Source organism: Kitasatospora sp. NPDC091207 (genome assembly GCF_044768625.1).
GTDB lineage: Bacteria > Actinomycetota > Actinomycetes > Streptomycetales > Streptomycetaceae > Kitasatospora.
The window spans coordinates 1-56,279 of the sequence record NZ_JBIVVS010000018.1 but is presented as its reverse complement, the minus strand read 5'-3'; the positions used below and the strand labels follow the sequence as shown (position 1 = coordinate 56,279).

General features: G+C 74.9%; 47 protein-coding genes, 2 tRNA genes, 1 rRNA gene, 1 pseudogene and 1 riboswitch (1 of these 52 running past the window's edge). Of the genes and pseudogenes, 25 read left to right on the top strand and 26 right to left on the bottom strand.

The window, feature by feature from the left end; translation table 11 throughout:
- Window positions 1-1,076: the 3' portion of a low temperature requirement protein A gene (locus ACIQTO_RS26235; protein ID WP_402392602.1), read on the top strand. It extends 73 nt beyond the left edge of the window; 1,076 of the gene's 1,149 nt are visible here — the last part of the coding sequence; its start codon lies beyond the left edge, outside the window; its stop codon occupies window positions 1,074-1,076.
- A complete protein-coding gene (locus tag ACIQTO_RS26230) occupies window positions 1,073-1,519 on the top strand; it encodes an RICIN domain-containing protein (RefSeq protein WP_402392599.1) in 447 nt (148 codons plus the stop codon). The genes ACIQTO_RS26235 and ACIQTO_RS26230 overlap by 4 nt, the downstream gene beginning before the upstream one ends.
- A gap of 39 nt (window positions 1,520-1,558) precedes the next feature.
- Here the strand turns inward: ACIQTO_RS26230 and ACIQTO_RS26225 are convergent, their stop codons facing one another.
- Window positions 1,559-2,287 carry a tyrosine-protein phosphatase gene (locus ACIQTO_RS26225; RefSeq protein ID WP_402392596.1) on the bottom strand — a complete coding sequence of 243 codons (729 nt, stop codon included), beginning with the start codon at window positions 2,285-2,287 and terminating at the stop codon, window positions 1,559-1,561.
- A gap of 56 nt (window positions 2,288-2,343) precedes the next feature.
- The gene (locus ACIQTO_RS26220; RefSeq protein WP_402392593.1) at window positions 2,344-3,150 is read right to left on the bottom strand and encodes an SDR family oxidoreductase; all 807 of its coding nucleotides are present in this window, start codon (window positions 3,148-3,150) and stop codon (window positions 2,344-2,346) included.
- Window positions 3,151-3,331: 181 nt separating this feature from the next.
- Here ACIQTO_RS26220 and ACIQTO_RS26215 point away from each other — a divergent pair, with 181 nt between their 5' ends.
- From ACIQTO_RS26215 to ACIQTO_RS26170, 10 genes are all read left to right on the top strand, one after another.
- A complete protein-coding gene (locus tag ACIQTO_RS26215; protein WP_402392590.1) occupies window positions 3,332-4,066 on the top strand; it encodes a DNA polymerase beta superfamily protein in 735 nt (244 codons plus the stop codon).
- Between the two features lie 87 nt (window positions 4,067-4,153).
- Window positions 4,154-4,226: transfer RNA gene (locus ACIQTO_RS26210), tRNA-Lys, on the top strand.
- Window positions 4,227-4,669: 443 nt separating this feature from the next.
- Window positions 4,670-6,436 carry an LCP family protein gene (locus ACIQTO_RS26205; protein WP_402392587.1) on the top strand — a complete coding sequence of 589 codons (1,767 nt, stop codon included), beginning with the start codon at window positions 4,670-4,672 and terminating at the stop codon, window positions 6,434-6,436.
- 116 nt (window positions 6,437-6,552) lie between these two features.
- Window positions 6,553-6,999 (top strand): SRPBCC domain-containing protein, encoded by a 447-nt coding sequence (locus tag ACIQTO_RS26200; protein WP_402392584.1) that lies wholly within the window; start codon window positions 6,553-6,555, stop codon window positions 6,997-6,999.
- A gap of 245 nt (window positions 7,000-7,244) precedes the next feature.
- Entirely contained in the window at window positions 7,245-8,030 is a 786-nt protein-coding gene (locus ACIQTO_RS26195; RefSeq protein WP_402392581.1) for a VOC family protein, read from the top strand.
- A gap of 86 nt (window positions 8,031-8,116) precedes the next feature.
- Window positions 8,117-8,866: an HAD family hydrolase gene (locus ACIQTO_RS26190; protein ID WP_402392579.1), complete on the top strand. Its 750-nt coding sequence runs from the start codon at window positions 8,117-8,119 to the stop codon at window positions 8,864-8,866.
- Entirely contained in the window at window positions 8,863-11,271 is a 2,409-nt protein-coding gene (locus ACIQTO_RS26185) for a glycoside hydrolase family 65 protein (RefSeq protein ID WP_402392576.1), read from the top strand. The genes ACIQTO_RS26190 and ACIQTO_RS26185 overlap by 4 nt, the downstream gene beginning before the upstream one ends.
- Window positions 11,272-11,460: 189 nt before the next feature.
- Entirely contained in the window at window positions 11,461-13,173 is a 1,713-nt protein-coding gene (locus ACIQTO_RS26180) for a pyruvate dehydrogenase (protein WP_402392930.1), read from the top strand.
- 106 nt (window positions 13,174-13,279) lie between these two features.
- A complete protein-coding gene (locus ACIQTO_RS26175; protein WP_402392573.1) occupies window positions 13,280-13,915 on the top strand; it encodes a helix-turn-helix domain-containing protein in 636 nt (211 codons plus the stop codon).
- Window positions 13,916-13,947: 32 nt separating this feature from the next.
- Entirely contained in the window at window positions 13,948-14,145 is a 198-nt protein-coding gene (locus tag ACIQTO_RS26170; RefSeq protein ID WP_402392570.1) for a DUF6126 family protein, read from the top strand.
- Between the two features lie 70 nt (window positions 14,146-14,215).
- Here ACIQTO_RS26170 and ACIQTO_RS26165 read toward each other — a convergent pair whose 3' ends face one another.
- Window positions 14,216-15,664, bottom strand: coding sequence for a PLP-dependent aminotransferase family protein (locus ACIQTO_RS26165; RefSeq protein WP_402392567.1), 1,449 nt, complete (start codon window positions 15,662-15,664; stop codon window positions 14,216-14,218).
- Between the two features lie 420 nt (window positions 15,665-16,084).
- On the opposite strand from ACIQTO_RS26165, the gene ACIQTO_RS26160 reads away from it, so the two are divergent.
- Entirely contained in the window at window positions 16,085-16,609 is a 525-nt protein-coding gene (locus ACIQTO_RS26160; RefSeq protein ID WP_402392564.1) for a hypothetical protein, read from the top strand.
- A 46-nt stretch (window positions 16,610-16,655) separates the two neighbouring features.
- Here ACIQTO_RS26160 and ACIQTO_RS26155 read toward each other — a convergent pair whose 3' ends face one another.
- Window positions 16,656-17,495, bottom strand: a complete 840-nt coding sequence (locus ACIQTO_RS26155) for an NRDE family protein (protein ID WP_402392561.1) — start codon at window positions 17,493-17,495, stop codon at window positions 16,656-16,658.
- Between the two features lie 230 nt (window positions 17,496-17,725).
- On the opposite strand from ACIQTO_RS26155, the gene ACIQTO_RS26150 reads away from it, so the two are divergent.
- Entirely contained in the window at window positions 17,726-18,202 is a 477-nt protein-coding gene (locus ACIQTO_RS26150; protein ID WP_402392559.1) for a carboxymuconolactone decarboxylase family protein, read from the top strand.
- A 10-nt stretch (window positions 18,203-18,212) separates the two neighbouring features.
- Window positions 18,213-19,025: an isocitrate lyase/phosphoenolpyruvate mutase family protein gene (locus tag ACIQTO_RS26145; RefSeq protein WP_402392557.1), complete on the top strand. Its 813-nt coding sequence runs from the start codon at window positions 18,213-18,215 to the stop codon at window positions 19,023-19,025.
- Between the two features lie 61 nt (window positions 19,026-19,086).
- Here ACIQTO_RS26145 and ACIQTO_RS26140 read toward each other — a convergent pair whose 3' ends face one another.
- The 11 genes from ACIQTO_RS26140 to ACIQTO_RS26090 form a co-directional block, all read right to left on the bottom strand.
- On the bottom strand, window positions 19,087-19,344 hold the full coding sequence (locus tag ACIQTO_RS26140) for a hypothetical protein (protein ID WP_380577223.1): 258 nt from the start codon (window positions 19,342-19,344) through the stop codon (window positions 19,087-19,089).
- A 44-nt stretch (window positions 19,345-19,388) separates the two neighbouring features.
- The gene (locus ACIQTO_RS26135; protein ID WP_402392554.1) at window positions 19,389-20,495 is read right to left on the bottom strand and encodes a cytochrome P450; all 1,107 of its coding nucleotides are present in this window, start codon (window positions 20,493-20,495) and stop codon (window positions 19,389-19,391) included.
- A complete protein-coding gene (locus ACIQTO_RS26130) occupies window positions 20,459-21,955 on the bottom strand; it encodes a cytochrome P450 (RefSeq protein WP_402392552.1) in 1,497 nt (498 codons plus the stop codon). Before ACIQTO_RS26130 ends, ACIQTO_RS26135 begins: the two co-directional genes overlap by 37 nt.
- Window positions 21,952-22,596: a GTP-binding protein gene (locus ACIQTO_RS26125; protein WP_402392549.1), complete on the bottom strand. Its 645-nt coding sequence runs from the start codon at window positions 22,594-22,596 to the stop codon at window positions 21,952-21,954. The genes ACIQTO_RS26130 and ACIQTO_RS26125 overlap by 4 nt, the downstream gene beginning before the upstream one ends.
- Window positions 22,574-22,921, bottom strand: coding sequence for a DUF742 domain-containing protein (locus ACIQTO_RS26120; RefSeq protein WP_402392546.1), 348 nt, complete (start codon window positions 22,919-22,921; stop codon window positions 22,574-22,576). The genes ACIQTO_RS26125 and ACIQTO_RS26120 overlap by 23 nt, the downstream gene beginning before the upstream one ends.
- Window positions 22,918-23,331, bottom strand: coding sequence for a roadblock/LC7 domain-containing protein (locus ACIQTO_RS26115; protein ID WP_402392544.1), 414 nt, complete (start codon window positions 23,329-23,331; stop codon window positions 22,918-22,920). The genes ACIQTO_RS26120 and ACIQTO_RS26115 overlap by 4 nt, the downstream gene beginning before the upstream one ends.
- Window positions 23,315-24,592 carry a sensor histidine kinase gene (locus ACIQTO_RS26110; protein ID WP_402392928.1) on the bottom strand — a complete coding sequence of 426 codons (1,278 nt, stop codon included), beginning with the start codon at window positions 24,590-24,592 and terminating at the stop codon, window positions 23,315-23,317. The genes ACIQTO_RS26115 and ACIQTO_RS26110 overlap by 17 nt, the downstream gene beginning before the upstream one ends.
- A gap of 201 nt (window positions 24,593-24,793) precedes the next feature.
- Window positions 24,794-27,079, bottom strand: coding sequence for a SpoIIE family protein phosphatase (locus tag ACIQTO_RS26105; RefSeq protein WP_402392541.1), 2,286 nt, complete (start codon window positions 27,077-27,079; stop codon window positions 24,794-24,796).
- A gap of 267 nt (window positions 27,080-27,346) precedes the next feature.
- A complete protein-coding gene (locus ACIQTO_RS26100) occupies window positions 27,347-27,916 on the bottom strand; it encodes a TetR/AcrR family transcriptional regulator (protein ID WP_402392538.1) in 570 nt (189 codons plus the stop codon).
- Between the two features lie 34 nt (window positions 27,917-27,950).
- On the bottom strand, window positions 27,951-28,826 hold the full coding sequence (locus tag ACIQTO_RS26095) for an alpha/beta fold hydrolase (protein WP_402392535.1): 876 nt from the start codon (window positions 28,824-28,826) through the stop codon (window positions 27,951-27,953).
- Between the two features lie 83 nt (window positions 28,827-28,909).
- Window positions 28,910-29,200, bottom strand: coding sequence for a YiaA/YiaB family inner membrane protein (locus ACIQTO_RS26090; RefSeq protein WP_402392532.1), 291 nt, complete (start codon window positions 29,198-29,200; stop codon window positions 28,910-28,912).
- A 245-nt stretch (window positions 29,201-29,445) separates the two neighbouring features.
- Window positions 29,446-29,604: riboswitch (cyclic di-AMP (ydaO/yuaA leader) on the top strand.
- Window positions 29,605-29,616: 12 nt separating this feature from the next.
- On the opposite strand from ACIQTO_RS26090, the gene ACIQTO_RS26085 reads away from it, so the two are divergent.
- Window positions 29,617-30,474 (top strand): M23 family metallopeptidase, encoded by an 858-nt coding sequence (locus tag ACIQTO_RS26085; protein ID WP_402392529.1) that lies wholly within the window; start codon window positions 29,617-29,619, stop codon window positions 30,472-30,474.
- A 54-nt stretch (window positions 30,475-30,528) separates the two neighbouring features.
- On the opposite strand, the gene ACIQTO_RS26080 is transcribed toward ACIQTO_RS26085, so the two are convergent.
- The gene (locus ACIQTO_RS26080) at window positions 30,529-31,521 is read right to left on the bottom strand and encodes a hypothetical protein (protein ID WP_402392526.1); all 993 of its coding nucleotides are present in this window, start codon (window positions 31,519-31,521) and stop codon (window positions 30,529-30,531) included.
- A 42-nt stretch (window positions 31,522-31,563) separates the two neighbouring features.
- On the opposite strand from ACIQTO_RS26080, the gene ACIQTO_RS26075 reads away from it, so the two are divergent.
- From ACIQTO_RS26075 to ACIQTO_RS26065, 3 genes are all read left to right on the top strand, one after another.
- Window positions 31,564-32,154, top strand: coding sequence for a GNAT family N-acetyltransferase (locus ACIQTO_RS26075; RefSeq protein ID WP_402392523.1), 591 nt, complete (start codon window positions 31,564-31,566; stop codon window positions 32,152-32,154).
- A 108-nt stretch (window positions 32,155-32,262) separates the two neighbouring features.
- Window positions 32,263-32,976: a sensor domain-containing protein gene (locus tag ACIQTO_RS26070; protein WP_402392521.1), complete on the top strand. Its 714-nt coding sequence runs from the start codon at window positions 32,263-32,265 to the stop codon at window positions 32,974-32,976.
- A gap of 79 nt (window positions 32,977-33,055) precedes the next feature.
- The gene (locus ACIQTO_RS26065) at window positions 33,056-33,808 is read left to right on the top strand and encodes a class I SAM-dependent methyltransferase (RefSeq protein WP_402392518.1); all 753 of its coding nucleotides are present in this window, start codon (window positions 33,056-33,058) and stop codon (window positions 33,806-33,808) included.
- 52 nt (window positions 33,809-33,860) lie between these two features.
- Here ACIQTO_RS26065 and ACIQTO_RS26060 read toward each other — a convergent pair whose 3' ends face one another.
- The 8 genes from ACIQTO_RS26060 to ACIQTO_RS26025 all read right to left on the bottom strand — a co-directional run bounded on the left by ACIQTO_RS26060 (window position 33,861) and on the right by ACIQTO_RS26025 (window position 43,791).
- On the bottom strand, window positions 33,861-34,946 hold the full coding sequence (locus ACIQTO_RS26060) for a hypothetical protein (protein WP_402392515.1): 1,086 nt from the start codon (window positions 34,944-34,946) through the stop codon (window positions 33,861-33,863).
- Window positions 34,947-35,458: 512 nt separating this feature from the next.
- A complete protein-coding gene (locus ACIQTO_RS26055) occupies window positions 35,459-36,028 on the bottom strand; it encodes a hypothetical protein (RefSeq protein WP_402392512.1) in 570 nt (189 codons plus the stop codon).
- A 448-nt stretch (window positions 36,029-36,476) separates the two neighbouring features.
- Window positions 36,477-36,550 (bottom strand) — tRNA-Met (locus tag ACIQTO_RS26050).
- 50 nt (window positions 36,551-36,600) lie between these two features.
- Window positions 36,601-37,884 carry a PrsW family intramembrane metalloprotease gene (locus tag ACIQTO_RS26045; RefSeq protein ID WP_402392509.1) on the bottom strand — a complete coding sequence of 428 codons (1,284 nt, stop codon included), beginning with the start codon at window positions 37,882-37,884 and terminating at the stop codon, window positions 36,601-36,603.
- 126 nt (window positions 37,885-38,010) lie between these two features.
- A complete protein-coding gene (gene trmB, locus ACIQTO_RS26040) occupies window positions 38,011-38,841 on the bottom strand; it encodes a tRNA (guanosine(46)-N7)-methyltransferase TrmB (RefSeq protein WP_402392507.1) in 831 nt (276 codons plus the stop codon).
- A gap of 82 nt (window positions 38,842-38,923) precedes the next feature.
- The gene (lhgO, locus tag ACIQTO_RS26035; RefSeq protein WP_402392504.1) at window positions 38,924-40,159 is read right to left on the bottom strand and encodes an L-2-hydroxyglutarate oxidase; all 1,236 of its coding nucleotides are present in this window, start codon (window positions 40,157-40,159) and stop codon (window positions 38,924-38,926) included.
- A gap of 74 nt (window positions 40,160-40,233) precedes the next feature.
- On the bottom strand, window positions 40,234-41,823 hold the full coding sequence (locus tag ACIQTO_RS26030; protein WP_402392502.1) for a TROVE domain-containing protein: 1,590 nt from the start codon (window positions 41,821-41,823) through the stop codon (window positions 40,234-40,236).
- Window positions 41,824-42,363: 540 nt separating this feature from the next.
- Window positions 42,364-43,791, bottom strand: a complete 1,428-nt coding sequence (locus tag ACIQTO_RS26025) for an MFS transporter (protein ID WP_402392499.1) — start codon at window positions 43,789-43,791, stop codon at window positions 42,364-42,366.
- A gap of 897 nt (window positions 43,792-44,688) precedes the next feature.
- Here ACIQTO_RS26025 and ACIQTO_RS26020 point away from each other — a divergent pair.
- The 3 genes from ACIQTO_RS26020 to ACIQTO_RS26010 all read left to right on the top strand — a co-directional run bounded on the left by ACIQTO_RS26020 (window position 44,689) and on the right by ACIQTO_RS26010 (window position 48,530).
- Window positions 44,689-46,902, top strand: coding sequence for an asparagine synthase-related protein (locus ACIQTO_RS26020; protein ID WP_402392497.1), 2,214 nt, complete (start codon window positions 44,689-44,691; stop codon window positions 46,900-46,902).
- A gap of 132 nt (window positions 46,903-47,034) precedes the next feature.
- On the top strand, window positions 47,035-47,556 hold the full coding sequence (locus tag ACIQTO_RS26015; RefSeq protein ID WP_402392494.1) for a universal stress protein: 522 nt from the start codon (window positions 47,035-47,037) through the stop codon (window positions 47,554-47,556).
- Between the two features lie 269 nt (window positions 47,557-47,825).
- Window positions 47,826-48,530: a DsbA family oxidoreductase gene (locus ACIQTO_RS26010; protein WP_402392492.1), complete on the top strand. Its 705-nt coding sequence runs from the start codon at window positions 47,826-47,828 to the stop codon at window positions 48,528-48,530.
- Window positions 48,531-48,593: 63 nt separating this feature from the next.
- Here ACIQTO_RS26010 and ACIQTO_RS26005 read toward each other — a convergent pair whose 3' ends face one another.
- On the bottom strand, window positions 48,594-50,855 hold the full coding sequence (locus tag ACIQTO_RS26005; RefSeq protein ID WP_402392489.1) for a sigma-70 family RNA polymerase sigma factor: 2,262 nt from the start codon (window positions 50,853-50,855) through the stop codon (window positions 48,594-48,596).
- A gap of 334 nt (window positions 50,856-51,189) precedes the next feature.
- Window positions 51,190-52,110 carry a TetR/AcrR family transcriptional regulator gene (locus ACIQTO_RS26000; RefSeq protein WP_402392486.1) on the bottom strand — a complete coding sequence of 307 codons (921 nt, stop codon included), beginning with the start codon at window positions 52,108-52,110 and terminating at the stop codon, window positions 51,190-51,192.
- 619 nt (window positions 52,111-52,729) lie between these two features.
- Between ACIQTO_RS26000 and ACIQTO_RS25995 the strand changes: the two genes are divergently transcribed.
- The 3 genes and pseudogenes from ACIQTO_RS25995 to ACIQTO_RS25985 form a co-directional block, all read left to right on the top strand.
- The gene (locus ACIQTO_RS25995; protein ID WP_402392483.1) at window positions 52,730-54,061 is read left to right on the top strand and encodes an NAD(P)/FAD-dependent oxidoreductase; all 1,332 of its coding nucleotides are present in this window, start codon (window positions 52,730-52,732) and stop codon (window positions 54,059-54,061) included.
- Window positions 54,062-54,233: 172 nt separating this feature from the next.
- Window positions 54,234-55,607: pseudogene (locus ACIQTO_RS25990) on the top strand (PP2C family protein-serine/threonine phosphatase); the annotation flags it as partial.
- A 597-nt stretch (window positions 55,608-56,204) separates the two neighbouring features.
- Window positions 56,205-56,279, top strand: a 16S ribosomal RNA gene (locus ACIQTO_RS25985); the annotation flags it as partial.

Here is a 56,279-nt window from a genome sequence, read left to right as displayed (position 1 = left end):
AACTCTTCCTCGATCTCGTCTTCGTCTTCACGATCACCCAGCTCACCGGGAGTCTGGTCCACCACCTCACCGTGGGTGGTCTTGCCCAGGTGATGGTGATGCTGGCCGTGATCTGGTGGATGTACGACGCGTTCATCTGGCTGACCAACGCCATGCCGCCGAGCACCCGGGCGCGGCGCGGCCTGCTGATGCTCGCCATGGCGGGCTTCCTGGTGATCTCGCTCGCCGTCCCGCACGCCTTCGAGGGCAGTGGAGTCGCCTTCGGCTGGGCGTACCTGCTGGTGGTCGCCGTTCACACCGGGATGTTCGCGGCCTCCGGCGTGGTGCTCGCCTCCGTCCTGCGGATGGGTGGGCTCAACCTGGTCGGCACCGCTCTGGTGGTGGCCGGCGGCTACCTCACCGGGGTCCCCCAACTCGTCTGCTGGGCGGGCGCCTTCGCCCTGCAGTTCGCGGTGCCCCGACTGGTCGACCTGCCGCGGTTCCAGCTCCGTTCGGACCACTTCGTCGAACGCCACGGACTGATCGTGATCATCGCGTTCGGCGAGTCCGTGATCGCCATCGGTGTCGGCGCCGGGACCGCCGACCTCACCCTCCCGCTGGTGGCCGTCGCCCTGTTGAGCCTGACCGTCTGCGTGGGCCTCTGGTGGGCCTACTTCGGCCACGACGACGACTCCCGCGCCGAGCACCACATGGCCGCGCTCCCGGCGGAGCGCCGCAACCGGCTCGCCGTCAGCGTGTACAACCTCGGCCACTACGGGCTGCTGCTCGGGGTCCTGCTCTTCGCCACCGGGGTGAAGTCCGCCGTCGCCCACCCGGACGCCCCGATCGGCACCGCCCAGGCCTCGGCCCTGGCCGGCGGCGTCGCCCTCTTCCTCGTCGTCAACACCGCGGTGCGGCGGACCTTCGCGCTGACCCCGAACCTCCCCCGTCTGCTCGCGGCCGGCGCGCTGGTGGGCACCGTCGAACTCGGCACCGCCGTCTCCGCGCTGGCCCAGGTGGCCGCCGTCGTCGCGGTGCTCGGCGCGGCCTTCGGTCACGAGGCCTGTCGGCCCCGGGTGAGAGACTCCACCCCGTGACTGAGCATGTGATCACGGACGGCCTCTACCGGGTGCGCAACGTCGGCAGCGGGCTGCTGCTGGAGGTCGCCGACGGGAGCCGCCGCAGCGGCGCCAAGGTCGTCCTCGGGGTGGAGAGCGGCTCCGACGCCCAGCTCTGGCGGCTCGCCGCCGTCCATCCGGGCGGCGCCCTCTACCACCTGGAGAACGCCGCGAGCGGCAAGCGCCTCGACGTCACCGGGGCGTCCCCGGAGGACGGCGTGCTGATCCAGCAGTGGTCACCCAATGCCTTCGGGGCCCAGGAATGGCTCCTCGAACACCATCTCGACGCTCCCGGCACCTACACCCTGACCAGCTTCATCAGCGGCAAGCCGCTCACCGGCACCACCCCCGGCGACCCGGTCGAACAGCGCGAGGAGACCGACTCGCCCACGCAGTGGTGGCACCTGGAGCGCCAGGGGTAGGGCGGCGCACCGGCCGTCCGGCGGCCTGCGGTGCGGTCGTCAGGCCGAGAGGTTGGCGCGGAGGGCGGCCAGGTCGGCCTCGGTGGTGCCGTGGGCGTGGAGGTAGTCGGCGACGGAGCCGTGCCGGGCGCGGATCCAGCTGAGCGACGAGGCCAGGAGCGGGGCCGCGACGGGGCGGGAGACGCGCTCGGTGCCGGTCTCGTCGACGTAGGGGGTCGGGCCGTCGAGCAGGCCGAGGCCGGCGTTGGAGAGCAGGAAGTCGGCCATCAGGTCCGCGTCGGAGGCGCCCAGCAGGGACTGCACGACGGCGATGGTCAGGCCGGTGCGGTCCTTGCCGACGGCGCAGTGGACGACGGCGGGCACACCGGCGGGGGCGCCGAGCCGGCGGATGGCGGCGACCAGGGAGGGACCGGCGGTCTCGGCCATGAAGGGGTAGAGCTCGGCCTGGTCCTCGGGCCACGGACGGTCGACGTCCTCGCGGTTGGCCGGCAGGGTGGGCAGGCTGACCGCGTCGTGGGAGAGGCCGAACCGCAGGTCGGGCCAGGTCTCCGTCTCGAAGGGGCTGCGCAGGTCGATCACGGTCCGCAGACCGAGGTCCTTGAGCCGCTGGGCGCCTTCCGGGGTGAGGTTGTGGAAGGAGCCGGAGCGGTAGAGCACGCCCGTGCGGAGGGTCCCGACGCCCCCGGCGTCGCGGAAGTTGCGCACGCCGGGGATGTCGAGGAAGGCGGACGGCAGGTCGGGTTCACGGTCCGGCAGGTCGTCGGTCATGGGCTCCACCGTACGGGCGGGGGAGCCGGCCGGGGAAGGAAACGGACCACGAGGTCTCAGCGACCGCCGGAGACGTCCAGGAAGGTGCCCGTGCTGTACGAGGCGGCGGGGGAGAGCAGGTAGAGGATCGCCTCGGCGACCTCCTCCGGCTGCCCGCCGCGCCGCATCGGCAGCCCGGGCGCGACCCGGTCGACCCGGCCGGGCTCGCCGCCCAGCGCGTGGATGTCGGTGTGGATCAGGCCGGGGCGGACGGCGTTGACCCGGATGCCCTCGGCGGCGACCTCCAGGGACAGGCCGCGGGTCATCGAGTCGACCGCGCCCTTGGCGGCCGCGTAGTCCACGTACTCGTTCGGCGAGCCGAGCCGGGAGGCGGCCGAGGAGACGTTGACGATGGCGCCGCCGCGCCCGCCGTACCGGGTGGACATTCGGCGGACGGCCTGCGCGGCGCAGAGGAACGGACCGGTGATGTTGGAGGCCCAGATCCTGGTCAGCCGGTCCTCGTCGATCTCCTCCAGCCGGCACTGCTTCTCCAGCGAGCCGGCGTTGTTCACCAGGGCCGTGAGCGGCCCCAGTTCGGCGTCCACGGCGGTGAACAGCCGCTCGACCTCGGCGGTCCGGGTGACGTCGGCCCGGACGGCGACGGCGGTGCCGCCCTCGGCCCGGACGGCGTCCACCACGGCGGTCGCGGCGGCCTCGTCGGAGCGGTAGTTGACGCAGACCCGGTAGCCGCGCCGCCCGGCCAGCAGGGCGGTGGCGGCGCCGATGCCGCGACCGGCACCGGTGATCAGGAGGACCTCCGGCCGGTCGACCGGGCCGGACCGGTCGGTGGCGGCGGGCACTGCGGCGGAAGGAAGGGAGGACATGGTTCGAACGCTACCCGGTGGCCGGCCGGCCAAGCCGGCACGGCGGTAGCCGCTCGACGCGCCGGAATTCGCTCGCCCGGCGGGGGCCCGGCGGGGCAGACTCCTCGGACCGCCGGGGCCCGGCGTCCGGCGGTCCGCCGCCCGAGATCCGACCTCCGAGATCCGATATCCGAGGAGAACCATGCCCCCCGCCCCCGGCACCGTCCTGCTCTCGGGCATCGTCGGCTCGACCGCGTACGGCTTCGCGCACGCCGGCTCGGACATCGACCGGCTCGGCCTGTTCGCCGCCCCCACCGAGGACTTCCACGGCCTGGGCCGCCCGGCCGAGTCCCGGGTCACGACCGAGCCCGACACCACCCTGCACGAGGCGGCCAAGTGGTGCCGCCTGGCGCTCACCTGCAACCCGACCGCCTCCGAACTCGTCTGGCTGCCGGCCGACCTGTACGAGGTGCGCACCCCGCTGGGCGAGGAGCTGATCGCGATCCGCGGCTCCTTCCTGAGCGCCGCGGCCGTCCGGAACTCCTATCTCGGCTACGCCGACCAGCAGTTCCGCAAGCTGCTCGGCCGCGACACCGCGGACCGGGTCGGCCGGCTCCGGGCGGCCAAGCACGCCCGGCACCTGGTCCGGCTCATCGAACAGGGCGTCCGGCTCCACGAGACGGGCGAGAACCTCGTGCGGCTGCCCGACCCGGAGCGGATCCGCGCACTCGGCGACCGCATCGCCGAACACCCCGCCACCGCCGAGCCCCTGCTCAGCGCCGCCGCCGAACGCCTCGCCCGCCCCGGCGCCCTCCCGCCCGCCCCGGACCCGCGCCCCGCCGAAGCCTGGCTCCACCGCGTCCGCGCGGCCCACTACACCCCGCCCGTCCACTCCGCCCCGCCCGCCCGCACCCCGCCTGTCCCGGCCGCCCGCTGAGCCCGGCGCGTCCGCGCAATCCGCTGGCGGAGCCATGGGCGCCACCGGGTAGGATCGCCCTGGCCCGCTCCGCACGGGGCGGGCCACGGGCCGCTAGCTCAATTGGCAGAGCTGCGGACTTTTAATCCGTAGGTTCAGGGTTCGAGCCCCTGGCGGCCCACCGTGAAGGCCCAGCGTCGGACAACTCCGACCTGGGCCTTTCGGGTTCCCGGCGGCGGTCTGCCGGTGGCCCCGGAGGGGTGGGGCGGGCCCGGGGGTGCGGGCGGCGGCGGGCGCCGGGTGAGTGGTCGTCAGGACGTCCCGTCCGGGCCGGTGGGCGGTGGCTCGCCCGAAGTGCCGTCGGTCCCGGGGGACATGGGGTGGCGCCCGGGTCGTGTCTCGCCGGCTGTTCGGTGCGGCTGGATTCATATGAGCGGCTTGTATGCTCCGAACGGGGCTTGCTGTGGCTACAGGGGCCCCGGGGGTGAGGCGGGGACAGCCGCGGCGGCGTTCGTCGGTCATTACGACCTTCGTATGTGCAACCCGGGGGCGATCCAGGCCGTCTTCCTTGTGTGCAGAGCGCCCGGTCGTGCGGCGCAGCGTCCGCCGGTGAAAGGGACTCGGATGTCAGGTCAGTGGGGCGAGGGCCCGGCTCGTGGCGATGACGCGCCCGGTGCGCTCACGACCGAAGGCGGCGACGGCGCGGTGCCGCAGCCGCGGACCGGGGGACGGGCGCAGGCCCGGCGCGCGGCCCAGGGCAAGGGCGCACCGGCCAAGGGAACGCCGGGCACGGGGGACCAGGCCGGCGGGGGACGGGCGGCGGCCCGCAACAGCCGCAAGCCCAAGAAGAACGTGAAGAAGATCGTCGCCTGGTCGGCCGCGGGCGTGCTGGTGCTGGTCGCGGGCGCGGGCGGCGCGATCTACCTCAAGCTGAACGCCAACATCAAGACCTTCGACGCGGACGCGATAGCCGGCGACCGGCCGCCGGAGGCGCAGGCCGATGCCAACGGCAACAAGCCGGTCAACGTCCTGCTGATCGGCTCCGACAGCCGCGGCAAGGACAACTCCGACCTCGGCGGCGGGGAGGAGGACGGTGGTGCCCGCTCGGACACCACGATCCTGCTGCACGTCTACGCGGACCACAAGCACGCCGTCGGCATCTCCATCCCGCGCAACGCGATGGTGCCGATCCCGTCCTGCAAGCTGCCGAACGGCTCGTGGAGCAAGGCGGTCACCAGCGATCTCTTCAACGCGGCGTTCTCCAAGGGCGGCAGCGACGACGGCAACCCGGCCTGCACCCAGAACACGGTGGAGAAGCTCACGGGCATCCGGGTCGACCACACCATCGTGGTGGACTTCCAGGGCTTCTCCGCGATGACCAAGGCCGTCAACGGCGTGGACATCTGCCTGCCGCAGCCGATCTACGAGGGTGACATCAACCCCAAGCTCCCCAAGAAGGGCAAGGTCGTCCTCCCGCAGGGCAAGCAGAAGGTCGAGGGCCAGCAGGCGCTCGACTACGTCCGGCTGCGGCACGGCATCGGTGACGGTTCGGACATCGGCCGGATGAAGCGCCAGCAGGCCTTCCTCGGCTCGCTCGCCTCCAACATCAAGGGCCAGGGCCTCAACCCCACCACCCTGCTGCCGCTCGCGGACGCCGCCACCAAGTCGATGATCGTCGACCCGGGCCTCGGCTCCGCCGACAAGCTGCTCTCCTTCGGCCTGTCGCTGAAGAACATCGACCTGCACGAGCTCAAGTTCATCACCCTGCCCTGGCGCTTCCGCACCCAGGACAAGAACATCGACATCATCCAGTCGGACGCCAACAAGCTCTGGGAGACCCTCAAGGCCGACCGGACCATCGACGGCCAGAACGCCACCGGGGAACAGCCGGAGGCGGCCGCCACCCAGGGTGCGCCGACCACCCCGGCGGCCCCGGTCGCGTCGAGTTCGGCACCCGGGCCGGCCGCCGACGCGGGCAACGCGGCCGTCAAGGTGACCGTCTACAACGGGACCACCGTCTCCGGCATGGACGGCAAGGCCAGCGAGCTGCTGAAGGGGGCGAAGTTCGCCGCCACCAAGGCGGGCCCCGCCGCCGTCACCAAGTACACGACCACGATGGTCGAGTACGGCTCCGGGCAGAAGGCCAACGCCGACAAGGTCGCGGCACTGTTCCCCGGGGCGAGCGTCGAGGCCGCCAAGTCGCCCGGCATCACCGTCATCGTGGGCAAGGACTTCGTGGCCGCCAACGGCGACGCCGCGGCCGCCCCCGGCACCCCCGGCGCCTCGGCCGCCCCTTCGGCTCCGCCCTCGCTGCCCCCCAGCGTGACCAACGAGGCCCGCTCGGCGGACGACGACATCTGCGCCAACACCACCTACGGCGGCGGCGGGTAGCAGCGGGAAGCCACGGACGGCGACCACGCCGGGCCCGGGGCGCGCCGGCCCCGGGCCCGTGCCATGGTGGCCGGAGGGGGACCAGCAGGGGGGCGCCGGCCCGAAAGGCGGACCTCATGGCCGAGATCGCCCTGCAGATCGACATCGCGGCGCCGCGCCCCGTCGTGCTGGCCGCGCTCGACAGCCACGACGGGCTGACCGCCTGGTGGACCACCGAGGTGGACCGGGACGGCGATGTGCTGCTGCTCGACTTCCCGGACGTTCCCGAGCCGTTCCGGCTCCGCCGTGAGCGCGCCGACCGGGACCGGGTGGTCTGGACGAACGTGGGCACCTTCCCGCCGCACTGGGCGGGCACCTGGATCAGCTGGGACCTCGCCGACCAGCCGGACGCGGTCGACCGCACCCGGCTGCTGCTGCGCCACGGCGGCTGGCAGCCCGGCAGCGAGGACGGCGTGCCGCTGGTGGCGGGCACCTGGGCCGAGCTGCTGGTCCGGCTCAAGGACTACGCCCAGAGCGGCAAGGCGCAGCCGTACTTCGTGAAGCCGCCGCAGCACACCTCGTGACCGCCCGGCCCGGGCGGGCCACACCTGCCGGCCCACACCTGCCGGCCCCGGGTCCACCCACCGGCCGCGGTCCGGTGGCGCGATCGCGGCGGCGCGGCGAGGGTGGGCGGTGCACCGCCGTGCGGCCGCGCCGCCGCCGGGGACCCGGCCGGCACCGGCGACGACCGCCGACGACCGGCCGGCACCCCCGGCCACCAGCGGCGGAGGAACACGGCGGAGGAACCAGTGCTTCTGGAGGCCCAGCGATGTCCGTAGTGACCGATCCGTACAAGCCCGGCACCCCGTGCTGGATCGACCTGATGGCGAGCGACCAGCAGGCCGCGCTCGACTTCTACCGCGACCTGTTCGGCTGGCAGGGCGAGGTCGGCCCGCCGGAGTTCGGCGGCTACGCCGTGTGCGCGCTGAACGGCAAGCCGGTGGCCGGGATCATGGCGCAGATGGCCCCGGAGGGCCAGCCCCTCCCGCCCGTCGGCTGGACCACCTACCTGGCCTCGGACGACGCCGACGCCGCCGCGCGCTCCGTCACCGAGAGCGGCGGCACGATCCTCTACCCGGTGATGGACGTCGGCACCGTCGGCCGGATGCTGGTCGCTGCCGACCCGACCGGCGCGGTGTTCGGCGTCTGGCAGAAGGTCGACTTCATCGGCGCGGGCATCGTCAACGAGCCCGGTGCGCTGGTCTGGAACGAGCTCAACACCACGGACACCGACGCGGCCGGGGCGTTCTACGACCGGGCGCTGGGACTGCGCCCGGCGACCGTCCAGGGCCTGGAGGGCTACTACTCGCTCAATGTCGGCGACCGCACGGTGGGCGGCATGCAGCTGGTCCCCGACTACCTGGCGTCCGGGACGAACCCGCACTGGATGACCTACTTCGCGGTGGACGACACCGACTCCACCGTGGACGCCCTGGTCCGGGCCGGCGGATCGGTGATCCAGCCGCCGTTCGACATGCAGGCGGGCCGGCTGGCCGTCGTGCAGGACCCGCAGGGCGCCGTCTTCGCGGTGATCGCCTCGCCCGCCTCGCCGTAGCCGCGGCACCCCCGGAAGCCCCCCGTTCCCGCGACGCGCCGCCGGGAATGGGGGGCTTCCCCGCGTTCGCGGGTAAGACTGCACCCATGCTGGGGCTTCCGGACGACATCCGCGCTTTCCTCTTCGACCTCGACGGGGTGCTCACCCAGACCGCCAAGGTGCACGCCGCGGCCTGGAAGGACACCTTCGACGCCTTCCTGCGCGCCGAAGCGGCCCGCACCGGTGGGCAGTTCGTCCCCTTCGACGCCGTCACCGACTACGACACCCACGTCGACGGCCGCCCGAGACTCGACGGCACCCGGGCGTTCCTGCACAGCCGCGGCATCGACCTGCCCGAGGGCACCGACGCGGACCCGCCCGGTGCCCGGACCGTGCACGGTGTCAGCCTGGCCAAGAACGACACCGTGCTGCGCATGATCCGCGACCAGGGGGTCCAGCCGTACGACGGCTCGGTCGCCTATGTGCACCGGCTGCGCGCGCTCGGGCTGCCCGCCGCGGTGGTCTCGTCCAGCGCCAACTGCCGGGACGTGCTGCGCGCCGCCGGGATCGAGGAGCTGTTCGACGTCGTCGTGGACGGCGTCGTCGCCACACGGGAGGGCCTGCCGGGCAAGCCCGCGCCGGACACCTACCTGGCCGCCGCCCGGGCCCTGGGCGTCGAGCCCGCGCACGCCGCCGTCTTCGAGGACGCGCTCGCCGGGGTCTCCTCCGGCCGGGCCGGCGGCTTCGGCGCGGTGGTCGGCGTGGACCGTACCGGGCAGGCCGACGAACTGCGCCACCACGGCGCCACCGTGGTCGTCACCGACCTCGCCGAGCTGCTCGAAGGAGGCGCGGCATGACCGGGCTGGACAACTTCGCCGTCGATCCGTGGCAGATCGCCGAACAGGGCCTCGACCTGAACGCGATGGCCCGCGCCGAGTCCGTCTTCGCGCTCTCCAACGGCCATATCGGCCTGCGCGGCAACCTGGACGAGGGCGAGCCGCACGGTCTGCCCGGCACCTACCTGAACGGCGTCTTCGAGCTGCGCCCGCTGCCGTACGGCGAGGGCGGCTACGGCTACCCGGAGTCCAGCCAGAGCGTCATCAACGTGACCAACGGCAAGATCATCCGACTGCTGGTGGACGACGAGCCCTTCGATCTGCGCTACGGCGAACTGATCAGCCACCGGCGGTGGTTGGACTTCCGGGACGGGCTGCTGCGGCGCGAGGCGGAGTGGACCTCCCCGGCCGGGCGGACCATCAAGGTGCACTCGACCCGGCTGGTCTCCCTCACCCAGCGGGCGATCGCCGCCGTGGAGTACACCGTGGAGGCGGTGGACGCGCCGGTGCGGATCGTCCTGCAGTCGGAGCTGGTCGCCAACGAGCAGCTGCCCGGCGGCGCCGAGGGCGACCCGCGCGCGTCCGCCGTGCTGGAGGCGCCACTGCTCGCCGAGGTGCACCACGCGGGCGGCAGCAAGGCCGTCCTGGTGCACCGCACCCGGTACAGCGGCATCCGGGTCGCGGCCGGGATGGACCACATCATCGAGGGGCCGGACCGGCTGGACACCGTCGCCGAGGCCGAGGCGGACCACGGCCGGATCAGCGTCACCACCCTGCTCGAACCGGGCGAGAAGCTCCGGTTGGTGAAGTTCATGTCCTACGGCTGGTCCGCGACCCGCTCGCTGCCCGCCGTCCGCGACCAGGTCGAGGCCGCGCTGACCGCCGCCCGGTACACCGGCTGGGGCGGGCTGGTGGCCGAACAGGCCGCGTTCCTGGAGGAGTTCTGGGACACCAGTGACGTCGAGATCGAGGGCGACGTCGAACTCCAGCAGGCCGTCCGGTTCGCCGTCTTCCACGTCCTCCAGGCGGGCGCCCGCAGCGAGGAACGGGCCATCCCCGCCAAGGGGTTGACCGGTCCGGGGTACGACGGGCACAGCTTCTGGGACACCGAGACCTTCGTGCTGCCGGTGCTCACCTACTGCCTGCCGAGCGCCGTCAACCAGGCGCTGCGCTGGCGGCACACCACGCTGCCGATGGCCCGTGACCGGGCGGTCCAACTCGGCCTCGCCGGCGCGGTGTTCCCCTGGCGGACGATCCGCGGCGAGGAGTGCTCCGGCTACTGGCCGGCCGGGACGGCGGCGTTCCACATCGGCGCCGACATCGCGGCCGCCGTCGCCCGCTACGTCCGGGCCACCGGGGACGTCGAGTTCGAGCGCGAGTACGGGCTGGAGCTGCTGGTCGAGACGGCCCGGATGTGGCGCTCGCTCGGCCACCACGACGCGGCCGGCAAGTTCCGCATCGAGGGGGTCACCGGGCCGGACGAGTACAGCGCCGTCGCCGACAACAACGTCTTCACCAACCTGATGGCGCAGAGCAACCTGCGCGCCGCCGCCGAGTCCGCCGCCCGGCACCCGCGCGAGGCGGCCGCGCTCGGGGTGGACACCGAGGAGACCGCCGCCTGGCGGGACGCCGCCGCCGCGATGTTCGTGCCCTACGACGAGAACCTCGGCGTCCACCCGCAGGCCGACGGCTTCACCGACCACCAGGTCTGGGACTTCGAGCACACCCCGCCGGAGAACTACCCGCTGCTGCTGCACTACCCGTACTTCGACCTGTACCGGAAGCAGGTGGTCAAGCAGGCCGACCTGGTGCTCGCCATGCAGGTGCGCGGGGACGCCTTCACCGACGAGCAGAAGGCCCGCAACTTCGCCTACTACGAGCGGCTGACCGTCCGCGACTCCTCGCTCTCCGCCTGCACCCAGGCGGTGATCGCCGCCGAGGTCGGGCAACTGGACCTCGCGTACGACTACACGGCCGAAGCCGCCCTGATGGACCTCCACGACCTCGGCGGCAACACCAGCGACGGTCTGCACATGGCCTCGCTGGCCGGGGCCTGCATCGCGCTGGTGGCCGGGTTCGGCGGGCTGCGGGACCACGGCGAGTCGCCCTCCTTCCGGCCCCGGCTGCCGGCCGGGCTGATGCGTCTGAGCTTCTCGCTGATGATCCGCGGCCAGCTGCTCGGGGTGCGGATCACCCACGAGGGCACCACCTACACGCTGCGCCGCGGCGAGGTGATCCACCTGCGGCACGACGGCGAGGGCGTGCAGGTGAAGGCGGGCGAGCCGGTCACCCTGCCCACCACCGTGCCGCCCGCCCAGGAGCGGTGCGGCCAGCCGCCGGGCCGCGAGCCGGCCCGGCGCCAGCCGCAGGCGGGCGTGGTCAGCGGCACGCTGGGCCCCGGGCCGGAGCACCTGGCCGCCGAGTAGCCCGCCGGCCCGGTCGCCACGGGCGGCCCGCCCGCACCGCACCCCGGCCCGGTCGCCACGGGCGGCCCGCCCGTCACCCCTTCGGCCCCGGCCGGGGTGCGGCGCGGGCCGCCCCGCCGGAGGGTGCTGGTGTCCCGTGGCAACCGGCGGCCGGTGAAGGAGCGCCCCGTGGTGAGTGTGGCCGAGCAGATGGTGGAGGTGCTCCGGCAGGCCGGGGTGGAGCGGGTCTACGGAGTGGTGGGGGACAGCCTCAACCCGGTGGTGGACGCGATCCGGCGGGCCGAGGGCATCAGCTGGGTGCATGTCCGCAACGAGGAGGCCGGCGCCTTCGCGGCGGCCGCCGAGGCCGAGCTGAGCGGCCGGCTGGCGGTCTGCGCGGGCTCCTGCGGGCCCGGCAACACGCACCTGATCCAGGGCCTGTACGACGCCCAGCGCAGCGGCCTGCCGGTGCTGGCGCTCGCCTCGCACATCCCGTCCGCGCAGATCGGTACCGGCTTCTTCCAGGAGACCCACCCCGAGCGGGTGTTCACCGACTGCAGCAGCTGGTGCGAGACGGTGTCCACGCCCGCGCAGTCGCCCCGGCTGCTGAGGGTCGCGATCCAGCACGCGCTGGGCGCCCACGGCGTCTCCGTCCTGGCCTTCCCCGGTGACGTCGCCGCGCTGCCGGCCGCCGGGCCGACCGGCAGCGGCAGCTTCCTCACCGAGCAGGCGGTCGCCGCGCCGCCCTGGGGACAGGTCCAGGCGCTCGCCCGCGCCCTCAACGACGCCCGCAAGGTCACGCTGTTCTGCGGCGCGGGCGTCCGCGGGGCCCATGCCGAGGTGATGGCGGTCGCGCAGGCCCTGCACGCGCCGGTCGGGCACTCCCTGCGCGGCAAGGAGTGGATCCAGTTCGACAACCCGTACGACGTCGGCATGAGCGGTCTGCTCGGCTACGGCGCCTGTCACGAGGCGCTGCACTCCGCCGACCTGCTCGTGCTGCTCGGGACCGACTTCCCGTACGACTCCTTCCTCCCGCAGGCCCGCACCGTCCAGGTGGACCACGACGCCACCCGGCTCGGCCGCCGCACCCCGCTGGAGCTGGCCGTCCACGGCGACGTCTCGGCCACCCTGCGCGCCGTCCTGCCGCTGCTGGAGCCCAAGGACGACCGCACCTTCCTGGACGAGATGCTGCGCAAGCACTGCCGCTCGCTGGAGGACGTGGTCGGCGCCTACACCCGGGACATCGAGAAGCACCTGCCGATCCACCCCGAGTACGTGGCCTCGGTGCTGGACGACGTCGCCGCCGACGACGCGGTGTTCACCGTGGACACCGGCATGAACAACGTCTGGGCCGCCCGCTACCTGCGGCCGAACGGCCGCCGCCGGGTGATCGGCTCCTTCCTGCACGGCTCGATGGCCAACGCGCTGCCGCACGCGATCGGCGCCCAGCTGGCCTGCCCCGGCCGGCAGGTGGTGTCGATGTCCGGGGACGGCGGGCTCTCGATGCTGCTCGGCGAACTGCTCACGGTGGTGAAGCACCGGCTTCCGGTGAAGACGGTGGTCTTCAACAACGGGGCGCTCGGCATGATCAAGCTGGAGATGCTGGTCTCCGGCTACCCCGAGGCGGAGATCGACAACGGGGACGTCGACTACGCCGGGATCGCCCGGGCGATGGGCATTCCGGCCAAGCGCGTCACCGACCCGGCGCGGGTGCGGGAGGTGCTCGCGGAGGCGCTGGAACGGCCCGGTCCGGCGCTGGTGGACGTGGTCACCGACCCGAACGCGCTCTCCATCCCGCCGCACATCACGGCCGCCCAGCTGAAGGGGTTCGCGTTGGCGGCCGGGCGGACGGTGCTCTCCGGCGGGGTCGGGCGCATGATCGACCTGGCCCGGAGCAACCTGCGGAACATCCCCCGGCCGTAGTGGCCGCTCCCGGGGCCCGTCCCGGGGGCTGCCTGCGGGATCGTCGAGGGTTTGCCTCTGAGGCAAATTTCTTGCCCGTGCGGCACGCGAGGTGTCCACTGGTCACATGACCACCAGCCCACCCGGCCCCTCCACCCCCGGCGACCGGATCGACGACCTGGAGGTCGTCGGCCTCGCCGCGAGGCTGCGCGAGCACCGACTCGGCAGTCGCCTCACGCTGGAGGTCGCCGCCTCCCGGGTCGGGCTCTCCCCAGCCTATCTGTCCCGGCTGGAGACCGGCCGCCGGCAGCCCTCGCTGCCCGTTCTGCTCGGCCTCGCCCGCGCCTACGGCACGTCCGTCTCCGGTCTGCTCGGCGAGTCCATGGCCGAGCCGGACCCGGTGGTGCGCGGCGGCGCGATCGAACCGGGCCGCGCGGGCGGCTGGGGCTACCGCCGGGCCGGCGCCCCCGGCCGGGCGATGCAGGCGCTGCGCGTCCACGTCCCCCAGGGCGTGCAGGACGACGTGGTCCGGGTCCACCCCGGGGAGGAGTGGCTCTACGTCCTCCAGGGCCGGCTGCGGCTGACCCTCGGCGACCGCGTCCACCAGCTCGCGGAGGGCGACTCCGCGCACTTCGACTCGCTCACCCCGCACTGCATCGCCGCCGACTCGGCGGGCGGGGTCGAGCTGCTCTTCGTGCACACCCTGCTGCAGAGCCCCGGCGGCGAACTCTGCCTCGGCGGCGGTCCTGCCGCACCCCACTGACCCACCGTCAGAACTCCTGGAGGAGATCTCCCATGGCTGATCCCACCACCACCGTCACCGCCGACACCGCCGCCGGGGCCGTGGCCCCCGCCGTCGCCCCGAAGACCGTCGACGCCGGCAAGTGGGCCAATCGCCGGGTCGGCATCCGGGTGCTGATCTACATGGTCGCCACCCATGCCTTCGCCGGCTTCATCATGCTGCTCTTCGAGCTGGGCAACCGGAACAAGTAGCCCTCCCGGCAAGGCCGTTCGCCGGCCGGAGGAAGGCGGCCCCGGCAGAGTGGGCGCCGGGGCCGTCCGGTCACGCCGTTCGCAGCAGCTCGCAGAGCGCGTCCAGGGCGGCCGGGAAGAGGCGGTCGGGCGGGGTGGCGTAGCCGACCACCAGGGCCGGCGGCGCCTGCGGGGCGAGTGCCGGGTCGGCCAGGTGCCAGGAGAGGCCGGTGACGGCCAGGTCGAGGGCCTCGGCGCGGGCCAGCAGTTCGGCCTCCGACCGCGCGCCGGGCGGCAGTTGCAGGACGGCGTGGAGCCCGGCGGCGATGCCGGTGACCCGGACGTGCGGGGCGTGTGCGGCGAGCGCCGCGACGAGCGCGTCCCGCCGCCGGCGGTAGTGCAGCCGGCAGCGGCGCACATGGCGGTCGTAGGTGCCGGAGGTGATCAGCTCGGCGAGGGTCAGCTGATCCAGCACCGGGGACATGGTGTCGGCCAGTCGCTTCAGCCGGGCCACCGGCTCGACCAGGGCGTCCGGCAGGGCGAGCCAGGCCAGCCGCAGGCCGGGGGCCAGGCTCTTCGCCGCGGTGCCCGCGTACACGACCCGCTCGGGGTCGAGGGCCTGCATCGCGCCGAGCGGCTGCCGGTCGTAGCGGAACTCGCCGTCGTAGTCGTCCTCGATCACGTACCCGTCCAGTTCGCGGGCCCAGCCGACGGCGGCCGACCGTCGCTCGGCGGCCAGCGCCGCGCCGGTCGGGTACTGGTGGGCGGGGGTGAGCAGGACGGCCGCGTCCCGCCGGGCGCCGAGCAGGTCGGTCCGGGCGCCCGCGTCGTCCAGCGGCAGCGGTGCCGGGGTCAGCCCGGCGGCCCGGACCATCTCGCGCTGCGGCGGCAGCCCGTACCCCTCGACCGCCAGGGTCCGGACACCGCGTACCCGCCCCGCGCCGCGCTCGCGCAGGGCGGTGCAGAGCAGGCCGATGCCCTGGGTGAAGCCGGCGCAGATCAGCAGGTGGTCCGGGTCGGTCCGGACCCCGCGCACCCGGGCGAGGTAGTCGGTGAGCGCCTGCCGCAGCTCGATCCGCCCGAGCGGGCTGCCGTAGTCGAAGGCCTCGTGCGGCGCGGTGGCGAGCGCCCGCCGGGCGGCGGTCAGCCAGGCGGTGCGCGGGAAGAGCGAGACGTCCGGCCGTCCGGGCATCAGGTCGTACCGGGCCGTCCGGCGCCCGCGCGGCAGGTCGGCCGCACGGGTGGCGGGCCGGGGCGTGGTCCGCCCGGCCACCGTGGTGCCCGACCCCTGCCGCGAGGCGAGCCACCCCTCGGCGGTGAGCTGCCCGTAGGCCTCGACCACGGTGTTGCGGGCGATCCCGAGGTCCTCGCCGAGCGCCCGGGACGACGGCAGGCGCGTGCCCGGGGCCAGCCGCCCGTCCTGCACGGCCTCCCGCAGCGCGTCCTCCAGCGCCGCCCGCAGACCGACCCCGGCGGACCGGCGGCCGGTGAGGTCGAGGTGCAGATCGCCGCCGAAGGCGGTCCAGGAGGTGCTGCTCATGGGCGGGAGGAGCCGATCCGTGCGGGGCGCTGTGCCGTCCGGGCTTTCGTCCGTACGGGATTATCGCCGGTCCCCGTGGTGGACCGCTCGCGGCTGCCACCGCTGCCACCGCCGGGCGGAGGTCTGCCTTCTACTGCCCGGTTGCGACGGTGATCGCCGAGGGGGCGCCGTGCGGCGGCCGCCCGGGGGGCGCCTCCCGCCTGGCGCGGCGGTGCCCCGCCGGCCCGTGCAGTGCAGCCCGGCACCCCTGGTGTGGCCACCTTCCCCGACCGGGCCGAGCGCGGGCGGCAGTGACGACAGGCTTCCGATAGAGAAGTGGAGAACCTGACAGTAAAGGCTGGACAGGTCGACTGGCAGTCTGTCAGGATCGGTGCTGTCGCCGGACAGCAGGCCGGCGGACACACCAGGGGAGGATCCACCATGACGCAGGACAGCCAGCCGCAGTTCGTCTCGGTACCCGTGCCGAGCCAGTACGTCACGCAGGTGTACGCCTACCTCGCGGAACTGACCGGCGCCACGGCGGCCATCGGGACGGCGGCGGCCACCGGTGCCCCCGTTCCCCTGGCCGGGCCGGCGGAGGCGGCCGGGGCGGACGACGGCAAGCTCCCGGTCGTCGAGTGGACCGTCGAGGACTTCCGCCGGCTGATGATCGAGCCGCTGGGCTCGGTGCAGACGGTGGCCCGGGTGCTGGACATCCTGGCGGAGCGGCCGGACGCGCGGGTGAGCTACACCGCGCTGGCCACCCGGCTCGGCGTGGAGAAGAAGAGCCTGCAGGGCAACCTGGCCGCCTTCACCCGGGCGGTGCACCAGCACTACCGGCGCCGCAACTGGCCGATGACCTGGGTGGAGGCGCTCACCAGTGAGCCGGGGCTCAAGTCGGAGTTCTTCTACACGGTGAACGCGACCCTCGCGAAGCGCTGGCTGGAGGCCCGCGCGCAGGGCTGAGCGGCTCGGCCCGACGGGGGGAGCGTGTGCACGGTACTCCCCCCGTCTACCCGATTCGGCGCCAGCCGTCGCCCGGCGCGCCCGGCTCCGTCACCGGAGCCGGGCCGAAGTCGTACCGCACCCCGTCGGGCCCGAAGGCGAGCAGCGACACCGAGGAGGAGCCCCAGATCCGTCCGTCGCCGAACTCCCGCCGCTGGACCAGCGCCGCCGGATCGTCGAGCGCCAGACCGTCGCCGGAGACGATCGGGAGCCACCCGCCCCACGCCTGCTCCGTCGTGTCCGGGCCGGGCGTCGGCGCGGGCCGGGCGGCGGCCTCGAAGCGGGCCCGGAAGTGCGCGGCCCGGGCGGCCATCAGCGAGCGGACCAGCTCCGAGGTCGTCCGGTCCGCCGCCAGCCCCTCCAGCCCGTCGTTGAGCACGACGCTCAGGCCGGACGGCAGCGCGCGTTCCGCCAGGGCGCTGCCGCCCCAGCTCAGCACCCGGGCCCCGGCGGGTCCGGCGAGGACCAGGTGGAACGGGTCGTACCGCTCCAGGTCGACCCCGGCGAGCCCGCCGTCCCGCAGGGCGGTCAGCGGCAGCTCGCCGCGCGAGAGCCGCGCCCGGGCCGGCGCCATCGTTCCGAAGCCGTTCAGCAGACAGGCCGCGGCGGCCCCCGTGCCGACCGCGCCCGCCGCTGTCCGTCCAGCCCCCGCCGTCCCCGCCGTCCCCGGCTCGACGGCGAGCCACGTCCCGCCCGCCGCCAGGTCCAGCCCGCCGACGGCGGTCGGGTGCGCGGGCCAGTGGTGTCCGGGCGGGGCCCACCGCCGGCCGGCGTACTCGTCCCGCACCGCCAGCAGCAGCACGGGCACCGGCTCCGTCGGTTCGATGCTGACGAACGCGGTACACACGATCCTGGCCCCCTGACCTCGCCCACACCGGGCGGCCCACCGGTACCGCCCTCCCCGCGATCCTCGCACGGCCGTTCGCCTCCGGGCAGGCCCGCGCCCTCGTCCTTCCGCCCTCGCCGTGCCAGACTCGGGCAGGGCGCCCGGGAGCCCCGCCGCCGCCCGAATGGCCCACGATTTCCGGGCCCGAATGTGCCGGACCGACAGTCCACTCGGCCCCTAGGCTGGCCGGTATGACGACGACGAACGAGAACGCCACCGTGTCCGCCCCCGAGCAGCGGATCTCCCTCCCCGAGCACGCCCCCGCCTTCTACCAGGCCATGATCGCGCTGGACCGGGCCGCCCGGCAGGGCGTGGACCCGGCCCTGGCGGAGCTGGTGAAGGTGCACGCCTCGATGATCAACGGCTGCTCCTTCTGCATCGACATGCACGCCACGGACGCGCTGAAGAACGGCGAGGAGAACCACCGTCTGCTCTCCCTCCCGGCCTGGCGCGAGACGTCCTGGTTCACCGCCAAGGAGCGGGCGGCCCTCGCGCTGACCGAGTCGGTCACCCTGCTGACCCAGGGGCACGTGCCGGACGCCGTCTACCAGGAGGCGGCCGAGCACTTCGAGCAGGCCGAGCTGGCCCAGCTGATCGCGCTGGTCATCACCATCAACTCCTGGAACCGGATCGGCGTGACCTCCCGCCTGAGCCCGGTCGCCAAGTAGGGGGAGCGTCATGACGACCACTCAGCAGGAGCTGGCCCGTGCCCTGCACGCCCTGCACCGGCCCGGCGAGCCGTTGGTGCTCGCCAACGTGTGGGACGCGGCGGGCGCCCGCCTGGTCGCCGCCGCCGGCGCGCGGGCCGTCGCGACGGCCAGTGCGAGCGTCTCCTGGACGCTCGGCAGCGCGGACGGGGACGCGGCCGACCGCGACGAGGTGCTCGCCCAGACCGCGCTGGTCGTGCGCTCGGTCGGCCTGCCGGTGACGGCGGACCTGGAGAGCGGCTTCGGCACGACGGCCGCCGAGGTCGGCGGGACGGTCACCGCGCTGCTCGCCACCGGCGCGGTCGGGGTGAACCTGGAGGACGGGGCGCGGCCCGCCGCCGAGGCGGCGGAGCGGATCGCGGCGGCCCGGGCGGCCGCGGACGCGGCCGGTGTCGCGCTCTTCGTCAACGGGCGTACCGACGTCTTCCTGCGCCGGCTCGGCGATCCGGCCGGCCGGCTGGACGAGGCCGTCGCCCGCCTGCGGGCGTACGTGGCGGCGGGCGCGGACGGCGTGTTCGTGCCCGGGGTGGCGGATCCGGAGACGATCGCGGCCCTGGTGGCCGCCGTCCCGGCACCGCTGAACGTCCTGGCCGGTCCGGGCTCGCCGTCGGTGCCGGAGCTGGCGAAGCTCGGGGTGGCCCGGGTCAGCCTGGGGCCGGGGCTGGCCAAGGCTGCGTACGCGGCGGTGCGCCGCGCCGCCGAGGAGGTGTACACCGAGGGGACGTACACCGCGCTCGACGGCGGGCTCACCTACCAGGAGCTGAACGCGCTCGCACAGGGCTGAGCCGGCGCCGGGCCGGGCACGGGCGGCGACGGCCCACGCCCGGCCGGGCCCCGGCGGGCGGTCAGCCGATCTGCCCGCTGAGGCCCGGGTGGGTCATCTGGTTGGTGCCGATCGCCTCCACCTCCTGGGCGGTGTGCCCGACCAGCGGGAGCTTGCCCGCCTCGTGCAGGGCGAGGTCGGTGGGGGAGAGGTTGAGGCCGCTGGAGAGCCCGTCCAGGGCGTCCGGCGACGTCGCGGTGGAGGTGGTGGCCGACGCGGCCGGGGCGGCCAGGGCGAGGCCTGCCATGGTGAGGGCGGCCAGGGTCGCGAGTTTCTTCATGGAACCCCCAACGACCCGGCCGCCCTCAGGTCACCGCGGCGGTGTCACACCGTCACCCGCAGGGTCTTCACGCTGTTGCTGACGAACGACCCGATCGGCTCCGGGACGGCTCCCTCGACCAGGGCGAGCCCGGGGAAGCGGCCGAACAGGTGGCGCAGCGCCGTCTCCGCCTCCATCCGGGCGAGTCCGGAGCCGAGGCAGAAGTGCGGGCCGTGCCCGAGCGAGAGGTGCCGGTTCGGCTGCCGGGTGAGGTCGAAGCGGTCGGCGTCCGGGTAGTGCCCGGCGTCGCGCCCGGCGGCCGCGTAGGAGGCGAGCAGCGCCTCGCCGCGCCGGATCACCACCTCGCCCACCGGGATGTCCTCGGTCGCGTACCGGAGCGGGAACTGCCCGACCGGTGAGTCGTACCGCAGCGTCTCCTCGACCACCGCGGACCACGGCTGCTCGCCGTCGAGCACCAGCCGCAGCTGGTCGGGGTGGGCGAGCAGGGCGCGGACGGCGTTGGTGATCAGGTTGAGGGTGGTCTCGTGGCCGGCCACCAGCATCAGCAGCAGCGTGCCGACCAGCTCGCGCTCGCTGAGCCGGTCCCCGGACTCGCGGGCGGCGATCAGATCGGTGGTCAGGTCGTCGCCCGGCTCGGCGCGCTTGGCCTCGACCACGGAGGCGAGCAGCGCCTGCAGCCCCTGCTGGGCGGCGATCGCGGCCTCCGGGGTGGCGGAGCTGGACACCAGGGTGTCGGAGAGCTCGTGCAGTTCGTCCTGCTGCTTGGCCGGCAGACCGAGCAGCTCGCCGATGACCTGCATCGGCAGCGGGTAGGCGAAGTGCTCGCGCAGGTCGAACCCGCCCTCCAGCCCGGCCAGGCCGTCGAGCAGCGCCAGCGTGCGGGCCTCGATGGCGGGCTGCAGCTCGGCGACCCGGCGCGGGGTGAACGCCTGGGTGACCAGACCGCGCAGCCGCCGGTGGTCCTCGCCGTCCGCGGTGATCATGCCCGGCACGGTGACGAAGTTCAGCAGCGGCCAGCCCTTGGGCAGACGTCCCTCGGTGAAGGTGGTCCAGAGCTGCGGGTTCTTGCCCACCCGGGGGTCGGCGAGCAGCTCCTGGAGGGTGTCGTGGTGGGTTATCGCCCAGACCACCACCCCGCCAGGGAGTTCCACCAGGACCGCCGGGCCGGCTTCCCGGAGTCGGGCGTTCTCTCCGTGCTGGTCCCGTCCGAAGGGGTCGAGCCGGATGGGCTCCGGCCGGTGGCCGGTTCGGTCGTGCTCAGGGGCGGCGGTGTCCATGACGGCCTCTCGGGGGCTGGCGGGCGGGGCGGGGTGAAGGCGCTGTAGAGCACCGGCAGGCTGACCAGGGCGCGCGACCAGGGCGACGGACGCCAGGCCAGGTCCTGCGGCGGTACCGCGAGCTGGAGGTCCGGCAGCCGGTGCAGCAGGGTCTCGACGGCGGTCTCGACGATGATCCGGGCCGGGTGCTGCGCCGGGCAGACGTGCTTGCCCGCGCCCCAGGCCAGGTGGGCCCGGTTGCCGCCGAGGGAGCTCTGCGCGGCGGACGAGGCGCCCTGGGCGGCCGGGTCGGCGTTGGCCGCGGCCAGGCCGAGCACGAGCATGTCGCCGGCGCTGATGTACTGGCCGCCGAGGACGGTGTCGCCGGTCGCCCACCGGCCGGGGAAGTTCTGCGTCGGCGGGTCGCGCCAGAGCACCTCCTCCAGCGCGTCGGCCACGGTGAGCCGGCCGCCGGTGAGGGTGGCCCGGAAGCGGCGGTCGGTGAGCAGCAGCCGCAGGGTGTTGCCGGTCCAGTTGATGGTGGTCTCGTTGCCCGCGACCATCATCACCACCAGGTGGTGCACCGCCTCCTCGTCGCTCAGCGCGGCCGGGTGGGCCAGCAGCCAGGAGGTGAGGTCGGCGCTGGGCGCGACGCGGCGGCGCCGGACGAGGTCGACCAGGATCGCCTGGAACTCCGCGTTGGCGCGCACGGAGTCCTTGCTGCTGTCGACGAAGTGGCTGATCAGCTCGACCAGGCGCGGTCCGGCCTCGGCGGGCAGCCCGAGCAACTGGGTGAAGACCAGCAGCGGCAGCCGGCGGGCGTACTGGGCGACCAGGTCGGCGGTGCCGTCCGGGCCCCAGCTGTCGATCAGGGCGTCGGCGGCGGCCTCGGTGGTCTCGCGCAGCTGGCGGTGGTCGATCTGGGCCAGGGTGTCGGCGACGGCCGCGCGCAGCCGTTGGTGCTCGGCGCCGTCCAGGTTGAGCAGGGTGGGACGCCAGGAGGTCATCGGCAGCAGCCGGGAGTCGGCGGCCAGCCGGCCCTCGGCGGGGACCCGCCAGCGGCGCGAGTCCTTGGAGAACAGCGCCTCGTTGCGGGTGAGTTCGAGCAGCTCGGGATAGCCGATCACCAGCCAGGCCTCGACCCCGGGTTCCAGTTCGATCGGCGCGACCGGGCCGTACTGGGCCCGCAGCCGGGAGTACAGCCCGTGCGGGTCCTCGGCGACGGCGGCGCCCCACAGCGGCGGCAGCGGCACCCCGGCCGGCAGGCCCCCGCCGGCGTGCGCCGGGCAGCCGGGGGGCGCGGACAGCTGCCCGGTCGACCGTGCGGCAGCCTGGCCCGGGTCGGGAGTGGTCATCGCTGGAGCTCCAGTACGGCGGTGGAGTGCAGATGGTCGACGAAGTCGATCAGCAGGTCGTACGCGGCCCGGCGGTCCCGTGCGTCGCAGTACAGGATCGGGACCTCGGGCAGCAGGTCGAGGGCGGAGCGCAGCTCCTCCTCGGGGTAACTCGGCGTGTCCGGGAAGGTGTTGACGGCCACCGCGAACGGGATCCGCTGCTCCTCCAGGCGGCCGAGCACGTCGAAGCTCTCGTCCGGGCGGCGCAGGTCGACCATCGCGATGGCGCCGAGCGCACCGCGCGACAGGTCGTCCCAGAGCGGCCAGAACCGTTGCTGTCCGGGCGTGCCGAAGAGGTACAGGGCGAGCCGCGAGTTGAGGGTGATCCGGCCGAAGTCCAGCGCGACCGTGGTGGTGGTCTTGCCGGGGCGCCCGGTGAGGTCGTCGATGCCGCTGCTGGCGGCCGTCATGGTCTCCTCGGTGCGCAGCGGCGTGATCTCGCTCAGCGCGCCGACCAGCGTGGTCTTGCCGACCCCGAACGGGCCGGTGACCAGGATCTTCACCGCGCCCTGGACGGACGGGGGCAGGTACTGCGGTTCGGGCGGGCGCGGCTGCGACCGCTGCTCGGCGGTGTGCCGGTCAGCGGAGTTGGCGGAGGCCAACGAGCACCTCTTCCAGGAGGGTTGCGGGCAGGCGTTCGGCCTGCGGGACGGGCGGGAGCACCTGGACGGCGCCGAGGTCCCAGAGGTCGCCGACCAGGACCTTGACGACGCCGAGCGGCAGCCCGAGGTAGGCGGCCACCTCGGCGACCGACAGCAGGCTGCGGCAGAGTTCCAGGATCCGCTGGTGCTCGCGGTTGAGCAGCGAGTCCTCGGGCAGTTCGGGCCGGTCGGGTAACGCGCTGACCAGGCTTTCGACGGCGAGCGCGGCCCGGGTGGGCCGACTGCGGCCACCGGTGATCACATAGGGCCGTACCGGCCCGTTCACCGCAGGCCCCCCGCCGCGTGATCGACGCGCGGCGGGCTGGTGAGATGGCTGCCGATCCGCTCGACCAGGACCTGCATCTGGTAGGCGACCAGGCCGGCGTCCACCGCCTCGCCGGTCACCACGGCCAGGTGGGCCCCGGCCCCGGCGGCGACGACGAACAGGTAGCCGCCGCCGTACTCGATGACGATCTGGCGGGTGGAGCTGCCGTGGCCGCCGAAGCCCTGGGCGACGCCGCGGGCCAGCGACTGCAGGCCCGAGCAGGCGGCGGCGAGCCGCTCGGCGTCCTCGCGCGGGATGCCCGCGCTGCGGCCGATCTCCAGGCCGTCGTTGGACACCACGACGGCGTGCTGGACCTCGGGGACGGAGATGATGTCGGCGAGCAGCCAGCCGAGATCAGGGGTGGTGGTCATGGAACTCTCCGAAGCGCTGGGGGAGCTGGGGGGAAGCGGGAAGGGAAGGGTGGGGCTGGGCCTGCGTCCGGGCGGCCGACCGGCCGTTGGCGGTGCCGGCCTGGAACATCGCCATGAACGTCCGGGCGTCCTGTGCCGACCGGTACGGCGCGGGCGCCGGAGGGGGAGCGGACGGCGCGCCGTGGCGGCTGGCGCGGTCGCGCCGGTGGCTCCGGCGGGGCAGCGGCGGCGCGGCGGCGGGGCCGGGCGGTGGGGTCTCCACCAGGGGGTGGCCGGATGTCATCGGGTGCCCGGCCGGGTACGGGTCGGCCGGGGTGCGGCGGGGGCCGGCGGTGAACGCCCGGTCGTCGGGGCCGAGGCCCGGGACGGTCGGCGGGAGCGGCTCGGTGAGCAGCGCGTTCGGCAGCAGCACCACGACCCGTACCCCGCCGTAGGGGGAGGGCGCGGAGCTGAGGGTGACCCGGAACCCGTACTGCTCGGCGAGCCGGCCGACCGCGGCCAGACCGAGCTGCGGTACCTCGCCCAGCCGGGAGACCTCCAGCGAGGTGCCGCCGGCCAGCGCGGAGGCGGCCTTGGCGACGGCCTGCTCGGGCATGCCGACACCGCCGTCGTCGATCTCGACGACGGCGCCGTTGTGGACGGGCATCAGCGTGACGAACACCTGGGTGCTGGGCGGCGAGTAGCGGGTGGCGTTGTCCAGCAGCTCGGCCACGGCGTGGATGAGCGCCTCGGCGGCGGCGCCGACCACGGCGGTCTCGATCCGGCTGCGGACCACCACCCGCTGGAAGGGCAGGATGCGTGACTGGGCGCCGCGCACCACGTCCTCCAGGGGGACCGGCTCGGGCCAGTGCCGCCCGGCCCGGGCTCCGCAGAGGACGGCCAGGGTCTGGGCGAGGCGGGCCTGTTGGGCGGCGGCGTGGTCCGCCTTGAGCAGGCCCTCCAGCAGTGCCGGGTCGTCGTGGGTGCGTTCCATCTCGTCCAGCAGGGCCTGCTGGTCGTGCGCCATCACGAGGATCCGGCGGGCGACGCTGAGGAAGGCCCGCTGGGTGGAGGCGTTGAGCTCCTGCTCCTGCTGGACGGCGGCCAGCTCGGTTCCCCGGTGCGCCAGTTGGGCGGCGAGCTGTTCCTTCAGGCGGTTGTTGTCGCGCTGCTGCCGGTCGGCCCGGCGGCGCTGGGTGACGGAGACCGCGCGGTAGCGGGCGGCGGTCACGAGGGCGAGGGCGGCGAGAACGCCGGTTGCCGTTGCGCACCACTGAGTCATCGTCACGCCGCGAATTCTAGGGTGATGATCCTACGAAGGTGTGAACGGATCTCGCCAACTGACCGGATCTCGTCAATATCCCGTCAATACGACGCCAATCAGACCTCCTTCGGGCCCGGACGGCCCGCGCCCGGGGCGCCCGGTCGTGGGCCCCGTGCCACCTGGGTGCCGGCTGGGTACCGCCGGTGGACGAGGCCCTGCTCACGGCACCGGCGAGCTCCGGTGCAGCAACAGCAGGGCGACGTCGTCCGGCCGGGAGCGGCGCTCGGTCACGTTGAGGGTGAGCAGATCGGCCAGCCGGTCCAGGGCCGCGGCCGGGCCGAGCCGGACCGGCCCGGTCTGCCGGGCCCACAGCTCCAGGCCGCCGAGCATCCGCTGCACCGACTCGTCGTAGTCCTCCTCGCGGTCCTCCACCAGCCCGTCCGTGTAGACCAGCAGCGTCTCGCCCACCGCCAGGTGCCCGACCGCCAGTTGGTAGGGCATCCCCGGGTCCACGCCCAGCGGCGGGCCGCCCGGCAGGTCCAGCTCGACGGCCTTGGCGTCCGCCGCGATCCGGACCGGGGAGGGGTGCCCGGCCCGGGCCGCCCGCAGGCTGCCGTCGGCGGGATCGAGGGTGAGGTACAGGCAGGTCGCGAAGAGGTCGGTGTCGAGTTCGGACAGCAGCCGGCTGGTCCTGGCCAGCGTGGCGGCCGGGTCGTGGCCGTCGGTGGCGTACGCGCGCAGGCCGCTGCGCAGCTGGCCCATCACGGCGGTGGCCTCGGCGTTGTGGCCCTGGACGTCGCCGATCACCAGACCGATCCGGCCGTCCGGCAGCCGGAGCAGGTCGTACCAGTCGCCGCCGATCTGCATGCCCTCGGTGCTGGGCAGGTAGCGGGCGGCGCTGGCCAGCCCGGGCAGCCGCGGCAGGGTGCGCGGCAGCATGGCGCGCTGGAGTTCGGTCGCCCGGTGGTGGTGGATGTCGTAGAGCCGGGCACGTTCCAGGGACTGCGCCAGGATGCCGGCGAAGGCGGAGTAGAGGGTGCGGTCCTCGCGGCCGAAGGCCCGTTCGGTGGAGAAGGTGATCAGGCAGGAGCCGACCTGCCGTCCCGAGGCGACCAGCGGGAGCACCGCCCAGGAGGCCGGGGTCAGCGGCCCGCCACCGCCGCGCCGGGCCGGCCCGGGCTCGCTGAACAGCGGTGAGGAGCGGGCCAGCGAGTGCTGCATCACGCCTTCGGAGAGGTCGGCCAGCCGGGTCAGCTCGGTGCGGCGCGGACCGCCGTAGACGGTGTGCGAGACGGGCAGCAGCCGGCCCTCGTCGACCAGGTCGAGCACGATGCCGGCGGCGCCGAAGGCCGGCCGGGCGACATCGGTCACCGCAGTGGTCACGTCCCGGACGGTGACCGCGCGGGACAGCGCCCGGGTGAGCGCCAGCAGCAGCGCCGAGCGGGCGCCGACGGCCTGGGCGCCGCCGCCCGGCCCACCGGCGGGCGGGTTCTCCTCGGGGGCGCGGGCGCGGTCCCGGTCGGCGAGCAGCCCGGCGATCCGGACCGGCCGCCGGTGCACGTCCAGCATCACCTCGCCGGTCTCCTCGATCCGGATCACGCCGCCGCCCCGGCGCGGCACCCGGTACTCGATCCGGTACGGGCCGCCGGTGGCGAGCGCCTCGGCGAGGGCGGCCTGGACCTCCGGCAGGTCCTCGGGGTGGACGAGCCGGTCCAGGTCGGGGGCGGCGGCCGGGGCGCCCCCGACCGGCACCGGCCGGTCGACCACCCGGTAGGCGGTGGCGTCCCAGTAGGTCTCGCCGGTCACCAGGTCGCGCTCGAAGGCGCCGTGCCCGGCGGAGCGCACGGCGAGCGACAGCATCGGGTGGGCCAGGCCGGCGGCCCGGTCGCCGGCGGTCCCGGCGGCGGCACCGCCGCCCGGGCGGGCCGTCCCGGCCGGGCGGGTGCCGGCCTGCGCGCTGTCGAGCAGATGGGCGAGCCGGTGGGCGCACGCGTCGCCGAGCGTCTCCAGGACGTCCAGGTCACGGCGGGGGACGGTGCCCCGGTGGGCGAGGGCGAGGGCGAGCACGCCGATGGGCCGCTCGTCGACGATCATCGGCAGGGTGATCAGGGCGACCATGCCGGTGCCCATGCCGGCGTTGCGGTTGGGATAGTCGACGCTGGTGCGCTCCGGGCTGAGCAGGTACGGGCGGCGCAGTCGCAGCGCCATCGCGGCGGGCAGCTCGCTCGCCGGATCGACGAGGCTGTACCGCTCGTGGGCCCAGTCGGGCAGTCCGTGCGAGGCGGTGAGCCGGAGCATTCCGGCGGAATCCACCAGGTAGAGCGCGGAGCCCTCCCCGGTGATCCAGCCCGGGCCCTCGGCGAGGACGGTGCCGAGGAGTTCGGCGGCGCTGGTGCAGCCGAGCAATAAGCGGACACAGCGCATCGCGCTGCGCGCGGTGGGGCTGCTGCGCGGCGTCCGGCTCTCGTCCTCGGAGGGGGGAAGCCACGGCGAGGTCAGGTCCATGGGATTCCCGGCCTTTCCGTTGCCTTATGGGGCACTCAATTCTTCATACCTTATTTCTCAAGCGGGTGACGGGTGACCCGGACGGCGCACCGGTACCGGCGTCCGCTCGTCGGCCGCGTCCGGGGCGACCGCCCTGACCAGGGGTTCCGCCGGGGCCGGCCGGCGGGCGGCACGATCGCCCCGGGCCGCTGCCCCGGGGTGTCGGGCGGGGTGTCGGGCGCGGCGTCGACGGGGTCCGGCACCGGGCGGGGTTCGGTGGCGCGGGCCTCAGGCCGTGGGCCAGTTCCGGAGGCCGCCGGTGAGCAGGGTGATCAGGCGGTCCTGGGTGTCGGAGAGGTTCTCGGCGAGCTGGAAGCCGCCCCCGATCGACAGGGAGGCGAAGCCGTGCGCCACCGACCGGACGGTCCGGGCGGCGTGGACGGCCTCGGAGCCGTCCAGACCGTAGCCGCGGAGCACCGCGATGATCACCCCGACCAGCCGGCCGGCCGCCCTGGTCAGGTCGTCGTCCGGCTGCGGGGCCTGCGGCAGCGCGTTGTACCGGTGCGGGTGCTCGGTGGCGTACCCGTGGTAGGCGCGCAGCACGGCGGCGACGGCGTCGTCCCCGCCGCGTCCGAGGGCGGCCTCGGCGAGCCGGTCGGCCAGCTCCTCGGTGACCCGGACGGCGATCAGCCGCCGCAGTTCGGCGAGTCCGCCGCTGACGTGCTTGTACAGCGAGGGGGTGGCCACCCCGGCGCGGCCGGCGACGGCGGCCAGGGTGAGGGCCTCGGACCCCTGCTCGTCGAGGAGGGCGAGGGCGTGGTCGACGACCTGTTCGGGGGTCAGTCCGACTCTGGGCATGGTGCGGTCTCCGTGCGGGCAGAAGGGGCGGGGATCAGGCCAGTTCGGCGAGGAACGGCAGCAGGGCGTCGGCGGTGGCCCGCGGGTGGTCGGCCATCGGGTAGTGCCCGGCGCCCTCGATCATCACCTTGCGGGCCTTCAGCGCGGCGGCCTGCCGGTCGGCGACCAGCTCCGGCCGGGGGAAGTCGGGGTCCTTGCTGCCCATCACGACCAGCGCCGGGCAGGTCACGGCGGCGGTCCAGCCGGTCGGCGCGGAGTCACCGCGGACGTAGCCCCGGGTGGCCTTCTTGCGGCCCGGCGTGCGCATCGCGGCGACCAGCCCGTCCACATAGGCGTCGAAGTCGGCCGGCTTGGCGGTCGGGTAGGCCATCCTGCGGTGGTAGAGGCCCCAGAACGCGGGCGAGTGCACCAGCAGCGCGCCCATCACGCCGAACATCGCGCGCTGCAGCGTGCTGGGCGGCACGTTCTCGACGAAGGCGTCCAGCAGGACGATCCCGGCGACCCGCTCGGGCGCGTCCCCGGCCACCCGGACGGCGGTCGCGCCGGTGTAGGAGTTGCCGACCAGCGCGGCGCGACCGATGCCGAGGTGGTCCAGCAGGGCGAGCACGTCGGTGGCGATCGCGGCCGGCGAGTAGTCGTCCCAGTCGATCGAGGACTCGCCGAAGCCGCGCAGGTCCAGGGTGATCACCCGGTGGCCCGCGGCCACCAGCAGCGGGCGCAGGTGCCGGTACGCGGCCCGGCTGTCGAGCATCCCCGGGAGCAGGACGACGGGGGCGCCGTCGCCCCGCACCGTGTCGTCGAAGGCCAGCCGGCCGCCGGGGACGTCGAGGTACTGGGTACTGGGGGTGAAGGTGCCGGGCATGGGGGCCTCCTCGGTCCGCCGGGACATCGGCTGAGTGCAGATAGCCATAAAGCTAAGGCTAATAGCCTTAGCCGTCAAGCGGGCCCGTCGCGGTCCACCGCCGGGCTCCCGGCGCGCCCCGGTGTCGCGGCTCAGACCCCCTCCACCTTGAACGGGTCGTGCTCGGCGAGCAGCTTCTCCAGCCGGGCCTGGTCCACCCGGGTGACGATCTCGTTGGTCTCCTGCCGGTCCCGGACCACCTTGGCCAGGGTGAAGGCGGAGGTGACGGTGTAGAGCAGCCCGACCGCGAGGAAGGCGCGGGTCCAGCCGCCGACCGGCAGGTAGGCGATCCCGACGGCGAGGGCGCCGCCGGAGAGGGCGAAGGAGAGGACGGCCTGGATGTAGTACGCGGCCGTGGTACGTGACTGCATCGGTGCGTTCATGGCGTCAGGATGGCGGCGCCGGTCCGGGCCGCACATGAGTAGAAGTACTCAGATAGGGGGTCGTTCGTTGACGTCCAATCACGTTCGGTAGTGTCAGTTGTCGGTAATCCGCCCAAATCGCCCATCGGGTCGCGTAGTGTCCGAGTCGTATCCGGCTCTCCCGAACGGACGGCTTGGAATCAGAGGCTCCTAGGATTAACGTTTGATAACGCAGCGCGGTCCGCAACGCCGTACCCAGACGGCACCGTGCGCCGTCGCCTAATCCCGCCGGCCGGCCTCCGGGCAGGCCAGGGAGCCGGGGAACCACGTTCCTTGGGGTGAATCGGCCGGGCCCAGGCCCAGCCGTAGGAGACCTTCCTGCTCCGAACCCGTCAGCTAACCCGGTAGGCGCGAAGGAAGGAAAGGAGCGCGCCTCCGTGGCGTCGTCGCACTCTCCGGCACACCTGCCCGGCTCCCCCGCCGGCACCCAGCTGCTCGACCACCCCTGGCCGCCCGCCCATCCGGGCGAGTTCGGCGGGCCCGCCGACGGCGGCCCGCAGGCCGCCGAGGCCAACCGGCACCGGATGCCCCGTCAGAGCCGCGGCACCGCTCCGCTGCTCGGCGTCACCGCCGTCGCCGCCACCCTCGGCGCGACCGGGTTCGCCTCCGCCACCCCGGCCGCCGCCCCCGCCGTCGAGGCCCCGGACGAGACGCCGGTCGCGCTCTCCGCGGACCCGGGCCTGGCGCTCGCCGCCCGGATCCAGCTGCAGGCCGACAGCCAGCGCACCGCCGCCGAGGAAGGTGCCCGCCTCCAGGCCGCCAAGGAGGCCGAGGCCAAGCGCGCCGCCCAGCAGCAGGAGGCCAAGCTCGCCGCCGAGGCGGCCGAGAAGGCCAAGCTCGCCGCCATCAACCTGCCGGTGCGCGACTACGACCTCTCCGCCCACTACGGCCAGAGCGCCTCCTACTGGGCCCACCTGCACACCGGCCTGGACTTCGCCGCCGACACCGGCACCCCGGTGTACGCGGTCGGCCAGGGCACCATCACCTCGGCCGGCTGGGCCGGGTCGTACGGCTACCGGATCGTCGAGACGCTGCCCGACGGCACCGAGATCTGGTACTGCCACCTCTCCTCGATCATCAAGGGCTCCGGCAAGGTCGTCCCGGGCCAGCAGCTCGGCAAGGTCGGCGCGACCGGCAACGTGACCGGCCCGCACCTGCACCTGGAGGTCCGCCCCGGCGGCGGCGCCCCGGTCGACCCGGAGACCTGGTTCGAGCAGCGCGGCATCACCCCCTGACAGCACGCCACGGTGCCCCGGTCGTCACCACGACGGCCGGGGCACCGTCGCGTCTCAGGCCCCGGGGGCGTCCCGGTCCTCGGCCTCCCCGGCTCCGTCGGTCACCTCGGCTCCGTCGGCCGCTTCGGCTTCCCCGGTCTCGAAACCCTCGTCGGCTTCCTCGTCGGCTTCCTCGGGGGCTTCGGAGAGCTGCGCCACGTACGCGTCGATCTCCTCCTGGCCCGGCTCCGGAGCCAGCTCCGGGAACTCCTCCACCAGCAGCCGGGGCAGCCCCGGCACCGTCCACTCGCCGGCCAGGTCCAGCGCCGCCTCCACGGCGGCCTCCTCGAACGCCCCGAAGTCCCCGGCCAGCTCGTCGGGCATCGGCCGGCCCAGCGCGGTCAGCTCCGCCAGGTTGCGGTAGCTGCGCCGCATCAACCCCTGTTCCAGGAGCCGGCGGGCACCGTCGGTGGCCATCCCGACGCTGATCGCCCGGGCGTCGCCCCAGCCCCCGTCGTCCACCGCGTCCAGCTCGCCGGCCTCCTCCAACGCCTCGCACGCGGCGAGCCGGTCCTCCGGCGCCAGCTCCCGGAACGCCGTCAGCCAGCCCCGGACCGCCTCCGGGTCGGTGAGGTCCACGCCGTCCGCGCGCAGCAGCAGCGTGTACAGCCGGGGCCAGGTGACCAGATCGGCCCGGCGCAGCAGCCCGGCGGCCACCTCACCCTGCCACTCGGCCTCCGCGTGCAGCCGCTCCTGCCGCTTGGCGTTCAGCCGCTTCGCGGCCCGCTGGTGGTCGATCAGCAGCCGCACCGCCGCGCCGTACGCCAGCGGGTCCTCCTCCGGTGCGGGCTGGACGTACAGGTAGAGCCGCTCGTACAGCAGCTGCTCCACGGCGTCCGAGGTCAGCTCCGGCCAGCCGTCGCGCATCCTGCCCTCGCCCAGCTCCAGCAGCGCCAGCACGGCCCGCACCGGCGCCTCGGCCACCGGCGGGCGGTCCTGCGTCCGCGCCCAGGCGAGCAGTTCGGCGGCTTTGGTGCGCGGGGCGAGCCGCAGGTCTTCTTCTTCCATGTCACGTAAGGTAACCGGAAAGCCCGGGTAGGGTCGGCAGGCATGGTCCCCGTCCGACTCACCGGCCCCCGCCTGGCCATCCGCGAGTTCCACCACAGCCCCGGTGACATCGACGCCCTGTACGCGGTGTTCGGCGATCCGGAGGCCACCCGCCATCTCCCGTTCGAGCCGCGTGACCGCGAGGACTGCGCCGACCAGATCGAGCAGTACCTGGAGGAGGCGCTGCGGGACGAGCGGACCGTCTACCGGCTGGCCGTCACCCGCCGTACCGACGCGGACGACCCGGCCCGCGCCGTCCCGATCGGCAACGCCGCCCTCACCCTCGGCGGCCACCACTGCGCCGACCTCGGCTACGCGCTGCGCCCCGACACCTGGGGCAACGGCTACGCGGGCGAGCTCACCGCGCTGCTCTGCGACTTCGCCTTCGGCCCGCTCGGCCTGCACCGGCTGGCCGCCCGGGTGGACGTGGAGAACGCGGCCTCGATCAGGGTGCTCACCCGGGCCGGCTTCCGGCCGGAGGGCCGGATCCGCCACGACGTGCTCCTGCGCGGCACCTGGCACGACTCCTTCCAGTACTCGCTGCTCGCCGACGAGTGGCCGTCCGGCGGCGGGCGGCCCCGGACGGGGGGTTAACCCCCCACCCGCTTCGCGGGGGAGCCGGATGTCCGCCCGGTCCGGGCTCTGACAGGGTTGAGACGTCAGCCCGGCACACCACCGAGAAGGACCCGAGGACCGAGGGCCATGAGCAGCAGCCTCAGCACGCAGCGCAGTGAGTACGACCGCGACGACGCGGTACGGCGCACCGAGGAGCCGCCGTACGTCTGGCGGGCGCCGTTCTCGTCCTACTTCTACCGGGAGCTCGGCTTCGCCCTCACCGGGCTGCCGGTCGCCCTCGTCGGGTTCGCGTTCGCCGTCGTCCTGTTCGCCTTCGGCCTCGGCACCCTCGTCACCGTGCTCGGCATGCCGGTGCTGGCCGCCCTGACCGGCGGGGCCCGGGGCTTCGGACGGCTGGAGCGGGCCCGGGCCCTCGGCATGCTTTCGCTGGACGTGCCCGGCCCGAAGCCGGTCCGGGCGAGCCGGCCCGGCGGCTGGGGCGCGATCACCGCACGGCTGGCGGACGCGGCGGGCTGGAAGGCCGTGCTCTACCAGGTGGTGATGTTCCCGTGGGCGGTCCTCAGCTTCGCGATGTCGCTGACGTTCCTGCTGGTCGGCTGGGTGCTGGCGCTCTACCCGCTCTACCAGTGGGTCTACCCGACGTACGTCGGCTGGCCGGGCTTCAAGGTGTTCGACTACGCCGACAGCCACGGCGTCGAGCACGTCTACTACGTCGAGGGACCGCTGCAGATCGCCGGGGTCTCGCTGCTGGGCTTCGTGTTCGTCCTGCTCACCCCGCAGCTGGTGCGCGGCCTGACCAACGTCAACCGGCTCGCCGTCCGGGGCCTGCTCGGCCGCTGAACGCCCGCCCGCCCCTTCGGCCCCGCCCGCCCCGGACGCTCCGGGTGCGGGCGGGGCCGACCCGTGTTCCGATGGCCGAATGGCCGCCCGTACCGACCCCGCCGCCGACGTCCTGGTCACCTCCCGCCCGCTGGACGAGTACTGCGCGCTGTTCGACCTGACCAGGGCCTCGCTCGCCGCCCTCCCCGGCCCGGTGCTCGACTGCCCGGGCGGCGCCGCCGGTCTCGCCGCCGAGGCGCGCGAGCTGGGCTGCCGGGTGATCGCCACCGACCCGGCGTACGCGTGGCCGGCGCCCGAGCTCGCGGCCCGCGCGCTGGCCGCCCGGTCCGCCATGGCCGCCGCGATGGACGCCCGGCCCGACCTCTACCCGGCGCCCTACCACCGCCCGTACGACCGCTACCTGCGCAGCTGGGACCGGGCCCGCCGGCTGTTCGCCGCCGACTCCGCCGCCCACCCGCAGCAGTACGTGGCGGCCGCGCTGCCCCGGCTGCCGTTCGCGGACGACACCTTCGCGCTCACCCTCAGCGGGTTCCTGGTCTTCGCCTACCCGGAGCTCTTCGGCCCCGCCCAGCAGGTGGCGGCACTGACCGAGCTGGTTCGGGTGACCGCCCCCGACGGCGAGGTCCGGGTCCACCCCCTGAACGACGGTGCGGGCCGCCGCTGCCGCCACCTCGACGGGCTGCGCCGCGCGCTGGGTGAGCGCCGGATCGCCAGCGAGGTCCGCCGGCTCCCGGCCGGCTCGGGGCGCCTCGGGCGGGTCCTCGTCCTGCGGGCCGCCGACCACCGGCTCAGGTCCGCCGGCGCGGGCCCGTCCCGGCCGGGCGGGCGGTAGTCACCCGTCGCGCGGCTGCTCGACCGGTCCGGGCTCCGCCGTCGGGCCGGGCCTAACCCGGCGGCCGGCTCTGCCGGTCGGACTGGTCGGACTGGCCGGACTGGCCGGGCTGGTCGGGCTGCGGTGCGGCGGTCGGACCGGCCTGCTGCGGGAGGTCGACCTTCCGGGGGAGCGGGGCCGGTGCCTCCAGGCGGGACAGGATCTTCTCCGCCAGCCAGCTCCGGTCCGAGCCGTACGGGATGCCGTCCGCGGCCACCAGCCGGCCGGCCACCGCGTCGCGCAGGCGCTGCCCCTCCGCGGCCGGCAGCCGGGAGAGCAGGCCCCGGGCGGCCAGCAGCGCGTGGTACTGCTCGAAGCCGGAGCGCGGGCGCTCGATCGCGTCCAGCACGCTGGGCAGGTCGGCCAGGGCCGGATCGCCCTGCATCAGGGCGAGCGCCTGGATCCGCCGGTCCTCTGAGCCGTCCGCGAACAGCTCCCGGACCCGGTCCGCCGTGAGTGCCGAACGCCGGGCCGTCGACCGGACCTCGGCCAGGACGCTCTCCGGCCCGGTCGTCGCGTCCGACGGCAGCAGGCGGGCCGGTTCGTCCGCCCGGCCGGCGCTGCCGCCCAGCAGCCCCAGGTGCTGCATCGCCCGGACCCGCAGGTCGTCCGCGCCCACCTTGTCGCCCCGGCGGTCGCGGTCCTGGCCGGCCAGGAAGAGCTCGAGTGCCTGGTCGGCGTCGGAGAGCACCTGCGGCAGGGCCAGGCGCGTCACCAGCCAGCCGGCCAGGAAGCCGAGCACCAGGAAGTACAGGACGAGCGCGGCCGCGAAGGGGGCCGCGCCCTCCTCACCGCCCAGGGCCGGGGCCAGCGCCGCGCCGAGCTGGTGCAGTCGCTCGCCGAGCGAGCCGAGCTGGGTCAGCCCGACGCCCAGCAGCACCTTGGTCAGCCAGTCGGAGACCTGCTCCAGATTGGTGTTCGGCACGTACGAGCCCTGCGGCTCACCGCCCGAGCCGCCGCGCACCCGGGGCACCCCGAACAGGAAGCCGAGCGCGCCGCCGAGGACGGCCGAGGCCCCGGACACCACCAACCCGCCGCCCAGTGCCTGCCAGCTGTGCTCCCGGCCGAGGGAGAACAGGAGCAGTCCCAGCGCCCCCACCCCGAGCAGCGTCCCGACCGCACCCCGCTGTGCCGTGCGCGGGGCCGTCGTTCCCCCGGCCCGCCGCGTCCTCGCCATCGCCTACCCCCTGTGGCCGTCCCGCTCCGCTCCGGAATCCGCGCCGACTCTAGCGCCGGAGCCCCGGGAGGCAAACGCCCCGGGCGCCCCGTCCGGGGGCCCGACCCCCGCCGGAGGCCCGCTTCCGGGCCCGGAGCACCGGCCCCGGAACAGCAGACAGCCCGTGGGCTGCTCCTCGGTGTCCGGCCTCGCGATGGCCGGGCGCCGAGGCACCGGGGATGTACCGGTGAGCCCACGGGCCGGGTGACTGCTTGGAATTCGCCTGCCGGAGGCATCGAGCCTCGTCCTGCGCAGGCAGGGGCGGCTCTAGCGAGCAGCCACCTCACGCATCCTGATGGAACTCAATTCAGGATCACCTCCCTTCAGTGTGCGGCTACTTTAGGCAGCTCACCCGAAGGAGGGCAACGGATTAAACCGGGGCCGTCGCGCGGGGCTCAGGCGGTCTTGAACTGGTCCTTGAACTTGGAGAAGTCGAGCACGCTGTCGGCCGGCGGGGCCTGGACGGTGAGCGGCTTGTCGTAGTCGGTGAAGTCCATCCGGCCGGTGTCCTTGCCGGCGGTCTTCTCGATCCGCACCGGGTAGGGCCTGCCCTCGGTGGCGACGTGGATCGTGGACTCCTCGCCCTTCTCGTCCTTCACCTTGAGGCTGAAGGTCTTCGCGCCGTTGACGGTGCCGGCCGAGCCCTCGGTCGCGGTGGACTTGGCGCCGTCCTCCTCGACGATCTTCTTGCTCAGCTCGGCGAGGTTGCAGACCGAGCTGAGGTTCTTCATCTCCGGGTCGCTCTCGAAGCCCGCCAGGTAGCGGCCCTTGAACAGCTCGGCGGCCTTGGCGCCGTCCGGGCCCCCGATCGCGGTCCAGAACTCCTTGTCCGGCTTCACGTACGACTGCTTGCCGTCGTTGACGATCTCGAACGTGCCCGCGCCGGGCATGCCCATCGAGCCGGTGCACCAACCCTTGGTGTCGGGCGCCAGGTCGATGCTCATCCTGCCGTCGTCGTCGGTCATGTTGCCGACGATCTTGACGGGAGGAGGCGCCGGTCAGGGCGTCCTTGGCCTGCTTCTCGATGTCCTGGGCGCTCAGCTTGTCCGTGTCGAGCTTCGGGACGGCGGCGGAGGCCTTGTCCTTGGTGGTGCCGCACGCGGTCGTGCCCGCTGCCAGCAGCAGACAGATCGCGGCGGTGCCGGCAAGGCGCTTCGTCAGCATGGGAGCTTCCTGACTCGGCGCGTCCGAGCGCGTCCGAACGGGTGAGAGGGGCTCCCAGTATGTTTCACGGAATTTTATCTGATCTTGGGATCTGGCGGTGTCGCGGTTTCGTGGCCCGACTGTTGCCGCCCCATCGCGACCAGGCCGGGCGAACGGTCCCGGGCCGGCGCGAGGCTCCGGAACACCGGAAGGGCTCCGGACATGCGAAAGGCCCGGAGGAAGAATCCTCCGGGCCTTTCCGCTACTGAGTAGCGGGGACAGGATTTGAACCTGCGACCTCTGGGTTATGAGCCCAGCGAGCTACCGAGCTGCTCCACCCCGCGTCGGTGAACACCACACTACGGGGAAGTCGCCCGAATGGGAAATCGCTTCCTCACCGGGCCCCGGCGGGGGCGTGCGGGCGGCGCGCGGCATGGCGTGCGGTCCTGGTCCTGGCCCAGGCCGCGAAGCAGACCAGGGCGGCGAAGCACGGCACCATCAGCACCGCGTACACGAGCAGGAAGCCGTGGGTGCCGAGGTCGGCGGCGGCGTTCCAGGTGCCGTGCAGGGCCATCGACAGCAGCAGTCCGGCCGGCGCGGCGAGCCTGGCCAGCCGGCGCCGGCCGGTGGTGAGCGTGATGGCCAGGCCGAGCCCGGTCAGCGCGGTGAACAGCGGATGGGCGAAGGGGGAGAGCAGGCCGCGCAGGACGAAGGTCTGCACGGTGCCGTCGAAGTCCCGCAGGCTGGGGGACTCCCCGAGACCGATGCTGTCCAGCCGCTGCTGCTGGTCGTCGGTGAAGGCCCGCCCCAGGTAGAGCGCGTTCTCGGTGAAGGCGAAGCCGCAGGCGGTGATCCCGCCGAGGACGACCCCGGCGGCCAGGGTGCGCGGGCGGGCCCGGGCCCGCGGCCGGTCGGGCGTCGGCGGGTAGGGCCGCAGGTACGGGAGCGGGCGCAGGTAGGGGCGCGGCCGCGGCCGGCCCCGGGCGTGCGGCGGGGCCGGCCGGCGGTCGTGTCCGCGGGGCTGCCCGGGGCCGGGCAGCCGGCGCAGCACGCTCGCGCAGGGGCGGTCGGTGCGGTGGCCGTGACATCGGATCCGCCGGCCCAGCGGCAGCAGCAGGACGAGCAGGGCGGCGCCCTTGGCGCTCTCCTCGATCACCGGGGTGACCAGGTCGGCGCCCAGCACCTCGCCCAGGCTGCCCTGGTGGGCCGTCAGGTAGGTGCTGGTCCAGCCGTTGGCCAGGATCGCGACGGTGGTCGCCGCGAAGGCGCCCCAGCCCAGGCAGAACACGCTGTGGCGCAGCGGCACCCGGGCGGTCTGGTTGAGCCAGGCGAGGCCGCCGAGCACGAAGGGCAGCGGGACGAGCGCCAGGCCGAGCCCGACCAGCAGCCCGGTGGTGCCGGTCTGGCGGCGGACCAGGTGGAGGATCAGCACGCCGCAGCCGGCGAGTGCCAGGACGGCGGTGGCGGTGACCGAGGAGAGCGCGGCCGGGCGGGCGGAGCGCGGTCCCGGTGCGGCGGCGGCCGGCGGCGCGGGGGCGGCGGGCCAGGGCACGAGCCGATGGGCCCGGCGCCTCCTGGGCCCCGGGATGGCGCGGGTGCCGGCGGTGCGCGTGGGCGTCTCGCGGTCGTCGGCGGCCCGGACGGTGGTCCGGTACCCGCCGGCGGACGGGCTGCTCACCCGGCACAGGGTAGGCCACGGCACCGGCCCGCCGGGAGGACTCGGGACGAATCCCCTCCGGCGGGCCGGGTCGGTCGGGGGCGCGGGGTGGGCGCGGGGCGGCCGGGTCGAACGCCCGGCGGCGGCTCAGCGGCGGCGGAACAGCAGGTCGTGCACCACGTGGCCCTTGGCGATGCCGGCCCGTTCGAACTTGGTGACCGGCCGCCAGTCGGGCCGGGGCGCGTAGCCGGGGATGCTGCCGTCCGGGTGGTCGGCGGGCTCCAGCCAGCCGGTGCCGTCGCCCTCGGGGTGCAGGTTCTCCAGCTCGGGCGAGGCGGAGAGCACCGCCAGCATCTGCTCGGCGTACGGCTCCCAGTCGGTGGCGCAGTGCACCAGGGCGCCGGGGGCCAGCCGGGGCAGCACCAGCTCCAGGAAGGACGCCTGGACCAGCCGGCGCTTGTGGTGCTTCGGCTTGGGCCACGGGTCGGCGAAGTAGACCCGCAGACCGGTCAGCGAGGCGTCGGGCAGCATGTCGCGCAGCAGGATGACGGCGTCGCCGGCGGCCGGCCGGACGTTGCGCGAGCCGTTCCGGTCCAGCAGGCCGAGCAGGTTGCCGTGGCCCGGGGTGTGGACGTCGGCGGCGAGGATGCCCATCGCCGGGTCGGCGGCGGCCATCGCGGCGGTGGTCTCGCCCATCCCGAAGCCGATCTCCAGGGTGACCGGCAGGCCGCCGAAGAGCGCGTCCAGGTCCAGCGGGCTGCCGTCGATGGCGATGCCGTACGTCTCCCAGTCCCGGTCCAGCGCGCCCGCCTGGGCGTTGGTCATCCGGCCCCGGCGCGGCTGGAAGCTGCGGATGCGCCGCTCGCTGTGCTGGGCCTCGGTGGCCCGGTGCGGGTACATCGGCGCGGGGTAGCCGGCCGGCGCGGCGGAGAGCCGGACGGACGGCGAGGGCGGGGGGATCGGGGCGGTGGCAGTCACAATCACCCGAGTCTACGGGGCCGCCGGGTGCGGTCCCCAGGGGCTGTGACGCACCCGACGCGGGGTCCGGGCCCCCGCCGGATCAGCCGCCCGCTTCGAGGGCGGCCAGCGCCCGGCGGGCCACCTCGCGGCCGATCGGCAGCGAGGCGGTGGCGGCGGGGGAGGGGGCGTTCAGCACGTGCACCAGGCGGCGGGTGGAGCGCGGGCCGTCCGGGTCGAAGCCGGCGAAGGCGAAGTCGTCCAGCAGCGTGCCGTCCCGGGCCACCGCCTGGGCCCGCACCCCCGCGGCGGCCGGCACCAGGTCCTCGGCGGTGACGACCGGCAGCAGCCGCCGGACGGCCGTGGTGAACGCCCGCTTGGAGAGCGAGCGGCGCAGCTCGCCGAGTTCGTAGCGCCAGTGCCGGCGGGCGATCTGCCAGGTGCCGGGAAAGGCGAGCGTCCCGGCCAGGTCGCGCGGGCCGACGGTGCGCCAGTCGTAGCCCTCGCGGGCCAGCGCGGGCACCGCGTTGGGGCCGACGTGCACATCGCCGTGGATGCCCCGGGTCAGGTGCACGCCGAGGAAGGGGAAGGCCGGGTCGGGCACGGGGTAGACCAGGCCGCGCACCAGGTCCCGGCGTTCCTTGGCGAGTTCGTAGTACTCGCCGCGGAACGGCACGATCCGCACGCCGGGGTCGTCACCGGCCAGCCGGGCGATCCGGTCGCTGTGCAGGCCCGCGCAGTTCACCAGGACCTGGCCGCGCAGCTCGCCGGCGGAGGTCTGCACGGTCACGCCGTCGGCCCGGCGGGCGACCGCCCGCAGCTCGGTGCCGGTGCGCAGCTCCGCGCCCGCCTCGCGGGCCAGCCGGGCGTAGACGGCGGCCACGGCGGGGAAGTCGCAGATGCCGGTGGTGCCGATGTGCAGCCCGGCGATGCCGGTGACCCGCGGCTCGTACGCCGTGATGCCGGCCCGGTCCAGCTCGGCCACCGGGATGCCGTTCGCCCGGCCGCGTTCGGCGAGGGCCCGCAGCCGGGGCAGCTCGGCCGGGTCGGTGGCCACGATCAGCTTGCCGGTCACCTCGTGGGGGATGGCGTGGGTGCGGCAGAACTCCACCATCTCGGCGGCGCCCGCGACGGCGTACCGGGCCTTGAGCGATCCCGGGCGGTAGTAGACGCCGCTGTGGATGACCCCGCTGTTGCGGCCGGTCTGGTGGGCGGCGAAGCCGGGCTCCTTCTCCAGCAGCGCCAGCCGCAGCCCGGGGCGGGCCCGGGTCAGCGCGTACGCCGTGGAGAGCCCGACGATCCCGCCGCCCACCACCAGCACGTCGAAGTCGTACGCCACCGCTCGCTCCTCGTTCGGCCCGCCCCCGCCCGCCGCCGATGCTGCCACGGCGGGCGGTGCCGGTCGAGGGCGCGTCAGCGGCCCCGCGGCTCCATCCACGGCCAGGTCGCGTCCCGGCCCGATTCCAGCAGCGGGACCAGCCGGAACGCGGCGTCGCTCAGCCCGCCGAAGGTGTGCCGGTGCGCCGATCCGCTCGGGCCGTGGCCGGCGGTGTAGCCGGCCAGGTTCCAGGTGTAGACGGGCACCCGGTCCGGGACGGCGGCCAGGGCGTCGCCGTTCCATTGGCCGGGGCCGGTCTGCTCGTCGGTGACGACGACGACCCGGTCGTGGCCGCGGTAGTGGGTGCGGACGGCCTCCGCGGTGGCGGTGCCGCCGAGGTTGCCGAAGCGCTCCAGGACGCGCAGCACCGCCTCGCCCCGGCCCACCTCGACGACCCGGCTGGTGGAGCCGAACTCGACCAGGTCGGCGTCGGCGGCCCGGACCTTCAGGGCAGTCCCGAAGATCGCCGCCGAGTCGGCCCGGTTGAGCAGGGTCTGTGCGCTCGGGCGGTCGAACATCGAGCCCGAGCGGTCGACCAGGATCAGCGTCCGGCCGGGCAGCGAGGGCACGTTGGCGAGCGAGTGGGAGAGTGCGGTCTCCAGTGCGTGCCCCCAGCGCAGCGACGGCGCGTGCCGGTACGCGGCGAGGTAGCGGAACGGGAACTGGCGGGAGCGGAGCACCTCGCCCTTGTCGGCGATCCGCCGCGCGACCTCGGCCGCGACCTCGTCCGAGACGCCGGCCTGGTCGAAGTTGCGCAGATTGCGGGTCAGGGCCATCGGGCCCATGGACGGGATGACCGCCTCCCAGACGGCCGCGTCCAGCGGCCCCCGCAGCCAGCCGGCCAGTGCCTCCCAGGTCAGTCCCGCCGCGGCCAGTCGCTCGGCGCCGCCCTCGGCGGTGACCGCCGCGCGCCGCTGCTCGACGGGCAGCGCGAGCAGCTCGCGGTTGGCGGTGAGCACCCGGAGGGCGGCCGGCGGGACGGCCTCGTCCGGCCGGTGCCGGCGGTCCAGCGCGTAGCGGAACAGCTCGCCCTGCCACGGCTTGGCCGGGTCGGGCGAGGGGTGGGTCAGCTCCAGCACGTCGCCGAAGCGGTACCCCTTGGCGGCGGTGTCGTACTTGAGCAGCGAGCGCTCGTGGTAGAGCCGGCGGACGGCGTCCGCGACACCGCGCTTGAGCGGCTTCGGCAGCGCGCGGCCGTAGCGGGACGTCCAGTAGGCGAGCAGCTCGCCGGGCTCGTCCGCGCGCTGGAGGGCGGCGTCCACGGCCTGCCGGGAGAAGCCGGGCGCCCCCGTGTCCAGCCGGGCCCGGGTGAACTCGGCGGCGCCGACCAGTGCGGCCGTGCGCAGGTTCGCGCCGTACCGCAGCCAGCGGAGCAGGCCGAGGGTCCACTCCGGGTCGGTGACGGCGAGTTCGCGCACCAGCGCGGTGTAGCGGTCGTCGCGGGCCCCGCCGTTCTCGTGGAAGGTGTCCTGGCCCACGAGGTTGGCCACCGCCAGCAGGAAGAGTTCCGACCTGGCGTCGCGCAGGAATCCGGTGCCGCCGTTGTGGTTGGCGGTGCGCTGCCCGGTGGTGGTCACGGGCGAGTGCGGACCGGGCTTGGTGGTACGGGTGTTGAAACGCGACATGGTGAGATCCCCCTGCTGGCCGGTGGAACGCGCGGGAGGCATGGCGAAGGAAGGGGTGCCCGAGATCACGCCGGCCCGGCGGCCGGCCTCGGCGGAGGTGTATGCCTTGTGCTCTGTCCGATTGAGCTAGCGGCCGCGTACGGCACGCCCGGGATTCGAACCCGGAACCGCAAGATCCGAAGTAACCCCCGCCTGCGCACCGGGCACCCCGGCGCTCTGCCTCCCGAGATCGAGGTGGGCGGCGGTCGATGGAACTCAGCTTCAACGCGCCCCGCTGGGGGCACTCGACCGGAGTAACCGCTGCCGTCGCACCGGGAGGTGCGGAAAACCTATTCAGGAATGTGGTGTCCAGAGATCGAAGGCGGCTGAGGTGACGAAGCTGCTCTACCGACTGAGCTACACCGGCCCGAAGCCGGTGACGGGACTCGAACCCGCGACCCGCCCATTAACAGTGGAAGTAACCTCTGCCTGCGCACCTGGACGAGAGAGACCATAGCCAGGCCCCTCCCGCCGGTGCATCCGAATTACCGCGGGGATCCGCTACGCCGGGGCGACGATCACCGCGCGGGCCCGTTCCGTCAACTCCCTGACCCGGCGCTCACCCTGGAAGGGTTCGAGGCGGCGGAGCATCTCGACCACGTACTCGCGGCTGCGCTGCGAGGAGATCCGGCCGGCGACCTCGACGGCCCGCTCGCCGGCCGCGACCGCCGCGTCCAGGTTGCCCGCCTCGGCCTCGGCCATCGCGGAGACCACCAGCCGCAGCCCGTGCGAGCGGACGAACCCTTCGGTGGGCCGGGCCAGCGCCTCCCGGGTGAACTGGCGGACCTTGGAGGGCACTCCGAGGTCACGGAAGCACTCGGCGGCGTCGGCGGCGAGGCGGTCGTAGGCGTAGAAGTCGATCCACGCCGGATCGGGATCCCCGGCGCGTGCCCGCTCCAGCGCGCTTTCCGCGGCGCCGAGCGCCGTCGCACACGCCGCGGCGTTGCGGGCCTTGGCCTGGGCCCGGGCCTCGACCAGGTGGAAGAAGCTCATGGTGCGGGCCGTGGCCAGCCCGCGGTTGCGTTCCAGCGCGGCCTGGGCGAGGTCGACCGCCTCCTCGGCGAAGCCCCGGTAGCCGGCCTGCAGGCTCATCGAGGCCAGCACGTAGCCGCCGAGCGGCACGTCGGCGCCGGCCCGGGCGAGCCGCAGCGCCTGGATGTAGTACCGCTGGGCGGCCTCGTGCTGGCCGGTGTCGAAGGCCATCCACCCGGCCAGCCGGGTGAGTTCGGCCGTCGCGCCGAACAGCGCCCGGCCCACCGCGTCGCTGTAGGAGGCCAGCAGCAGCGGCGCCGCCTCCACCCGCAGGCACTCCGGCACCATCGAGGAACGCCAGTCCCCGCCACCGTACTTGGAGTCCCAGCGGCGGGCCTCCTGGGCGGCCTCGCGGAGCTTGGCGGCGTCCGAGTGGCCGACCCGGTACGAGCCCGTCTCGGCGGGGGTGCGCGGCGCCTCGCGGGCCACCGAGCCGTCCGCCGGGTTGATCAGCCAACGGGAGACCGGCGTCGCGTACGCCGCGACCGAGAAGGTGCCGGCCAGGCTGTCGCTCCAGCGGCCGCCGCCGGGGCCGCGGCGCAGATCGAGGTCGACCCGCCACAGGTCGGTGGCCGAGCGGACCGCCTCGGAGACCTCGCGCGGGAAGGCCAGGCCCAGTTCGGGCGCCGGGTCGGTGTCGCCGAGGCCGATCTCCTCCAGGGGCACCGGTCGGCCGAGCTTGCCGCCGATCGCGGTGGCGATCAGGTGCGGCACCGGGCCCTGCGGGACCATGCCCTTGCTGACCCAGCGGGCTACCGAGGTCTTGTCGTAGCGCAGCGTCAACCCCCTTTGGGCGCCGAGGTCGTTGACCCGGCGGGCCAGGCCGGCGTTGCTGATCTGGGCGAGGGTCAGGAGCGTGCCGAGCCGTTCGTTCGGTCCGCGTGGGCTGACGGTCATGGTGGCGGCGGCACCTCCTGCGGCCTTGTGCGCGGGGCCCGGGCGGCACCGGGCCGTAGCTGCTGTACCTAGAGTAGTCGGACGCGTTCCGAGGGTTAAGAGGCCGCATTCCGGATGGCGGGATCGCGCGCCCGGCGGCGGGTGGTGAGCGGTCCGGCGGAGGCCGGGCCGACCGTTCGGACATGGCCGGGGGCGATCGGGCCGGCCGCGCGCCGGAGCCTCGTGCTCCGGTCCCGTGTCGATGTGCGCCCGGCCGTGCCCCCTGGCCCGACCGGCTGGTCGGCGATTCGCTGGTGGTCGTGGGTCGGCCCGCCGTCGAGGACCCGGCGGGCCGGGGGATGCCGCCGTCTCAATCCCCGCGGACGGCGGCGAAGTCCGGGAGGGCATGCGGATGCCCTCCCGGGCCGGACGACGCCTTTCGGCCATGTCGCGATGGCCATGACAAGGGCGGCGCGAGGGCGGTCCGGGCCGGGGAGGGGGAGGCCCGGCACGCCCGGTCGGACCGTGACCGTCCGGTGGTCCCGGGCGTCGGCGCGCGGCGTGCCGTCGCGGGCGGGACATCCGGTCGGGCCGCGCGGGCGCGGCGCCGAGGCACGGCACCCAGGACGCGCCACCGACGGCCGGTTCGCGGTCGGACCCCGCCGGGAGGGCGGCGCCCGGGCCGTGGCGCGCCCGCCCGTCGCGCCCGCCGGGCCGGGGCGGTTCCGCCGCGCCCGCCGCCGGGTCGGCGAATCGGAAACGACAACTCCGGTCACGGGACGCGCGAGCGGTGGCACGATGTCTCCTGACGGCGCGCCCGGTCACGGCGGCCGGCCGCCGCGGCGCGCCACGGGCCGGCCGGAGCTGCCCGGCGCAGGACGCGCCGCACGGTGCAGGTCCTCGTCCGGTGGAGGCACGATGCGGTGGCTGACGGGCTGGAGCACGGGTGCGCCCCGAGCGGGCGCCCCGGCGCACGAGGCGCCCGGCGCGGTGGCACCGATCGCCGCGCGCCCCCTCTGGACCGGGCCCAGCCCGCTCTGGGCGGTCGGCGACTGGCGCCCCGAGGAGATCCGGCTGGTCACCCTGCGCCCCGGCGCCCCCGCCGTGGTCACCACCGGCCCCGCCGCACCCGACCCGGTCGAGGACACCCCCGCGACCACCCGGCTCGCCGTCCTCGGCCACTGCGGCGCCTCCGACGCCGAGCTCGCCGCCGGCCTCGCCGCCGCCCGCGGTGGTGCCGTCCGCCACCTCACCACCTGGCCCGGCAGCTACACCGTCGTCCTGCGCACCGGGACCCGTTCGACCGCGCTGCTCACCGACCTGGCCGGCGCCCAGCCCGTCTTCCACACCCCCTGGGGCGACGGCACCGCGTACGCCACCGCCGCGCTCCCGCTCGCCGACCTGGTCGGCGCGCCCCTGGACACCGGCCACCTCGCCGCCCGGCTCGCCTGCCCGGAGTCGCCGGAGGCGCTCGGCACCGGCACCCCGTACCTGGGCGTGCAGCGGGTGCCGCCCGGCCACACGCTGGCCATCCGCGGCGGCCGCCCCTATCTCGCGACCTACGACGAGCCCGGCGGCGAGGCACGGTCGCGCGGCGAGGCCCCGGCCGTCCGCGAACTCACCCGCGCGCTGCTGGAGTCCGTCCGCTCCCGGGTCCGCACCCCGGGCTCCGGGTCCGCCGACGCGGGCCGGCCCCGGCTGGGTGTCGACCTCTCGTACGGGACGGCCTCGGCCACCGTCGCGCTGCTCGCCGCCGCCGTCCCGCCGGCACCCGTCTCCGCCCCCGTCACCGTCGCCGCGCCCGCGGCCGCCGGCGGGGAACCGGTCGCGGCGCGGGCCGGCGGCACCGGGGCCCGTCCGGCGCCCGGATCCGGCGGGCCGGCCAGGAACGGTGCGGTCAAGGGCTCCTGGGTCCGGGTGGCCGGGTCCGGCCGACCCGCCCCCGAGCAGCTGGCCGCCGTCACCCTCGGCGAGACCGAGGGCCCGGCCACCCCGGCGCTCGCCCCCCACACCCCCCGGCTGCGGCACACCGTGCTGGCCCCCGGCCCCGACACCCTCCCCTACGCCGACCTGCGGGCCGACCCGCAGGCCGGCCGCCTCACCGACGAGCCCGGTCCCGAACTGATCGCCGCCGTCCGGGCCGAGGCCCGCTTCGACGCCGGCGGCACCGACCACCTCACCGGCTACGGGGCCCGCCAGGTCCTCGACGGGCACCCGGCCCGGCTGGCCGACCTCGTCCGGGCCGGCCGGCCGCGCGAACTGCTGCCCCCGGTCGCCGCCCTGGCCGGCGCCGACCGGGCGACGGCGGGCGTCCTGGCGGGTGCGCTGCGCACTCCGCTCACCGTGGTCCGCGCGGCGCACCGGCTCTCCCGGATCCGGTACGCCGACGCGCTCGACGACGCCGCCGTACGGCTGACGCTCCGGCAGGTCCCGGACGGGGGCGGCACGGCGGGTGCCCGCTCGGCGGACGACCTGGCCTGGTGCGTGCCCGGACCGGCGGCCCGCTGGCTCTCCGACGACGCGCTCTCCGCGGTCGCGCTGCGGCTGCGCCTGGCAGCGCGCGAGCCGGCGCCCACCGAGCCACCGGGCGTGCGCCGGGCCCGGTACGCCCTGCACCGGCACGCACGCGGGTTCCGCACCCTGGTGCACGCTGCCGAGCAGCCCGGCCAGCGGCTGCACGCGCCGTTCCTGGACAACCAGGTGGTCCGCGCGGCCAGGCTGCTGCCCGACGACATCCGGCTGCAGCCCGGTGCCCGGCACGCCCTGCTGCACGCCGTCCTCACCGGCGCCGGCCGGACCGACCTGCCGTCCGACTGGGGCCGCGGCCCCCGCCCCGACCGCACCGCCCCCGCCCGGGCGGGCCTGCGGCTCGCCGCCGACGGCATCGCCGAACTCTTCGACGCCCCGCTGCTCGCCGAGGCGGGGCTGATCGACCTCCCCGCCGTCCGGGCCGGCCTCGCCCGCTCCGCCGATCCGGCGGCCCCGCTCGCGCCGGGCACCCTGGCGGGCCTCGCCGAGCTGGTCTCCGTCGAACTCTGGCTCCGCCGGGTCCGCGCCCGCCGCCACGGCGCCTGCTGGACCGGTCTGCCGCTCGCCCGTCGGACCGCGCTCCCCGCCGCCCGCTTCGCCTGACCGCGACGGACGGCGGGCGGGCGCGGGCACCGACGGGTCCGACCCCCTCGTCCGGCTCGGCGCGGCTCGACGGTCTGGTCCCCCGGGCGGGTGATCATGACGCCATCCCGTCCCGTCCCCGTGGAGGCCGTGGTGACCAGCGCCAGCCCGGATCCGTCCGTCCCCGTCGTGCTCTCGGTGCTCGGCCGGCCGCCGACGGGCCGCCCGCCCGGGGTGCTGGCCGCGTGCGACGGTTCGGACGGCTCGCTCTGGGCGCTGGACCGGGCGATGACCGAGGCCGAGCGGTTCGAGCTGCCGCTGTATGTGCTCGCGGTGGTCAACCCGGCCCCGGCCGGGTACCCGCCGGGGATGGCCGAGCTGGTGCAGGAGAGCGTCGAGACCCTGGTCGAGAGCATGGCGGACGGCCTGCGCCGAGCGGTGGCCGCGGTGCAGCGGGCCCGGATCCGCCCGTACCGGGGGGAGCTGTCGTTGCACGTGGTGCTCGGCAATGTGATCGAGGTGCTGCTCGCGGCCTCGGCCCGGCAGCACACGCTGGTGCTCGGCACCCGGGGCAACGGGGGTTTCGGCCGGCTGCTGCTCGGCTCGGTCGGCTCGGCCGCCGTCCATCACGCGGCCTGCCCGGTCCTGATCGTGCCCGCGCCCCCGGATCGCTGACCGCGGGCCCGGACCTCCGGCCGCTGATGATCGCCGACTGCCCGACTGCCCGACTGCCCGACTGCCGACTGCCGACCGCGGGCCCGGACCGGCCCGCCGGGCCAGGGCGCTCGCGCACAGCCTCACGCCGGGCCGGTGCGCCGCGCGCCGGAGCGCGCCACCCCAGGACCGGCGGGTGCCGTGTCACGAGGCGCCGGGAATGTCCCGAGATGGTTCACCGTTCACCTATCTCGGAACCCCATCCTCCCCACCCCTGGAGAACCCCCGCCATGAAGGTCGAGATCTACTCCGACATCGCCTGCCCCTGGTGCTACATCGGCAAGCGCCGCTTCGAGCAGGCGCTGGACGGCTTCGCGGGCAAGGAGAACGTCGAGGTGGTCTACCGGCCGTACCAGCTGGTGCCGGACGCCCCCGCCACCGCGAGCCCGCACCGCGCCTGGCTGGCCGAGCGCTACGGCCCGCAGTCCGTCGAGATGGACGCCCGGGTGGCCGACCTGGGCCGCGCCGAGGGCATCAGCTACGACTTCGACGCCGCGCTGCACGCCAACACCTTCCTCGGCCACCGACTGCTCCACCTCGCCGAGACCGAGTACGGCGCGGCGGCGCAGGGCCGGCTGAAGGAGGCGCTGCTCAAGGCCCACTTCAGCGACGGGGTGGACGTCGGCGACCGGGCCGCGCTGACCGAGGTGGCCGCGGCCGCCGGCCTGGACCGCGACCGGGTGGCGGCCTACCTCGCGGGCGACGAGGGTGTCGCCGAGGTCGGCGCGCAACTGGCCGAGGCCCGCGAGCTGGGGATCACGGCCGTGCCGACCTTCGTCTTCGAGGGCAAGTGGGCCGTCCAGGGCGGCCAGGAGGCCGAGACCTTCCGCAAGGTGCTGGAGCAGGTCGCCGAGGAGATCGGCGAGCGCCGGCCCGCGCCGGTGCCGGTCGTCCCGGCCGGCGAGGCCTGCGCGGACGGCTCCTGCGCGGTCTGACCCGAAGGCGCCCGCGCCCGCCGGCCGGCAGGACCGGGCGGCCTAACCCCCCAGAAGCCCGCTTCAGGTACACCTGAAGCGGGCTTCGGCCCAGTCGGCCACGTTCAGCGCCGACCAGATGCCGTGCGCCGGGGTGACCATCAGCCGGACCGACTTCTGCCCGGCCAAGGACACGTGCACCCGCACCGCGTCGTCGCCGGCCGCCAGGGTGGGTGACCGCCACAGGGTGCGGCCGTCGCCGCCCTGCACCGAGAAGACCACGCCGCCGGCCGAGGCGGTGAGGTCGTCCACCCCGGCCACCGCGTCGAAGGACGTGCAGCTGCGGTTGAGGTCGATCAGCGTGGTCGCGGGCGCGTGCACGGTGATGCCGTGCGCCCGGCGGGTGCCGTCGATCGAGACGCTGTCGCGCTGCCAGAACCAGTCGCTGCCCTGCTGCCGGATGCTCGGGCCGGGCGGCGGCACCCGGTTGTTGCCGGGCTTCAGTACGGGCAGGTCGTCGGCCCAGAAGTCGGTCGGGGCGGGCGGCGTGACGGTCGGGGTCGGCACCGGCGGGGCCGTCGGGGTGGGCAGGACCGGCACCTCGGGCGTCGGCACCGCGGGCGCCGTCGGGGTCGGCACCACGGGCACCACGGGCACCGGTGGCCCCGCGGGCCTGGTCGGCCGCGGCGAGGAGGCGGACGGCGTCGGCGCGGGCGGCGCCGGGGAGGACGCGGGCGGGCTGCTCGGCGCGGGCGGCGGCACGGCCTTGGGCGTCGGGCGCGGGGTGACGGACGGCGACGGGGAGGGGGACGGCGCGGCCGAGTGGCTCGGCACGGGCTGCTCCACCGGGACCGGATCGGGGGTGCTCGGCGCCGCGTCCGGTACGGGTGCCACCGGCGGCGGCGCGGGCACGGCGGGGGAGGAGGCCGGCGGAGCGGCCAGCGGGGGCTTCGGCTCGGGCGAGCCGGTCAGCGCGTAGGCGGCGACGGCGGCCGCGGCCACCGCGACGGCGGCGGCGATCCCGGCCTTGGCCGCCAGGCCCAGGCCCTCGCCCGCCGCCGCGCCGGCACCACCGCTCCCGCCCGCCGCGCCGCCCGCGGAGCCCGCCGCCGCACCCGTCGTCCCGGTGGCCGCGCCCCCCGAGACGGCGGCCGCTGTTCCGGCCGCCGCACCACCGACCGCCGCCACGCCGCCCACGGCGGCAGCGGCGGCACTGAAGCCGCCCACCCCGATCCAGACCAGCACGCCGCCGGGCAGCAGCGCCCGCAGACCGTGATTGATCTCGGAGAGTTCCAGGCAGGCGGCCGTGCACCGGTCGCACTCCTGCAGGTGCCGGCCGACCTCCGCGGACGCCCGCTTGCGCAGCGACCCGCGCGCGTAGGCGCCGAGCCGGGTGGCGTACGCCTCGCAGGCCCGGTCCTGGCTGCCCGAGACGTGTGCCTGGAGGAAGGCCGCGGCCAGCCGGTCGCGGGCCCGGTGCGCCTGGACGGCGGTGGCGTTGGCCGTCTTGCCGAGCATCACCGCGACGGTCTTGGGGGACTCCCGCTCGACCTCGGTGTGCCAGAGCACCATCCGGTCGTCCTCGGGCAGTTCGGCGTAGGCCTGCATCACCATGCGCTGGTCCGCCATCGCCATCGCCCAGGCGTCGGCCCCCGGGTCGGCCAGGTCGAGATCGACGGTGGCGGCCGAGGTCTGCGCGAACGTGCTGAAGTCGTCGACGAGTTGCTCGCGCCGCTCGCTGCGGGTCCAGGCGGCGGCGACGTTGCGGACGGCCGTCAGCAGATAGGCGCGGACGGCGAACTCCGGTCCCTTGCCCGCCTTCAGGGCCTGCAGGGTGCGGGCGAACACCTCGCCGGCCAGGTCCTCGGCGGTGAAGCTGTCCCGGCAGCAGGTCCGCGCGTAGCGGCGTACCGAGTCGGCGTGCCGGCGGTAGATCTCCTCGTACGCGCTGTCGTCGCCGGCCCGGACCCGGGCGGTCAACTCGGCGTCGGAGGCCGGGCGCTCGCCGTCCACCGGGTCGGCGGGGGCCGGTACGGTCGGCCGGGCGGGCGCGCGGCCGCCGACGAAGGCCTCGGGGGCCACCCCGCCCCGGCCGGCCGGGGCCTGGCCGGGAACGCGGGTGGGCGGGAGCGCGTCGGAGGCGGAGAGGGTTTCGCGGCTGGGCATCCCGGCCTGGTCAGGTACCTGTCCCGAGGCACTCGGCAGCGCGCCGGGCAGCTGGTTGGGCAGGTGCTCCGGCGTGCCGGGGGACCCGTCCGGGCCACCCGTCCCGCCGTTCGGTCCGCCCGCGCCGGAGCGGCCGAAGTCGAGGCCGTAGCCGTAGTCGTTCTGTTCCTCGGCGCTCACAACGGACCCCAGATTCCACGACAGCCCCCGTAGTGCGGCGGAGCGCACGGGAGTGCGTGAGCGCACGGTTCCCCGTTGTACGGCGCCGAGGGCGCGCGAACGGCGCGCATCGGGACATTGACTCCAACCACGGGCAAAGGATGGCATAGCGCAGAGTTGGGCGGTAGCCGGACCGCCGCGACCCACTCTTCCGAGGGGCCGTCGCGGATGTGTTCGGCCCGGCCCGGTGAACCGGTGCGGCGGCGGCCGCGCCGGGCGCGTGGCCCGGCCGCGCGCGCCGGGCCGATCCCAACTCCCGGGCCGGCGCGGGACGGCAGTCGCCCGCACGGGGTGATCAGCGTGCCCGGAGACCGTCCAACAGGATCCGCAGCAACCGGTCGGCCGGTCCTTCGACAGGTTGACCGTCCGTCTGCTGACCACCTGCCGCCGGGAACGAACCGCCGAACGCGGCGGACACCGGCGCCGTGTACGGGTCGGCCCCCGGCGCCGTGCGCGCCGCGTGCACCGGCACCGAGGCGGTCAGCACCAGCACCACGTCCGCGACCGTCACCCCCGGCCGCAGCTCCCCGGCCGCACCCGCGCGGGCCACCAGGGCGGCGAGCAGCTGCAGCAGCAACCGCGGGTCCGCGTCGCCGGCGGGTTCACCGGCGCCGTCCGGCAGCGGCCCGCCGTGGCGCGGCTCGAACCGACCGCCGAGGAGGGCACCCGCCCCGGCCGGATCGATCGAGCGCTGCTCGGGCACCCGGCCCAGCTCCTCCGCGTACCGGAACGCCTCCGGCGGCAGCAGCCGCCCGGCACCCGTGCTCACCGCCCGGGCCAGATACCCGGCCAGCGACTCCCAGGCACCGCCGCCGCTGTACAGCGACTCGCGCGCCTGTGTCGTCAGCCAGGCCACCTCCTCGGCGGCGATCCGCTGGACCAGCACCTCCTTGCTCGGGAAGCGGCGGTACACCGTGCCCACCCCGACCCCGGCCCGGCGCGCGACCTCCTCCATCGGCGCGCCGTAGCCGAACTCGCCGAACACCTCGCGGGCCGCACGCAGCACGCTCTCCAGGTTCCGCCGGGCGTCCACCCGCAGCCGGGCGCCGGACACCGGCCCGGTGCCGCCCGGCGGCGGCTCGGCCGGGTAGGGGATCGCCGCGTACGCCACCCCGGCCTGCGGTGGCAGGTCCGCGGGGCCGCGTTGCTCCGGCACCACACCCTGGCCGATGCGCGGTACCGCCGCCCGGCCCAACAGTCGCTCCTGCTCCATCATCCCAACTCTCCCCCGCAGGTGCCCGATCCCGGACCCTGCCGTCGCCCGCCCCTGCACCCCCCGGTGCAGCTCCGTCTGTCAGAAATGACCCGATGACCCATCGCTCGTTGCCGGTTGTGTCGTTCGCCGCGCCCGGGTGGCGCCCGGCCGCACGCGCACGGCCACGCGGACTCCGCCACGGGCCGGTGCCACCGGGCCGGGGTCGCGCATCCGGCCCGGAGCGTCGGCACCGTACGGGGCCTCGTCCGGGAACTACCCTTCCCCGGAACACGGTCCCGCAGTCGGGTTCTCGAGCCAACACTGGAACAGGCCGTGATGGCCGCTCCACGGTGCGTCGCCGCCAGTTGTCATGGCGATGGCCGCCCCGATGCACAATCCGACCATAGTTCACGGCCGTTCGAAGCCGAAAGTGCGTCAGAAACTCACCCCGGCAGCACATCTGGCACCACGGGGCAACTCCCGGCCCAACCGACCCGGTACGGACTGTGGACAAGAGGCCCCCCGACGGTCCTTCATTGAGGGCGTGGTGGGGGGTACCCCCGGCCGAGGGCCGGGGGAAGGTCGCATCGGCAGGAGGTTCGCCATCAGAATTCTGATCGTCGGCGGCGGCTGCGCCGGGATGTCCGCGGCGCTGCACCTCCAGCGCGGTCTGCGCGAGCGGCTGCGCCGGGGCGAGGTGGAGATCACCGTGGTCGAACCGCAGTCCTACCTGACGTACCACCCGCTGCTCGCGGAGGTCGCGGCCGGCTCGATCGACCCCCGCCACGTGGTCGTCCCGCTGCGTCGGACACTGCCGGAGTGCCGGGTGCTCACCGCCCGGATCACCCGGATCGAGCACGCCACCCGCCGCGCCTGGGCCGACGCCGCCGCCCCCGGAGAACCGCCCGCGCCGGTCGAGCTCGACTACGACGTGCTGGTGGTGGCCCCCGGCTCGGTGTCCCGGACGGCGCCCGTCCCGGGGCTGGCCGAGCACGGCCTCGGCTTCTCCACCGTCGGCGAGGCGGTGGGCCTGCGCAACCACGTCCTGGAGCAGCTCGACCTCGCCTCCGCCACCCGCGACCCGGCCCTGCGCCAGGCCGCGCTCACCTTCGTCTTCGTCGGGGCGGGCTACGCCGGGGTCGGCGCGCTCGCCGAACTGGAGGACATGGCCCGGACCGCGGTCCGCGGCTACCACAACATCAGCCCCGAGGACCTGCGCTGGGTGCTGGTCGAGGCCACCGACCGGATCCTCGCCGAGGAGTCGCCCGAGCTGGCCGCGCACACCCTGGCCCAGCTGCGCGACCGCAGTGTGGACGTCCGGCTGCGCACCAGGCTGGAGTCGGCGGCCGGCCGGGTCATGGTGCTCTCCGACGGCAGCCGGTTCGCCGCCCGGACCCTGGTCTGGACGGCGGGGGTGCGCCCGTCCCCGCTGCTGCGCGACACCGACCTGCCGCTGGACACCACCGGCCGGATCCGCTGTCTGGCCACCCTCCAGGCGGTCGGACCCGACGGGCGGGCGCTGCCCGGGGTCTGGGCCGCCGGGGACTGCGCGGCCGTCCCCGACCCGCACGCGGACGGGGCGCCCTGCGTCCCCAACGCCCAGCACGCCTTCGCCCAGGCCGAGCTGCTCGCCGCCAACGTCCTCGTCGCGTTGGAGGGCGGCCCCCGTGCCGAGGGCATCGTGGAGTACCGGCCGGACCGCCCCGCCTGTTCGACCTCGCTGGGCCTGGGCCGCGCCGTCGCCCACACGAGCCGCGGCGGGCGGCTCACCGGCCGGCGCGCCTGGTGGCTGCACCGGGCCCGGCACCTGCGCCGGCTGCCGAGCGCCGACCGGCGGGTGCGGGTGCTGATGGACTGGGTGCTGGGCGGCCTGTTCTCCCGGGAGGTGGTCTCGCTCGGGACGCTGGAGCACCCCCGTTCGGAGTTCGAGGCGGGGTTCGGGACCGGGGTCACGGACGACCGGCCGACCTGACGGTGCCGCCGGCAGTCCCGCTGTGACCGACAAGACGGCCGCGCCTGGCGCGCGCGACTTCCGGAATCGGGCCTCCGCCTGACAGGATCGGCCCGACCGAGTCATTACCCGGTGTGCCAGTCCGCACACAAAAAGTGATGATATGCCTGGAAAACGAGGAAGCGGCCGTCGTTTGAACCTCATGCGCTGGAGCGCCCGGCTCACCGGAGCCCCTTGGCGGACCGCCCCACCGACCGGGAGCGGCACCGACCAGGGCGCGCCGTCCGGCGACGGCGTCGTGGTCCCCAGCCCCCGCGACCCCACCAGCCTCGTCAGCCCGACCGAGGTGCTCGACCCGCAGCGGCCCCAGGACCTGCGCGAGGTGCTGAACCGCATCCCCGCCCCGGTCGCCGTCACCTACGGACCGCTGCACCAGCTCGGCTACGCCAACCGCGCCTACCGCGAACTCTTCGGTGACCGCCCCATCGGCCTGCCCGCCTGCGAGGCGCTCCCCGAGCTCGGCACCATGGGCGTCCTGCCCCTGATGGACCAGGTCATCCGCGGCGGCAGCCCGCGCAGCGTCAAGGCCCGCTGCATCCTGGGGCTCACCGGCAACCGGTACTACAACGTCTCCTGCGTCCCGCTCAGCCGCCACGAGAGCCGGGCCGAGAATCTGGCCGAGAGCCGGGTCGAAGGGCGCCGCGAGAGCCGGGGAGAGGTCAGGGGCGAGCCGGGGGAGACCGAGGGGTCGCGGGACACGCTGCCCGCCGGCGTCCTCATCTTCGCCGCCGAGGTCACCGACCAGGTGCTCGCCGCCACCCGCCTGCGTGAGGCCGAACGCCGCCAGCGCGAGGCCGCCGTCACCCTCCAGCGGAGCCTGCTCCCCCAGAAGCTCGACCAGCCCGCCGACCTCCGGGTGGCCGCCACCTACCAGCCCGGCGGCGCCGAGGCCGCGGTCGGCGGCGACTGGTACGACGTCATCGCCGTCGACGGCGGCCGCACCGCGCTGGTCATCGGCGACGTCATGGGCCGCGGTCTGCGCGCCGCCGCCGTGATGGGCCAGCTCCGCACCGCCGTCCGGGCCTACGCCCGGCTCGACCTGCCGCCGCACGAGGTGATGCGCCTCCTCGACGGCCTCGCGATGGAGATCGACGCCAACCAGATCGCCACCTGCACCTACGCCGTCTGGGATCCCCGGCGCCACGCCCTCACCTACGCCTCCGCCGGCCACCTGCCGATGCTGCTGCGCTGCCCCGACGGCACCGTGCTGCGCAGCGAGGAACAGAACGGACCACCCCTGGGTACGGGTGGCGGCGTCCACCTCTCCCACACCCTGCGGCTGCTCCCCGGCACCACCGGTGTCCTCTATACGGATGGCCTGGTCGAGCGGCGGGACGAGGACATCGACCAGGGCCTCGACCTGCTCGCCCGCACCCTGGCCGGAGCCGTCGGCGCTCCCGAGGTGATCTGCGCCCGCCTGGTCAGGGCGATGGGTGTCACCTCGGACCACGACGACGACGTCGCCGTCCTGACCTTCCAGCTGCCGGCCGACGAGGGCTTGCCCGCCCTCCCGGACCCGGGGCCGGCACTTGACTCGGATCCCTGACAGGTCTAGTGTTCTTCGAGCTGCCTGGCTGGGAGCACCGGACACGTATCTGCGCGGACGGTCCCGGGGCGGCCAATCCTTGAAACACCACTTTCCGGTTCGGATCGGGCTGTGCTTTGTCCTTTTGACGGCACGGCTCGGGTCTTATTCGGCATGTCTGTTTATAGGGGTTGCGGCCGGATTCGCCTTTCGGGGCGGGGATCGGCTAGAGTTTGAAACGTCGGACGAGGCGTCAAGCCGCAGAAGACATCAGCGAGTTGGGTGAACGAAGCGCCGGAAACGGTGCGGAAAGCATCTGGTAAGCTGGGAACACGAAAGAACGAAGCGCCCGGAGGGCCCGCTGGAAGGCGGTCCGAAGGAAGTGTCCGTTCCTTGAGAACTCAACAGCGTGCCAAAAGTCAACGCCAGATATGTTGACATCCCCGGCCTCGGTCATTTGATCGGGGTTGGAGATTCCTTTATGTAGTAAACACTAGCGAGGACGCAGTGCGCGGGGCCGCCCTATTCCGGTGGTTGCCGTGCCGCTCGACGCGAGTGGCGCCCGATTACGGGCAGACATTCACGGAGAGTTTGATCCTGGCTCAGGACGAACGCTGGCGGCGTGCTTAACACATGCAAGTCGAACGGTGAAGC

What these genes read in the sequence shown, in the direction of transcription:
- ACIQTO_RS26215 (WP_402392590.1), top strand. Translation starts at nt 3,332, where the DNA reads ATGCCCCCCGCCCCCGGCACCGTCCTGCTCTCGGGCATCGTCGGCTCG.
- ACIQTO_RS26170 (WP_402392570.1), top strand. Translation starts at nt 13,948, where the DNA reads ATGGCTGATCCCACCACCACCGTCACCGCCGACACCGCCGCCGGGGCC.
- ACIQTO_RS26055 (WP_402392512.1), bottom strand. Translation starts at nt 36,028, where the DNA reads ATGACCGACGACGACGGCAGGATGAGCATCGACCTGGCGCCCGACACC.
- ACIQTO_RS26160 (WP_402392564.1), top strand. Translation starts at nt 16,085, where the DNA reads ATGACGCAGGACAGCCAGCCGCAGTTCGTCTCGGTACCCGTGCCGAGC.
- ACIQTO_RS26100 (WP_402392538.1), bottom strand. Translation starts at nt 27,916, where the DNA reads ATGCCCAGAGTCGGACTGACCCCCGAACAGGTCGTCGACCACGCCCTC.
- ACIQTO_RS26140 (WP_380577223.1), bottom strand. Translation starts at nt 19,344, where the DNA reads ATGAAGAAACTCGCGACCCTGGCCGCCCTCACCATGGCAGGCCTCGCC.
- ACIQTO_RS25995 (WP_402392483.1), top strand. Translation starts at nt 52,730, where the DNA reads ATGTCCGCGGCGCTGCACCTCCAGCGCGGTCTGCGCGAGCGGCTGCGC.
- ACIQTO_RS26000 (WP_402392486.1), bottom strand. Translation starts at nt 52,110, where the DNA reads ATGATGGAGCAGGAGCGACTGTTGGGCCGGGCGGCGGTACCGCGCATC.
- ACIQTO_RS26185 (WP_402392576.1), top strand. Translation starts at nt 8,863, where the DNA reads ATGACCGGGCTGGACAACTTCGCCGTCGATCCGTGGCAGATCGCCGAA.
- ACIQTO_RS26030 (WP_402392502.1), bottom strand. Translation starts at nt 41,823, where the DNA reads ATGTCGCGTTTCAACACCCGTACCACCAAGCCCGGTCCGCACTCGCCC.
- ACIQTO_RS26190 (WP_402392579.1), top strand. Translation starts at nt 8,117, where the DNA reads ATGCTGGGGCTTCCGGACGACATCCGCGCTTTCCTCTTCGACCTCGAC.
- ACIQTO_RS26025 (WP_402392499.1), bottom strand. Translation starts at nt 43,791, where the DNA reads ATGACCGTCAGCCCACGCGGACCGAACGAACGGCTCGGCACGCTCCTG.
- ACIQTO_RS26080 (WP_402392526.1), bottom strand. Translation starts at nt 31,521, where the DNA reads ATGGAAGAAGAAGACCTGCGGCTCGCCCCGCGCACCAAAGCCGCCGAA.
- ACIQTO_RS26090 (WP_402392532.1), bottom strand. Translation starts at nt 29,200, where the DNA reads ATGAACGCACCGATGCAGTCACGTACCACGGCCGCGTACTACATCCAG.
- ACIQTO_RS26200 (WP_402392584.1), top strand. Translation starts at nt 6,553, where the DNA reads ATGGCCGAGATCGCCCTGCAGATCGACATCGCGGCGCCGCGCCCCGTC.
- ACIQTO_RS26205 (WP_402392587.1), top strand. Translation starts at nt 4,670, where the DNA reads ATGTCAGGTCAGTGGGGCGAGGGCCCGGCTCGTGGCGATGACGCGCCC.
- ACIQTO_RS26165 (WP_402392567.1), bottom strand. Translation starts at nt 15,664, where the DNA reads ATGAGCAGCACCTCCTGGACCGCCTTCGGCGGCGATCTGCACCTCGAC.
- ACIQTO_RS26225 (WP_402392596.1), bottom strand. Translation starts at nt 2,287, where the DNA reads ATGACCGACGACCTGCCGGACCGTGAACCCGACCTGCCGTCCGCCTTC.
- ACIQTO_RS26075 (WP_402392523.1), top strand. Translation starts at nt 31,564, where the DNA reads ATGGTCCCCGTCCGACTCACCGGCCCCCGCCTGGCCATCCGCGAGTTC.
- ACIQTO_RS26065 (WP_402392518.1), top strand. Translation starts at nt 33,056, where the DNA reads ATGGCCGCCCGTACCGACCCCGCCGCCGACGTCCTGGTCACCTCCCGC.
- ACIQTO_RS26150 (WP_402392559.1), top strand. Translation starts at nt 17,726, where the DNA reads ATGACGACGACGAACGAGAACGCCACCGTGTCCGCCCCCGAGCAGCGG.
- ACIQTO_RS26180 (WP_402392930.1), top strand. Translation starts at nt 11,461, where the DNA reads ATGGTGGAGGTGCTCCGGCAGGCCGGGGTGGAGCGGGTCTACGGAGTG.
- ACIQTO_RS26010 (WP_402392492.1), top strand. Translation starts at nt 47,826, where the DNA reads ATGAAGGTCGAGATCTACTCCGACATCGCCTGCCCCTGGTGCTACATC.
- ACIQTO_RS26130 (WP_402392552.1), bottom strand. Translation starts at nt 21,955, where the DNA reads ATGACCACTCCCGACCCGGGCCAGGCTGCCGCACGGTCGACCGGGCAG.
- ACIQTO_RS26020 (WP_402392497.1), top strand. Translation starts at nt 44,689, where the DNA reads ATGCGGTGGCTGACGGGCTGGAGCACGGGTGCGCCCCGAGCGGGCGCC.
- ACIQTO_RS26095 (WP_402392535.1), bottom strand. Translation starts at nt 28,826, where the DNA reads ATGGCTATCTGCACTCAGCCGATGTCCCGGCGGACCGAGGAGGCCCCC.
- ACIQTO_RS26220 (WP_402392593.1), bottom strand. Translation starts at nt 3,150, where the DNA reads ATGTCCTCCCTTCCTTCCGCCGCAGTGCCCGCCGCCACCGACCGGTCC.
- ACIQTO_RS26105 (WP_402392541.1), bottom strand. Translation starts at nt 27,079, where the DNA reads ATGGACCTGACCTCGCCGTGGCTTCCCCCCTCCGAGGACGAGAGCCGG.
- ACIQTO_RS26175 (WP_402392573.1), top strand. Translation starts at nt 13,280, where the DNA reads ATGACCACCAGCCCACCCGGCCCCTCCACCCCCGGCGACCGGATCGAC.
- ACIQTO_RS26110 (WP_402392928.1), bottom strand. Translation starts at nt 24,592, where the DNA reads ATGACTCAGTGGTGCGCAACGGCAACCGGCGTTCTCGCCGCCCTCGCC.
- ACIQTO_RS26145 (WP_402392557.1), top strand. Translation starts at nt 18,213, where the DNA reads ATGACGACCACTCAGCAGGAGCTGGCCCGTGCCCTGCACGCCCTGCAC.
- ACIQTO_RS26115 (WP_402392544.1), bottom strand. Translation starts at nt 23,331, where the DNA reads ATGACCACCACCCCTGATCTCGGCTGGCTGCTCGCCGACATCATCTCC.
- ACIQTO_RS26195 (WP_402392581.1), top strand. Translation starts at nt 7,245, where the DNA reads ATGTCCGTAGTGACCGATCCGTACAAGCCCGGCACCCCGTGCTGGATC.
- ACIQTO_RS26070 (WP_402392521.1), top strand. Translation starts at nt 32,263, where the DNA reads ATGAGCAGCAGCCTCAGCACGCAGCGCAGTGAGTACGACCGCGACGAC.